Genomic DNA, 57671 nt, shown 5'->3' with positions numbered 1-57671 from the left:
GGGCCCAGCCAAATCCGAAACTCACTTTCTGCCCCCACCCCCAGTCCGCCTTCCCGGCGCACCACTTCCACGGGTTGCCAGGGAGGCGTGATGAGCGTGAGAATATCGGGCCGTTCATAGAAGCGCCACACCACCGGGGGCGCGGCATCAATCCAGCTTGTTTTTTCAAAATGCAGCATCTGACTTTACCCTCGCTGCCCCACCAGTTTTTCCCGCAAATGCTTGATGCGATCGCGCAGCTCCGCAGCCTTTTCAAACTCAAGATTTTTAGCCAGGGTTTTCATCTCGTCTTCCAGTTGGGCAATGAGTTCGGGAATATTCTCCAGGGGCAGCGCCTCCGCCTGGGCATAGGCCTGATCAAGCTCATGGGCATTCAGCCGCCGCGAAACCTCTAAAAAAGACAGAATTGAGTTATTGATCTGGGTTGGAATGGGCTGGGGAATAATGCCATGCTTGCGGTTATACTCCAGCTGAATCTCTCGGCGTCTCTCCGTTTCCGAAATGGCTCGGGCCATGCTCTCGGTTAGGTTATCGGCGTACAGAATCGCTTGTCCCTCCACATGGCGAGCGGCGCGACCAATGGTTTGAATCAGCGATCGCGTGGCCCGCAAAAAGCCCTCTTTATCCGCATCTAAAATGGCCACTAAGGACACCTCCGGAAGATCGAGACCCTCCCGCAGCAGGTTCACCCCCACCAGCACATCAAATCCTCCCTGACGCAGGGCCTGGATAATTTCAATTCGCTCAATGGCAGAAATCTCCGAATGTAAATAGCGGACAGCCACCCCTTGCTCCTGCAGATATTCCGTCAAGTCCTCGGCCATTCGCTTTGTCAGGGTGGTGATGAGGGTTCGCTCCCGCTTGGTCACCCGCTCTTGAATTTCTGCATAGAGATCGTCAATCTGGCCCTGGGTCGGACGGACAAAAATCTGAGGGTCCACCACCCCGGTGGGACGAATAATTTGTTCAATAATGCAAGAGTTGGACACCTCTAGCTCCCAGTCTCCTGGCGTCGCCGAGACAAACACACATTGATTCACCTTTTGCCAAAACTCCTCGGCCTTGAGCGGTCGGTTGTCGGCTGCGCTGGGCAATCGAAACCCGTGATCAATGAGAACCCGCTTTCGAGACTGGTCCCCGTTGTACATTGCCCGCAACTGCGGGACAGTGACGTGGGATTCATCCACCACCAGCAGCCAGTCCGAGGGAAAGTAATCGATCAAACATTCCGGGGGGGCACCAGCTGGTCGCCCTGCTAAATGACGAGAATAGTTTTCAACGCCATTGCAGTAGCCCACTTCGCGCAGCATCTCTAGGTCGTAGCGCGTACGCTGATCAATGCGCTGCGCCTCTAGCAACTTGGACTCAGATTCCAGATGGACCACCTGCTGCTTCAGCTCATCGGCAATCTCCTGGAGGGCAATCTCCAGCCGATCGGCGGGGGTAACAAAGTGGCGGGCGGGGTAAATATTCAAGCGATCTACGCTCTGTAAGGTTTCGCCCGTCACAGGATCAACGTAACGAATGGCGTCAATTTCGTCCCCAAAAAACTCAATGCGAATCAGCCGATCTTCGTAGGCCGGACCAATTTCCAGGACATCACCCTTAACGCGAAACCGACCTCGCCCCATGTCAATATCATTACGACTGTACTGAATGCTGGCTAAATTTCGCAGGATCTGGCGCGGGTCAATTTCAGCCCCCACGCTCAGAGGAATGGAGGCGTTTAGATATTCCGACGGAATCCCCAGACCGTAAATGCAGCTAATGGAGGCCACGACAATTACATCTCGACGCTCAAAGAGCGATCGCGTGGCGGAGTGACGCAGCATATCAATTTCCTCGTTAATCGAGGCGGTTTTTTCGATGTAGGTATCGGTGACGGGGATGTAAGCCTCCGGCTGATAGTAGTCGTAGTAGCTGATGAAATATTCCACCGCATTGTGGGGAAAAAAGGACCGCAGCTCGTTGCACAGTTGAGCCGCCAGGGTCTTGTTATGGGCCAGCACCAGGGTGGGCCGCCCCACCTGCTCAATGACACGGGCAATGGTGTGGGTTTTGCCGGTTCCCGTTGCTCCCAACAGGGTTTGAAAGCGATGCTGCTGCTGGATAGACTCCACCAGCTGCGCGATCGCAGTGGGCTGATCCCCGGTGGGTTCAAAGGGCGCTTTGATCTTGAAGTCAGACATGGCGATGGAGGAACGAAACCGGGTGTGGGGTATTTTTCTCGATGATATCGAAATTCTTAAAAAATCACCGTTGGGTTTGATATTTTAGCGGGGCACCATAAAAACAGTGGGGCTTCTCAACCCCGTGCCAGAATTTTTCCGGGCCTAGGACAAGCGTGTGAGGTGTGGTGATGAAGGGAAGGCATTGGCAGGGAATCGGGGCGTTCATCCTCAGTGGCATGATTGTGTCAATCTGCTCCGGGGCAGTGAGCTGGGCTGTCCCAATTCCAGAGGAGGTCAATGGGGAGGTCAATGGAGCGTCCACTCCGCTGATCCACCACTCCATTGAACCCTGGAAGGATCATCCCGTGGACGATCCGCTGATCTCAATGTCCCAGGCGCTGCACTCCTTGGTCATCCGGACGCGATGCTTACAGCCCCTGCCCAGTCCTGAACTCACCCTCAGCCCCTGGCGCAATCGCTACGATATGGCAGCCTCATTGCTCCAATGCCAAGACTATCTCCAGTCTGTTACCCTGCGCTCAGCAGAACAACAGTCCCTGGATTGGCTCTTAAGCCAGTTAGCCACCGAAATCCAGATCCTGCAGGGGCCAGAGGAGGTCATTGCCACCCATCAAATCCCCATGGAATCTGAACCGATCAAACAGCTTTACGCTGCCCTCAACGCCCCAGCGACCCTGGTGCCTCCGCTCCCCACCTCCAGGATTGCGCTCCCTGCCTCCTCTGATCTGATGCAACCCGACCGTCCCACCCTGCCTCCATTCCTTGAGGCGCCGCTGCCCCGTTCCCACCCCCCAGGATTAGATCGAACCGTAAGCGTGAGTGTGGAAAATTTCTGGGTGCCTGGCTCGGTTTTAGGCACCTCCCTCAGCTCATCCCTGGCCTCCCTGAGCGATCAGCCCATTCCCCTCTCCGCTGAACAAACCACAGAAATCAAGCTAGAGGCTTTCTATCGATTGCCCCTGGGCGATCGCCTGAGTGTCATTCCAGCCATATCCACCTCAGTGAACCTGCAAGAGAATGCTCCGCAATCTTATCGCTATCAGGGGTTAATCCACGCGGTGTTCTCATTTTAGATCGCAGGGCAATTGCTGAAACAACCAATCCATTGCGCCCAGACACCTGCTCCCACCCTTGGCCTTCTCCCCACAATTCCCAGAGGCTTATGATAGGGTGATTTTTGTTTCTATCGCTGTGCAGGCGGTTTGAGGACCTCAGCTTGAATGAAATTCAGCTATTATTTTTGACGATCACAACCGCTTACCAAGGCATCAGCTGCCTGTGGGAAGCCGGTCAGCCGGGCCAGCGCTTTGATATTGGTGGGTACTGCCTACATCTGATGGTGATGGGCACCCAGTCGCCAACCATTGTGTTAGATCACAGTCTCGGTGGCGTGGAGGGGTATCTGCTGGCAAAGCAACTCTCCTCTCTGGGCAAGGTCTGCTTTTACGACCGTGCCGGATACGGCTGGAGTGATTCCAGCCCCCACCCCCGCACCAGTCAGGTTTTGGTCAATGAACTAGAGGCCCTTCTCACTCAAGCCCAGATTCCTCCGCCCTACATCTTGGTGGGGAACTCCTTTGGGAGCTACACGGTGCGCCTTTATGCCCACACCTATCCCGAAAAGGTTCAGGGAGTCGTGCTGACCGATGGTCTCCACGAGGCAGAGATGCTCCGATTATCCCCGTCCTTGACGGCTCTGAAGTGGATCTTTTTCTCTGGGTTTTTGATGTCCATTTTGGGGTCAGGGCTAGGCCTGATTCGAGTGCTCAAACAGCTAGGCGCCTTCTTGTTCCTAAAGCCCCAGCTAAAACGCTGGAGTAAGGCGGAACAATACCCAGTCACTCGTTCCTTTTGTCGACCTAAACATTGGCTAACGATGGCCCGCGAGCTATGGAACTTAAACCGGAGTAGTCAGCAACTCCAGCGGACCCATCCCCTAGGATCCATCCCATTGGTTACCCTCAAGGCAGATTCCTTTTTTCATCCGAAACTCTGGACTCGCTTGATCCCACTCAGGCAGGCCAATCAAACCCGGAACTTAATGCAGGAAAGGCTCTCTCAGCTCTCCCATGACAGCGTCCAGATAGAAGCGCCCTTGAGCAGTCATTTTATCTGGGTCGACCAGCCCGAGCTCATTGCGGCAGCCATTCAACACATTATCCATCGAGAGGCAAAGCCCTTATAAACCCTAGGACTCCAGGGTGAACCGTTGAAGATCCGCCAGGGAAACAAACTCCAGCGCGCTAGCATGGGTGGACTCTAACCTCACTCGGGGCGCAACGCCCGCTTCTAGGGCCTCTTGCCAGCGTGAGGCACAAAGACACCAGCAATCGCCCGGTTTGAGTCCCGGAAAGTGATATTCCGGTCGTGGGGTGATCAGATCATTCCCTCGCTGTTGGGAAAAGCTCAAAAACTCTGCGCTCATTTGGGCACAAACCAGGTGGGCACCGATATCTCCAGCCCCCGTGTTGCAGTAACCATCTCGATAGAACCCCGTCATGGGATCGGTGCAGCAGGGCTTTAGGGTAGTTCCTAAAACGTTAGTCGCTTGAGCAGTCATATTAGGGGCTTCACCTTAGCGTTCAGGGCACAAGGACAGGGGGACGCCGGGAAACCTAACCGGGGGCAATGAGCTGCCAAACCCGTGAGATCCCACCCACGTGAGAGTTTTACAATCAGACCTCAGGTCAGATCAAGTATCCCCACACCATTGTAATCAGGGCCAGGGTTAAAAACAGCGTCCATAGAAATCGATCGGGACGGGAGACGCTCCGGAGATAGGCAAGTCCTAACTTCGGAATTTTAGGGCTAGAGCGGGGATGCTGCCTTGAATCGGGAAATTTCATCGGGCTAAGGGTGGAATAGCACTAGGGATAATCGAACTCGGTGGGCTAAGGCCTAGGGGGGAGTAAACTAGAACTAACCTAACAGGTCTCGCGTTCAGGTTTACCTTGAGCGCATCCTAATTTTGATGCTTCTCCCGTGAATGCCCTCCCGTGAATGCCCGGCAGCTTATAGAGTTACGGCTTTAGCCGGAGGGGCGCAGAGGTCTGGGGCGCCGCCGGCGTCAGCATGGATTGTACCTGCTGACGGAGTCCCTCGCTCAGGGTTTCCACCGTTTGCGATCGCCCCGCTTCATAAGCCTGCAGCCAATCTCTCAGGTTCACCGGCGCCCCGACTCGAAGATGCGCCCAGCGAAACCCCTTAATCTTGGGTCGATCAATGGAGAACACTTCGCGCTCAAAGCGCGTCAGGGTATCTAAAAATCGCTCTGGTGTGGGCGATTCTGCCACATAGCCATCGTAGATGGCATTAAAGTTAAGCAGCCGCTGGATCGATTTTTCAATCAGGGCTGCTGGCAGCGAAGCCTCAGGACCTTGGCCATCGGGAGCGTTCGCAGACTCGGTCATCTTGCGCAGGGCAAATTCAATCTGATAGGTGCGCTCGCGCACCAGAGCCTGGGGGTTGGTTTGAATCTGCAACGACTGCTCACACTGGCGCAGGATTTCCTGACGCAGGGTTTCAATTCTGGGGGTGAGATCGCGGCTGGGGGGAGGAGAGGGCAGGCCATAGTCCGCCTCGACCTGCTCCAAAACGGCAATCGCCAGGGTACGCAGGCGTTGATAGGGATCGTGATCAAGGTTGCGTTCCAAGCCAAGCTCCGCCTCTAGCCGGCCCAGGAGCGTATCGATCACCGGACCTAGGGGAGTGGAATATTCGTACTTGAGGGCCAAAGGGACCACATAGCAATCGGGGGGCGCTTGTCCCTGCCGCACCTGATGGACCAGGGTTTGTAGGGCAATTTGAATCGCCCCTGGCCGGAAGGGCATCACCGTCTCATTTTGAAAGGAGCATCCCCCTTCCGGGAACACCACCAGATGCGTGTCCGCTTGCCTCAGGAGCCTCTGGGTTTGTTTTAAACTCTGGCGATCGCTCAAGCCGCGGCGCACGGAGTAGCTGCCAATGCGCTGAAAAATCCATCCCAAGGGGCCGTCAAATTGCTCCACCGAAGTCAGATAGTAATAGCCCTTGTGCAGTTTTGCCGAGAGCAACATCACCGCCACAGGGTCATTAAAGCTGGGGTGATTACACAGGAGAATCACGCGCTGGTGCTGGAGCGATCGCAAAGTGGCCAAATCCGCCGCCGAAATCCGCAGCCGCATCTTGAAAAACAGGCAGGCCACCGGCGGGGCCATAATCTGCACCAGGCGAATCAGGCTTGAACTGGGTTTAGGGGGATAGAAGGCAGCGGCCATCGCCTACTTCGATCGACGCAGTGACCGAGGCACCCGCGGCTCTTGGGGAGCCAGGGGGCTGAGGATCTGGTTGAGGTCCCGCAGTTGTTCCGCCGTTCCCATACAGATGAGCGTGTCGCAGTCCTCGAGTTGGGTTTCCGGAGAGGGGCCTGCAATCAGCTGGCCAGTCAGCCGTCGAATCGCCAGCACCATCGCCCCCGTTCGCGATCGCAAATCCGATTCCCGCAGGCTTTTCCCCACCTCAGGACAATCTGACTCGTGCAGTTCTAGCTCCTCAATGTAAACCGATTCGGAGGCCCCCGAAAGCATACCATCCACAAAGTCCATCACCTGAGGGCGCAGGGCCGCAGCGGCCATGCGCTTGCCGCCAGTGATGTAGGGCGAAACCACGACATCGGCCCCCACCCGCTGCAGCTTCTGAATGGCCTCTTCACTACTGGCTCGGGCAATGATTCGCAGATTTGGATTGAGGGTTTTGGCCGAGAGAACGGCGTAGAGGTTATCGGCATCGGAGGTGAGAGCCGCGATAAAGCAGGCTGCTCGCTCAATGCCCGCATCTAACAGCGTGTCATCTAGAGTGGCATCGCCCTGAAACACCGAATATCCCATACTCTGAGCGATATCAATCGATTCAGCCTCGGCATCCACCACAATGAACGGCATATTTTGTTCCACCAGTTCCCGAGCAATCTGACCGCCAGTTCGTCCGAAACCGCATAGGATAATGTGGTCAGAGATTTTTCTCATAAGACGGATCTGCTGCCGATATTTAAATCTGTCTTGAAAATAGCCCTGAATCAGGGCATCTGTAAATCGGTTGATGATATAGCCCAGCCCGATCACGCCCAGGATAATCAGGCTGATCGTAAACATCCGGCCCCGAACTCCGAGGGGATGAACTTCCTGAAACCCGACCGTTGCCAGGGTGATCACGGTCATGTAGACCGCTTCATGAAATTTCCACCCCTCAATGACGGTGTACCAGAGGGTGCCAATTAAATTGAGGCCAATTAAAAAAAGAACTCCAAACTGAAGTTCTTTACGAATTCGTTGATACTTACGAATTGACCGAGGATTCACAGGATTATTACCCTTTAAGGGTGCTCAATTCTGCCTGCCCTCAGTATAGCGGAGTCCCTGTCCCTTGCCGCAGTTGATCGACAGCTTCCGCAGTCCTGGGGACCCGACCGCTTAAGGATCAGCGGCGGGCGATCTTTTTTGATCCCATGGCATCTGAACCTGGATTCCTGAATGGGCTACGACCTCAACGGTGGTCGAGGCTAGCTGGATCTGTCCGTCTGTGGCGTCAAAGGCTTCCAAAATTTGCATAAAGAGCTGATCCTTGGTCATCCGTCGCAGCTTATAGTCCACCACATAGCGCACCGTAAACTCTAGCCAGTTGTCCGTGGCCACTAGGGTCACCACTGGATTCACGCGGGCATCCTCAATTAAATACTTTTGAACCATCCGACTCCAGACCTGCTGCGCCGTGGCAATATGGTGCCCCACCACATCATTGGCAATTTCCAGGAGAATCTGTTTGGCCCGATGGTAGTCACTGCCGTAGCGGACCGGGATGGTGATTTCATCCCAGAGAAATGGAAAGTCCCCTGAATAATTAAACACGGGTTCTTTAAACACAAAGCTGTTTGCAATACGCACAATCCGGCCATTGTAAAGGTCTGCCTTCACCCAATCTCCACATTCCATCAAGGTGGTGCGCAGCAGACTGATGTCGATGACATCGCCCATGATGCCGCCCAGTTGGACGCGATCGCCCGATTTATAGAACTGTCCCAGGGAAATGGCCACCCAGCCCGCAAAGCTGACAATGATCTCCTGGAGGGCAAAGGCAATCCCCGCGCCCACCACCCCAAAGATCACAGTGACTTGGCGCAGGTTATCGTTGAACACCGTTGCCACAAACAGCGCCACAATGATATAGCCCAACAGGTTAATACCCTTGCGGACCCGATAGCGAAGATCCGAGTCGGGAATACGGCTAGGCAGCACCCGCGCCAGAACTCGAAAGAGAATAAACAGCACCAGAATGCCCAGGCCCAGCTCTAGAAAGCGCAAGATAGCTGGGTCGCCGAGCCAACCTCGGAGGGTATCAATAAACTTTTCCATGACTTACACCGGATGATCCGCAGGCGGTGGGGAAAGCGGGTCGCCCATCGCTGAAATTTGAAAGCCGGGCGCCTCATCGGGAGAGGGCAGATAATCGGCTGGAATGGTGGTGGCGTTGCCATCGCGCATCGCCCGGTAATGGGGAGAGAGAATTTCAATCCCGGCGGCGTTGCAGCAGTCCTGGATATTTTGATGGAGTTCGGAATAAATTTTTGCCATAATTCCCGGACTGCGGGTGTAGGCATTGAGTTCATAGCTCACGTAAAAATCCTCCAGACTGGTTTGGAGCACAAAGGGCGCAGGCGTGGCTAAAATTTCGCGGGTTTTGAGGGCTGCATCCACCAGCACGGCATGGACCTTTTTCCAGGGCAGGTCATATCCGAGCGTAATGGTGGTGCTTAAAATGAGTGGAGGAATCTCTGGGTCGCTGGCGGCGGCACTGTAGTTGATAATATGGCCGCTGAGAATGGACCCGTTGGGAATGGTGATGACCACATTTTTAATAGTGAGCACTCGGGTGACAAACAGCGTTTTCCCCACCACATCCCCAATGGTGTCGCCAATCTTCACGCGATCGCCCAGCTTAAAGGCGCGGGTATAGGTAAGGATTGTTCCAGACACAACATTGGCAATTGCAGCGGAGGACCCCAGGGAGAGCAATAGCCCCAGGAAAATGGAAATGCCCTGAAAGGCTGGCGTTCCAGATCCCGGAAGATAGGGAAAGGCAATGGTGGCCGCAAAGGCCAAAATCAGCAGCTGAGTCAGCTTGGCAGTGGGTTTTGCCCATTCTGGATAAAAGCCTGGAAAGGACATGGTGCCGCGCTCCACCTCCGTAAAGATAAAGCGCACCACCTTGAGAATGTAATGGGTAACAACAAGGGTTAGGCCCAGGAAAAACAGATTGGGCAGATAATTTAAAAATCCCGTGGCCATGCTGTTGACCGCGGCTGCAACATAGCCCCAGAGGGTGCGGGAGATCCCGCGAGTCCAGGGAAAGAAGCTCAGAACCAGATTGAGATACAGGTAAATCAAGCTAAACCACAGCAAGAGTCGCAGAATCTTGACGCCCTCAATCAGGACATCCACAAGCCGGTGAGCTGAGAGAATTTCATTGCCTAGAATTTTCAAGGCCGGGATCCGGGTCCCTTCCCACTGCCGCAGGCTTTGGCGGATTTTGGGCATGAGCCGGTGAATGCCCAGAAAGCCCAGCATTAAGCCCGCTGTTGCAATGAGAGAATAGCCCACTCCCCAGAGAATGCGCTCAAGACTATAGGCCTTTTTGAACTCGCGCACGGCTGCTGTAATCGTGTCCACGTAAAGCCTCGCCAGATCCTGCCGCGACTGCCCTGCAGCCACGGCATCCACCTGCGCAATGGTGACAAGGGTTTCATCTCCGGCCAAAATATCGACGGTTTGGGCGGCCTCATTGTCGACAATGGTCAAGGGGGGCTGCGATCGCGTGCTGGCCTTAGCGTAGTCTTCAATGCGTCCTGAAATCACCTGGGCGCGAAACTCAGGGGTAAAGGAGGCAATCTTCGCCTTGACATGAAAGAGGGTTTCGCCGCCCAGCACCACCGCCGCTCCCTGATCAGAGATCGGGCGTTGGGGCTGGGCTAGTGAAACCGAGGCCACAGTCAGCCATAGAAACAGGACCCACGGCCATAACGCTCTAAACTTGATCCCTTGATGCTGTATTGGATCCATCGATCCGGCTCCTTATTCTACCCAAAGCCAGGCACTACGATATGCCAGCTTGCGGCCCGGTGCTGAACTGCCTTCAGTTTCGCGGGCGGTTGGAGATGAAACGCCGTTGACTCTAGCGAGAAAGAATGGTTCGGCCGCAAGGTCTGGCCTTCATTGAGTGAGAGTGACAGATATCGTCACAATAAAATTTTGCCGGATGAACCCAGGACCGGGATAGAAAATTAATATTTCTAAAGGGGGCTCACCCACCTGTGTCAGTTGGCGAACTGTCCTTCAATCTTTAGGCTTCCGCCCCTGGGATGAGTCCCAAGGGATGAAGTTCCTCCCTGATGAAGAGGAGCGCATCTGCGTTTGCCAGTTCAATGGAAGCATCAAGCCAAGGAAAAAAGCTGTGCCTTGGCGCAGCCATCGCCCTCTGTTTTCCAGGCCTCTATCTACGGGTCCTCTGGGTTCCAGCAAGGGCAACGAAACTTGGCAACGGATGATTTAGCAAGGTAGGAGTGATCATGAAGCAACGGACGTTGGGATCTCTAATGGGGCTGGTCGGTCTGGGCTGGATCAGCGGGGTAGGGCTGTCCCTCTGCTTCTCAGAAGCAGCCGGAGCCGATCCCCTGGACCCCAATCTGGATTTCGCTGAACAGACCCCTCCCCGGCAACTTGCCCAGCAATTTCCAAATGCGGAGGACCTCATTCCCGAATCAGGCCTTGAGCCAGGACGAGACACTCGATCCGGTTCAAGCTACATTGGCATTGGTGGGAACTTGGGGGCTGTGGGGGGATCCTCCGTTGGCAAGGACGGCATGATTATCTACAGCAAAATTGGCCTGACGGAATTCTTCTCGGTCCGCCCGGCGGTAACCACCAACTTTACCGATGATGCCACCTTCTTGCTACCTGCCACCTTTGACTTTGCTCCCATTCGCATCGGTCGCGTGGGGCAATCGGAGATTCAGCTGGCTCCCTATATTGGTGCAGGGATGGCGGTGACCACCGACGCCGATTTTGGTCCCATGATCAACGGCGGCATTGATGTTCCGCTCAACCGGGACTTTACCGCTACGGTGGGAACCAATGCCGGGTTCATTGATGATGGGGACTTTGGCGTTTTCCTGGGGGTGGGCTACAACATGGGTCGCTAGTGACTGGGTAAGGCTCAATCCCGCAATCGGGTCGCGCCTCGGACGGAGCGGCTAAATTAGCGGCTAGATTAAAGAAGTGTGTTCCCTCACGATGGCATGTCCTTTAGTCATGCCATCGTGCCCCTGTCTTTATCTGGAGAACTGTCATGAATGATCCCTATGCCTCCCCGAACTCGGGGGAAAACTTGGCCCCATCGTCTCCCTCGGCATCAGGGGGGAACGATTATTCCCTCTATCTCCAAGACCTCAAGCTTGAGAGTGCAAATCTAAACCAGAAAATCCGCGATCTGCGATCGCAAACCACCTGGCTCAAGGTGCTGCTGTCCCTCCTGATTATTCTTCTCGGTGGCAGCCTGGCCTGGGTCACCTTGAGGCTTCAAGCCCTGGAGCAAAAACAGATCGCCCAGTCCGCTGGCAATGCTGTTGTGGAGCAGCAGCAGCTAGACCAGATCCAGACGCGTATCCAGGATCTAGAGCGACAAATACCGGCCAACTTGGCCGATGCCGTTCAAGACCATGAAAACCAAATTCGTCAGCTAGAGGTGCAGCTTGAGCAGATCCGCAGTCAATCTAGAACGCCAGTCACTCAGCCGCCAGAGGCGGGATCGGGTTCTCCCGCGCCCGGATCTTCTCCCGCTCAAACCTCTGCACCCACGCCAGACAATCAAGGGTCAGGCCGATCGCCCAGCACGCCCCCCGGCGATGAACCCTGACGGGATCTGAACCTCCTTTTGCACCGCGGGTTTAGAATACCCAAAGGATTCGTGGGAGCCTGCGGGGGGCTCTCCCCGCCCAGGAGCAGTCTGGGCTCCTGGGGGTTAAGATTCAACTTTTTGCAGAAAGCGACCATATTTTTTAGGATTCGCGATGGCCTCTCCCGCGCCCAGCACAACGCAGTGAAGCGGCTCGGGCGGAACATCCACAAAAATTTCAAACTCCTCGCCAATGCGCTGGGCTAATCCTTGCAGCAGCGCTCCCCCTCCGGTCAAGACAATTCCGCGTTCGGCTAGGTCTGCCGCCAGTTCTGGGGGAAGCCGCTCCAGGGACTGCCGAATCATCGCTAGAATCACCCCAATCGGCTCAGCCATCATCTCCCGGACCTCAACGCCGCTAAGGGAGATCTTTGCCGGTAAGCCCGAGAGCAAATTGATCCCCGCAACCTCCATGGTTTTCTCATCCAATCCTGCCGAGGCGTGGGCAGACCCAAGTTGATGCTTGACCTCCTCCGCCACTCGATAGCTGACCACCATGTGATATTCCTGCTTAATCCAGCGCTGAATCGACTCGGTCAGCTCATCCCCAGCCACCTCCACAGACTCACTAAAGACAACCCCCGCCATACTCAGCACCGCCACTTCGCTGGTGCCGCCGCCGATATCAATCACCATGCTGCCCACCGGTTCTGTAATCGGCAAGCCTGCTCCAATGGCCGCCGCCACGGGTTCATCAATTAAGTACAGCAGCTTGGCTCCGGCCCGCGCCACCGCCTCCTTGAGGGCGCGACATTCAATATCCGTAGCTCCGCTGGGCACTCCCACAATGACCCTAGGCAAAAAAATATGTCCGCGCCCAAGAATCTGCCGAATAAAGTGAGAGAGCATTAGATCGGCGGCGTCTAGGGCGACAATGACACCATCTTTGAGGGGACGCTTCACCACCACCTTATTGGATATGCGACCGCGCAGCTGCTCGGCCGCCTGCCCCAGGGCCACAACTTCATCGGAGGCAGAGTCCAGAGCAATCACCGTGGGCTCTTTTAAGACAATCCCATGCTCAAGATCCAAAATGAGGGTATTGGCCGTGCCTAGATCAATGCTAAGGGTATGGAATAAACGCATCGCTAAAGATCACTCCTACAGCAGCCCTGCTGAAAAATAACAAGCATTTCCTTTCGATTCAGTTCACTGGGTTTCGGACATTGGGATGGAGATCAGCGGGGATCAATGGAGATTAAAATCTGACCTGACCCAACGCCCCATCTCCTCCTTACTTTAGCGAAGGAACCCCAATCTGAACTCTACAATATGGACGAAAGCGATCGCCTTGCGGATGATGGCCTCCGTGGCCTATGCACCTTTGCATCTACAGGGCGCGATCGCCCTAGAGCCTGAAAGGGGATTCGTCTGTCCCCTCAAGCTGATAGAGATCACAGCGAATGCCGCTAGTTCGGCGCTAGCATAGAGTTAAAGGAATAGCGGCCTTGATCGTTGCCGAGGGATGTGGGTCTAGCCGTCAGAAATCGTCCCTCCACCCGTACAAAAACTTCATTGCCATCCAAGACAAACAATCAAGGTGCAGAGCCTTCCCGTTTGAAGCTGTGAACCCCTCTGTCACTCTCAGGTTCGGTGCAGATCATGAACAAAAAAATAATCGCAATCAGTGCATTTACCCTAACTGCGCTGTTCTCAAGCATACTTCCTGCCGATGCCTTTAACCGCAGTTTCTCCCCGGTCCTCAATGCTGCCGAGGGGTCGGCTCAGCAGAGCGAGAATCCAGCTTGTCCCTTGCAGGCCAAGCTGGATTACAATCGCGCTATTGCCCAGGTTGATCCGGGTCCCCAGAGGCCCCTCCGGCCGATTCAAATTCAGCCCGTTGAGGTACAGCCCATTCAGCCTTCCTTACAACAAATTCGCCTGCCCAAGGGAGATCTGAAATTTAACGGCGGATCGGTCCAGATCGCTCCGGCCTCCCGTGCGGGTCTGGCTTTGAGCGATCTCCCTGGCGTTAGGCAAATTTCCCTGCAGCGCTGGTCGGAACTGCAAACGGTGCCCGAGACTGGCCTCTATCTAGTGGAAACCCCCTTTGTGCCACGCACCCTCAAGGATCAGCTGGCAGAAATGAAGTACACCCTCAAACCCGATGGCACCCTCCTCGATGAACTGGGACAAAGGGTGACGCTGTTTGTAAAAAGCGAAGTTTTTGAGGTGCAGCAACCGGCCGCAAGGTTTTTCCCCACGCTCCAGGCTTCGCTGCCCCTCGTAGGAGTCCCCATGCTGCAAGCTGCGAACCCCTATCCGTTTTCTCAATTCTCCTGGTCCATGTACTGGCGCTACCGCGGTGGCTTTTGCCGCGATTATCGGGCCTGGACCAAGGCCGAAGCTTGGGGGCCGATCCAAGGTGGATATCGTCCCCACACACGGATTAATTACATAGAAACACGGGCTGAAATTGGCAGCCGCCGCGATCGCGATTCTTGCTCTAATTGTGATACGGAATCCTCCTACGTCCGTTGGGATATTGGCTGCTTCTGGCCGGCCCACGGTGGAGCAACCGGGTTCCACTACGCCAACTGGCAAGATGGATCCTTTAGCGCAACCAGAACCTGGAGCTGGTAGCTGAGCCCAGTGATCCCAATGTAAGAGTTAGGCATTGCCGCCATCGCAGGGGAAGTCCACAAACTTTCCCTGCTGTTTTGCAGGCTTTCATTGCGAGGGCCTCAGGAAAATATCTGGGGTAGCCAGTCCGGGGATTGCCAGACCAGAAAGGCAATGATGCCCACCATGGCCGTAATCAGGCCCGTCATTCCGTAGGCAATGCACAGAAGCAGGCCATCACGCTCTAGCATGGCCACCACAAACAGCAAAATTCCCACGGTGGGAATGGGATTGGTAAAGGGAACTGGACTCATGAGCAGCAGCGCCAGCCACGCCATGCACAGGCCATTAATCCGCTGGGCCAGGGGATGCTGGGCCAAGGATAGCCAGCGGGGTCGGGTGTGGGTCTCAAGCAAGCGGGTAAAGCGATGCAAGTTGTTGAGAACCTGCTTGGCCAGCCTTTGTGGAAATCGAAATCGGGCGATGCGCGGCGGTAGCCAGGGTACATTTTTACCAAAGATCAACTGCAGGCTCAGCAGAAGACTGCCGCCCCCCAGAATGGTAGTTAACCCCGGTGGCATCGGCAACAGGAAGGGCAGCACCAGTAAACCAATCATCAAGACCACTCCGCGGTCGGCGGTTTCGGTGACCAAGTCTCCCAGGGTGAGGGGGCGATCTGCGAGCCGCCTCAGCAGATTGCGAAGGTCCTGGGAGAATTTGGGATGGGCGGAAAAAGTCAGGGCAATCTCACCGTTTAGCAGAAACGTTGGCGGTCTTTGCGGCCACCAGCGTAACATCCGAATGATGCGATCGCCCAGCCTCGAACCCGGGAACGACGGCGCTAGCAGCTGCTTGAAGGCCCCTGGTTCTAGTGGTGGTCCTAGTGGTGAAACCGCCATGCTGCAATTTACAATTTGCCAAAAAGGCGTATGGCATAGTAATAGTCAGATACCATTGACAGCGGAGCTATGCAAGACCAGGAATCCATCAATCAGCAAATCCGTCGACGGGACGTGGAGCTGCTGGTCACTCAGCTGATGGTCAATGAAGAGGCAACGATCAAGCTGATTCTGGATCGCCTCTACGCCACCGGCACGATTAATTTCATCAACCATAAGGTCAAGTTCAAACCCGTAAATCACGGCCTGAAAACCGTGGCTCACTGGGCCACCCCCGTAGGTCGCTATTTCGGCTATCGCTGGCTAGTGAAAAAGACGCCGCGGCTGATTACAGGCTGGCTGTTTTCAAAGGTAGCCTTTAAAGTGCCGCCGATCCCCCCAACCGTGACCGTGCAGACCGTAGCGCCCGCCCCCGAGGTCTTAATCGGGTCCCAGCAGCGCCAGATCAGGGCGCTGCGACGACAACTGCGCTTGACCTCCGGAGCCGCCTTGGTGGCGGCAATGTCCCTGGGGGGGGTTTTGATGTGGCAGAACGTGGACTGGATCGGTACCTCCTCCGGGATCGAGGCCCCTCCCCCCCAGTCCCAGCAACAGCCCTAACCCCTCAAAGCAGCCGAAAAGGAGAGGCCGAAATCGAGGGGTTACGGGACGGAATCCGGGGAACCGCTGAGGGGAGAGAGTCTCCAGCTGTGATCTGCCTCCAGATCTAGGGCCAGGTGGTGATAGGCCGCCAGGGTTTCGCGGTGGCCGACACTCAAAAACGTGGTGCCCGTGCTTTGCAGCTGTCCATACAGGTCCGCTTCATTCTGCAGATCCAGCGCACTGGTGGCCTCGTCAAGAATGGCATATTTGGGATTATTCAAGAGAACTCGCGCAAAGGACAGCCGCTGCTGTTCACCCAGGGAGAGAACCGCCGCCCAATCTTCCCTGGCCTCAAAGCCCCCAAATTGCTGCTCCAGACCAGGAAGGTTGACCTGCGCCAGCACCTGCGTCAGGCGCTCATCCTCCACCTGAACCGTGACGTGGGGATAGAGAAGCTGATCTCGCAGGGTGCCCAGAATCATGTAGGGACGCTGGGGCAAGAACAGCATATGGTCCAGGTCGGGGCGAACAATGGTCCCGGACCCAGCGTTCCAAAGACTTGCGATCGCCCGCAGCAGCGAACTTTTGCCACAGCCGCTCGGGCCACGCACCAGCAGCCCCTCTCCCGCTGGCAGGGCTACGCACAGATCCTGGATCAGGGTCCGTTGGTAGTTGGGCGTCATGACCGTCAGCTGTTGTAGCGCCAGCTGCTTGCCTGGTGTCACCGCAATGGTTGGCTGATCGGACTGTGTCTCGGTCGGTTGGGCCTGTTCCAGACAGTCGGCAAAGGTGTACAAACGTTCAATGCCTGCTCCAAAGGTGGTGAGTTCCTGGAACCGGGCCACAATTAAATTGAGGGAAAAGAAGACGCGAATAAATGCTCCCTGGGCTTCCGAGACCTTCCCCACTTCCAGGTCCCCGGCAAAGATGCTGGGAGCCACCACCAGCGCTGGCAAAATAAAGGGAATAAACTCGTAGGCGTTGGTCAAACCATTGAGATTCAGCTCCCAGAAAATGAGCCGCTTATAGTTTTCAAAGGCAGCCATAAAGCGATGCTTAATCTGGGTGGATTCTTGATTTTCGCCTCGGTAAAAGGCGATCGCTTCGGCATTTTCACGAATCCGCACCAGACTAAAGCGGAAGTCAGCTTCTTTTTTAAGTTGGGCAAAGTTTAATCGCACCAGGGCTTTGCCAAACACGCCCACGGTGAGTAGGGTCCCCACCACGGCGTAGAGGACCAAAAACACCACCAGCCGCGGCGAAATTCCCCAGAGAACCTCCCCGAAGGCAGCCACGGACAGTACAGAGTCCAACATCACCAAGGCCAGGGTTAAGGATTCGCCGGTAAAGCTTTTGACATCCTCCGCAATTCGTTGATCTGGATTGTCGATCTCAGGCTCGCCCGTGTTGAGATCGTAGTAGGCGCGATCGCGAAAGTAGTTGTCCACAAAACGCTCTGTGAGCCAGCGCCGCCACTGCAGCCCCAGACGATCGCGCAGATACACATAGCCAGCAAATAAAGGCGCATAGGCCACCAGCACCAGGCTAAAAATGAGAATGGTCTGCCAAAATCGAGCCTCATCCTGGGCCGAGAGCGAGGAGATTAAAGCGCCGCGCTGGTTATTGAGCAGGACGCTCAGGCCCGTGTAGGCCAGGGAGAGAACCAAGACCAGCAGCAGCAGCCCGCGCGCGCGCCACTTTTCGTCGCTAAACCAGTAGGGCTTGGCGATCGCCCAAAATTGGCGAAAGACTTCCAGATTAAATCGTTCCATGACGTTAGCAGGAGGGGATTGCGCGTTGTTTTCATTATGTTAACTGAATGTTACAAACTGAACCGGTTACTCACTCAGCCAGCGATCGCCAAGGGCAACCCATCCTGAGGATGCATCTCAACCCCGAGGTTGAGCGGTGATAATCTCCCCCTTCTTGCTGCCAGGCGTTTCGCCTAATCTTCTCGGTCAGATAAAGTTTTGGTTCCCCAGAGTCAAGGGTTCTTTGGGTTACCCTGTGGCCAGATTTTTGTGCCTTTCCTGGATGAAATGGTCACCTTCCTGGGGCGAATAGGCGCCTAGGAACCTCAGATTCTTTCTCCTAAAGAATCCAGCACAGCGATCAACTTTTGCAGACAAGCCTTTTAAATCTACTGGTAGGACTGAGCGTAATTCTTGTAAAGAACAGTCGAAAAATGTGGATTGGCAATTGCTATAATTGTGTTTATAATCTAAAGACTCAAATCATCCAGCTCCAATGGCGAAAACTAAGTCTGTTCAGCAAATTCAACCCTTGAAGGGGAAGGAATTGCTGAGGAAAGTCAAGGAACTTTCTCACTTATCAAGGCGGCAAAAGGCCATTCAATGTGGGTATGCAACCGTGGCAACAGGGAAGCAACCCAAGGCCAAAATTGCAGAGTTTCTCGAAGCGATTCTGGAAGCCCAAGGAATCAAGCTCAATGATGGAAAAAGTAAGGATGGTCGCGGCCGGGAAGCGTCCTATCGCGTCAGCGTGCACAAAAATGGCTCCATTGTTATTGGTGCTGCCTACACTTCAGAAATGGGTCTCCAACCCGGAGACGAGTTTGAGATCAAGTTAGGGTACAAACACATCCATCTCAACCAGCTTAAAAGCGACGATTCCCTAGAGGAATCTGAGGACTAGTCCAGCAACAGCCCTGGGAAGATCCGGGGGAAGATCCGGTCAATTTCTTTGTCAAGAGATTGACCTTATGTACTCGGAGGATATGACGCCTTACTCGGCCTGGAGTAGGGCTAGGTGGGTCCCCGGATAAAAGCGGTTCAAAATTTGACTGAAGGATAGATTTTGCTGGGCCAAATCACGAGCACTATGCTGGCTCATGCCAAAACCACTATGGGCCTCTCGGACCAAACTGTCAGAAGAAGCATAGAGTGATTCCACAACGCCCCCATCGTAGGAAATAATCATTCCGTGGGTGGCATCCACTGCGGCAAGGGTGGAGCCCGCTTCGGTTTCTACACCTTTGTAAGCTTGCCAACGCTGGGTTGCACCCAGATCAAAATAGTGGCTGGCAGGTCGGACAATATGCACCAGGGCATAGGATCTCGCGGCAATGGCTTGGGCCTTGAGCGCTTCTGCGGGCCAACTCTGGTACATTTCAGCGCCCACTACGCTGTAGAGATAGGGCTGCATCTCAATGTGATTCACAGCCAAAACCTTGCCCTGGTCTGCAATGAGCTCTATGGCGCCGCGATACCAGCGTCCATTCACGTAGGTGAGTCCATTGGAGGCTGACTGTACCCATACCGAGCGACGCGGTGACAAGCTGCCGATTTGCACTCCGCCGCTGGAAAAAACTGCGGCAGTAGCGGTTTGCGGGGCGAGGGACTGCAGGACCTGTCCCTGTTCATCGGTAATGACGCCGGCGTTGGCCGTGGCCAGAGTCAACTGGCTTTGGTCTAGGACGATGCCCACGCGCACAGGCACCTCAGGAATATCTGTGGCGCTTCCCCCCGCGTAATGCTGCACGGTGAGCCTAGTTGGAGCCTGGGGGGATGGCTGAGATGCTGCAGACTGATCTGCGGGGACCGGTGCAGGCGTGCTCCCTTGAGACCCTGGGGTGACCGGTACGGCCGGGGCCGGGGTCTTTGCCGGGGGCTGCATTGGATTTGGGGCGGGTGCGGTCGTCCCCGGTTGGGCCACAATCGTCGGGGGTTTGGAAATCTCTGCGGCATCTGCCCCTGTTCTGGGGGGAACCTGCAGGGCACGACTGGACTGTGAACTGAGGAAACCATGGGTCATGGAGGCCAGGAGAGGACTGACTGCCATCAGGCTAAGGAGGCATGGAACCCCAATGTAGAGTGTTTTTTTCGACTTAACGGCCCGATGTTGAAGGAAAGCCCTGAGCATAAATCTATCTAACCCGATTTTTGCACTTCAGGCCATTGTAACGGTCAATGGCAAGGCCTGCGGGATCATTATGCCCATTTCGTCGCTCCGAAGTGCAGTAGCGCTAGGATGGATCACAATTGGTGAGGCGTAACAAAAACTTCCATGGGTCAATTTCCAGATCATTCTCCAAGGTCCCGACGTTCTCGCCCCGATTCTCGGCAGGGATCCGGGCCAGACGCTCAAGAGCGCAAGGATCGGCCGCGATGCCGCGTCTGTGAAGAGGCCTTTGACACCCTTCTGTTGACCGTGCGTGTACGCCAGGGTCGTGCCCATGCCCTTTGTGCTGGCCTAGATGCCCTGGGTTTGGGTCAGCTTGCCAGAACCTCTGGGCGTTTGAAGTAATCCGCCGCGCTGAACCATTCCATCTAGGCTTTAACCGTCTCAGGAGTGAGGTAAATCTCCTGAATATCTTCTGGGATCGCCGCCAGGAGGCCATCGCTCGCCTCTATCAACTCACGATCTAGCTGGGCAGGGGCCAGTTCTTCTCCCTCAGCGGCTAAAAAGCTCACAATTTTATGGGCCGACCAGTGAAACAAGTAGGTTAACACCAAAAGCAGTCGAGGCCGCGGGGGAAGCTGATCTAGGGCGATCTGAAGATAGCACCAGAGGGGAAAAGGAGCGGTAGCCAGAGAGTAGGGTACCTCCTCAATGGAGGGAACCGGATCCGTATGAATGCTCACGGCAATTTTCTCAAAGATCCAATCCTGGAGCGTCAGGCCTGGGCTTGAGGAGGAACTGTGAAAATCCAGAGCCCGCAGCTCAAAAAAGAGATTCCGCCAGGCCTTGGCAAACAGGTATTCCACCTGGAGCGAGGATCCGGCTTTTTGGCTTAAAAGTGCATAGGTCAGGGGAGCATAGCGACAAAAGATCGCAATGAAAAATCTTCCCTGGCTAGGCTGGGTCTGAAAGTCTTGCAAGAGCTGCTCATCACTTTGATCCTGAAGGGACTCAATGAGCGGATGGGAGGACTCAAAAAAATCTGGCAACTTCATGGAAAACGACCTTGTGCGGGAACCGAAATCTGTTAGTATTAAATCCATCCATCTGGAGAGGTGGCTGAGTGGTTGAAAGCGGCAGATTGCTAATCTGTTCTAGGGGTAAATCCCCTAGCGAGGGTTCGAATCCCTCCCTCTCCGTTCCCTAGAATCCCCAGCGCGCGCTTCCCCAAGCCAGTGATGTTCTCTGGAGGAGAGACGCTACTCTCCAACTCGAACGTCAATGACGCTGGCCCGAAACGTATAGAGCGGCCCTTCTAGTTCCACAGGCGTCCCCACTTTAATGGGAACGTTACCCAGCAGCGGTCCTTTATCGGTCAGGCGCCCTTTCCCCTCCAGGGTAAACAGGAAGTTTCGAGAGAACTGGGATTCTTCACGAGGCTCGTCCACCACAGCAGGGGTGCCATCCGGCAACCCTAACACAATGGTTTTAGGAAGCGTTTGAATGGAGTCAATGGTGACTTCACCGTAGGGCTGATTGCGAATGATAAAGCTGGCTTTGTCACCGGCTTGAAAGAGCTTGTCGGGATCGCGGGCACTTAACCCTAGCACCAGAACATCCACCTCAACAGGCTTGACGGAGGCGCCGGATTGAGCAATGGATTGCCCCGACTCTCCCGGAACCACCAAAATTCCAACCAGCACCATTAAAATTACCAGTCCTGCCCCGATATCTATGAGGCTGAGCTTCCCAAAGAGCCGTCCTTTGGCATCAACAATGGCCATGATCTCAATCCTTCCTTGTGGACAAATCATTCCCTACTGTACCGCTTGATTGTGGGTTTTATCTCCCAAGTGCTGATTGACGAAACCTCTGGTGGATTCCGACGTCTTAAATGAATGTGCGTCAAAATATTGACCAGGGAACGCCGGAATTTCATCCAGTCTTTAAGAGGGAGTTTTTGTAAGAGGAAGCCATATGAATTCAGTTCGTCGGAGTCGGCATCAACAGATTGCCAAACGTTGGATGTCCGTTGCGGTTGCCAGTGTGGTCCTTGGCAGCGGCAGCCTCCCGGCCCAAGCCATTTCCTGGCGCGATTTTCTATTTCGAGGGATCCAGGTAATCCAGCTCTCCAATGTTTCACCCCGGCAAGAGGTGTCTCTGGGGGAGCAAATTCACAGTAATTTGCAGCAGCGCGGCATGAGGCTGAACCGGGATCGCAGGCTTAATTCCTACGTCGACCAGATAGGCCAACGTCTGTCTAACTCGGTCAGCCGTTCCAATATTCCCTATCGCTTCTTTGTGGTGCAAGACGATGCTGTCAATGCCTATGCCACAGCCGGTGGGTTTGTTTACGTGACCACTGGTCTGATGAAGCTAGCGGATAATGAAGCTCAGCTTGCGAGCGTCATGGCCCATGAGGTGGGACACATTGAGGAAAAGCATCTGATTAAGCAAATTAGGCAGGCAACCCTGGCTCAGGGAATTGCAGCAACGGCCCTAGGCACAGACCGCAATGTGCTGGCCAATATTGGGGTTGAGCTTCTGGTGAGGCGGCCCCAGAGTCGGGAGCATGAATATGATGCCGACCGTACGGGTCTGGAGATTCTTCGCAGGGCCGGATATGCCACCTCAGAGGCGCCAAGGTTTATGGAGAAACTGCTCTCGGGGGGCCGACCCCCCACCTTTGTTAGCACTCACCCCGCCGTTTCTGATCGCATTGTTGAACTCAGACGCCAGATTGCGGCCTCTCCCAATACGGGGTGTGAGCGAACCCCAATTCCAGCATCGTGCGGCGTGAATAACGCGGAATATCAGGCGCTGGTGCGCAATCGCATTTAAGCCTTCAGGGCCCCCCTTCTCAACCCTTGCCCAACACCTGATGGAGAAGCTGCTGGTGGGCTTTGGCCGCCTCAATGCGATCGCGAATGATGCCACTGTCAAAGGAAGCCGGGGACTCCAGGGCCTGTTGCCAGTCCTGGATCAGGGATTGGGGATGAGGAGGAAGCGTTTCTAAATCAATCCCCGGAAGATGCAGATCCTCCATGAGCTGCCGTACCTTGGGATCATAGCTGAGGGCGTAGCCGCGGCACCCCTCGGAAGCTGCCATGATCAGGGCATGGAGGCGCATGGCGATGACGAGATCAATCCTTTGAAAGATCCCCTTGAGTCGGCGTGGATCTTCTAACATCACGAGTTCACTAGGATTTGGCAGCCGGGTTTGAATCTGAAGGGCAATCTCATAGTCTTGACTGCGCTGAAAGGGCAGCAGCAGCAGTTTTGCCTGATTTTGAGCCTGGATCTGCCCCAGGGCTTGAATAATGCAGTCTAGTCGATCCTCCGTAAGCTGGGGGTGACGGCGCAGCACCACGGCAAGGCAAGGGGGCGCAGCCCCCTCTGAGGCGGTGACCTGGACTCTTGGCATTTGGGGGGAAGCGCACGATAAACCCTCGCCCGGCGGAGTGCCGGCTAAGGCCCACACCGGATCGGGCGCCAATACGTAGTCTAGATGCCACTGGTCCAGGAGATGGGCAGAGGCGCGATCGCGGGTGCTGCGTGCTGAGCAACGACTAAAAGTCCAGCGGGCCATCGCCCGAGAAATGGGTCGATTCAGGGGGCCAATCCCCTGGGCCCAGGCCAGGGTAGTACGCCCCAGCAGTTGGGCGATCCCCATCCAACCCAGGTAAAAGAGCGGGCTAGCCCAGCTTGTGACATCTTGAATTAAGCTGCCTCCACCCCAGATAAAGGCATCTGCCTGAATGAGGGCCCGCATCACGGCCAGGGGATCATTGCGGTTACAGGTGACAACGCCGTAATCTTGGGCTGTTTTCGCCGGAGTTGCCGACATGACAACCGGGATCACCGAGGGCGGCAACATCTGTAGCAGGGTGGACAACAGCGCTTCATCGCCTCCGTTTCCGTAGCCATAGTATCCGCACAGCAGAACCTGTTTCGATGCCATAATGTCCCAAGTGACAGTGAGTTTTTGCAATTATAAGCACCTGCGGTGGGCAAACCCTAACTGCTGGGGCCAACCCTTAGAATCGGTTTGCAATTGGTAACTTGCTCAAACAAAGTTAATAAAGTGCCATCACAGATTGACCTAGGATAACCTACAGCAGAAATACTCATGCCAAGCCTCATGATTGTGCATGACCATTCAAGTTGAGTTTCAGTCAGGTTGAGATCAGGGAGGTTTTAATGAGAATTCGAGGTGGGAATGAATAGTAATTTAGTGATTTCAAATTTGCTGAATCCCGCCATTCTATTTTTTTTCCTGGGGATGTTGGCTGTCTTTGTGAAGTCCGACCTGGAAATTCCAGCGCCAATCCCCAAGCTATTTTCCCTTTACCTGCTGCTGGCGATTGGCTTTAAGGGGGGGGTGGAGCTCTCAAAGAGTGGCCTGACCTCAGAGGTTCTATTAGCCGTCATTGCCGCCGTGGGAATGGCCTGTATAGTTCCCATTTACTGCTTTTTTATTTTACGGGCCGGTCTTAAGAATGACTTTGATGCCGCGGCGATCGCGGCCACCTATGGATCCATCAGCGCCGTCACCTTTATCACCGCCAGCTCCTTTCTCAGGGAGCTAGACGTGAGCTATCACGGATTTATGGTAGCCGACCTAGCCCTGATGGAATCCCCTGCGATTATTGTCGGGCTGATTTTAGTGAATCTGTTTGCCACCGACGGCGATCGCGAGGTGTCTTGGTCAGAGGTCCTCCGGGAAGCGTTTTTGAACAGCTCGGTGTTTCTGTTGGTGGGGAGCTTGGTGATTGGGATATTGACGGGTGAGCACGGGGCCGAGATCCTATCTACCTTTACCGATAAGCTTTTTTATGGGGTTCTGACGTTCTTCTTGCTGGATATGGGGCTAGTGGCAGCGCGGCGCATCAAGGACTTAAAAAAAACAGGCCTCTTTTTGACCTCCTTTGCTATTTTGATGCCCCTATTTAACGCTGGAATTGGCATCCTTCTGGCTCGTCTGATCGGGCTAGAAACGGGAGATGCGCTGTTGTTTTCGGTGCTCTGCGCCAGTGCGTCCTATATTGCGGTTCCAGCGGCAATGCGGATGACCGTTCCCCAGGCCAATCCCAGTCTCTACGTTTCTACGGCCTTAGCGGTGACGTTTCCCTTCAATATTATCGTTGGCATCCCCCTTTATCTGTACGGAATTGAGTTGTTATGGAGTTGAACTGATGCATGAGGTTAAGCGAATTGAAATCATTGCCAACTCCTTTGAGTTAGGAAAGCTCTTGGCGGCTTTGGAGAAGTCGGGAGTTCACAACTATGCGGTCATTCGAAACGTGGCCGGCAAGCAGTTCCACGCTGGGAACGAAGACCTGGACATGACCATGCTAGATAATGTTTATATTCTGGCCTTTTGCACCCCGGATCTGCTGCGGCAGGTGGTGGAGGCCATCAGGCCCCTGTTAAATAAATTTGGGGGAACCTGTCATGTGACCGATGCCCTGGAGGTGCGGTCCATGAAATGTGTCGAAAAACTATCCTAAAAGGAGACCCGCAATGGATGCTGCCGTGAATCGTCGTCGATTTCTTCAGGTGGGACTGATGGCTGCTGCCAGCTATTGGGGCGCCAACCGGGGGCTGGGGAAACCCGTTCAGGCGGCGACGCTGCCCCCCCCAGATCTCTTGTCCAATCCCGACGCGGCCTTACAGGAGCTGATGGCCGGAAATCAGCGTTTTGCCCAGCATCATCCCACCTATCCCCACCAAAACCAAGCCAGGGTGAAATCAGTGTCCCAGGCCCAGCATCCCTTTGCTACGGTGCTGAGCTGTGCTGACTCGCGAGTGCCCGTGGAAATTTTGTTTGACCAGGGGGTAGGCGACATTTTTGATGTGCGTGTGGCGGGCAACATCGTGACGCCAGAGGTGATGGGCAGTCTGGAATATGGGATTGCTCTACTGGAAACTCCAGTCTTGATGGTGCTGGGACATGAGCGCTGTGGCGCTGTGACCGCTGCGGTTAAGCAGGATCCACTGCCGGGCGACATCAGCACCTTTGTGGAGGCGATTCTTCCGGCTGTGCAGCAGGTCCAGCATCAGAACGGGGATGCCGTGGAGAATGCGGTTGCCCAAAATATTAAATATCAACTGGGGCTGGTTCAAGCCTCGACTCTGGTGGCAGATCGCCTCCGGGCGGGCACCTTAAAACTGGTGGGCGCTCGCTACGATTTAGATACAGGTACGGTTCAACTGATTGCCTAGGGATCACAGACTTGAATTGAGACTCCCTTCTCTAAACCGGGCGGGGGAGGGATCGCGATCAATTTGCAGAACAGTGGTTTTGGTTCAGGCCATCGTCTATGCTATGGAGAGTTTCGGTTCAATAGAGTTCCGGTTCAATAAGGTTCTGATGCAAAGGTTCTGATGCACGTTCTGTCACTACCGACTTGGATCATTCATACCTCCAGCGTGGTGGAATGGATCACGGCTATGGTTTTAATCTGGCGCTATGCAGCCCTGACTCAAAATCGAGCCTGGCGTTGGTTTACCTTGGCCATGTTTCCCGCCCTGGTGAGCGCCATGAGTGCCTGTACCTGGCACTTGTTTGACAATGCTAAAACGCTGGAGTGGCTCGTAACGCTTCAGGCCGCCACTACGGTGCTGGGCAACTGTACGCTCTGTGCCGCTGCTTGGTTATTGTGGAAAGGAGCGCCCCGGTCCAATGCTCTCTAAGGAAACCCTCTTTGCTCTGTCTCTGTTTCCCTACCTGGGGTTTCTCTGGTTTTTAACGCGATCGCGCCTGGTGCCCAAGCTATCGCTGTTTGGCTTTTACTTTCTACTGGTGTTTGTCGTGGTGACCATTCCAGCCGGGATCTACACCGAAAAGGTCCTGGGCGAGTCCCTGGCCAATGTGGATTGGCTTCATGGCGGGGCAGAATTTTTTCTGACGCTCTCTAATATATTTGTGGTGCTGGGGTTTTATCAGGCAGTGCGGGAAAAACAGACGCAGTAGCAGTAATGGAGGAGGCGCAGTCGCCAATGGATCGCAAGGATCTAAAGAGGAACAATCTCCGGGTTCAGGCTGCCCAGCCCCCGACCTGCCGATGAGGGCTGCCCCAGAGATGGCCGCACAGCGGCAGGCCGCTAAGCAGGCGCTACGCAATGCCCTCACCCACTGTGGCGGTGATCCTCAACAAGACGCGATCGCAGCTGCCCTTGAGGACCTCGTCCGCTTAAATCCGACTCCGGATCCAGCGCAGCGGTTTGACCTGGCTCAGGGCAACTGGCGCTTAATCAGTGCGCCGAGTTTTCCCGATGGGGAGCGCCAGGAGGATGGCACCTATGTCTATCGACTCGGGCGGCTGGCGTTTAACCTGTTTCAGCCGCAGGATCTCAGAGTTCAGATTGATGAGGTGTGGCAGCCCGTGTTTCCCCTGGGGGACCGTTCCCGCCATAGCCATGATATTGTGGTCACCTTTACGACTCTGGGCACAGCAGGCCCCCCTTTACAGGGACAGGTTCGAAATTTGGGAGTCTGTGAACCTCAAGATGAGACCCATATTCAGGTGCAGTTTACCGGCGGCGTTTTAGAACCCATCGCCCAGACCGATCGCCAACAGTGGCAGCAGGTATTCGGAGATCGGACCGATACGCCCCGATCTTCCTGGAAAGAGAGGGGGCAGGGATTGTTTCTAAGGCTGATGTTTGGATTCGTGCCGCCCGGTGCCATGGACCCCCAGACGGGGAAACGCGAGTTTCAAATGAAGCGATCGCCCAAGGGCACTTTGGAAATTCTTTACCTGGATGAAGAATTGCGGATTACTCGGGGAGAGAAAGGAACGGTCTTGGTGTGTGAGCGAGTTTGAGGAGGCTAGAGGAACCCGCAAGGAGTCGCGATCGCAGCCTGAACTCGTCATCGTGTCATGATGGCCATGCCTCTCAAGCCAACTACAGCCGATGGTGCCCCCATTGACAAACCCAAAGCGATCTACACCCTTGGCGATCTGAGCCCATTTATGCTTCGCGTCATGGATGCAGTTGGTTTATCTCACGCCCCTCTGATAGCAGGTTCTGTGGATGGCATCCTTGCCTTGAAGATTGCCCTACAGCGTCCCCACCGGGTAGACAAGCTAGTTTTGATTAGCATGGGTGGCTGGGAAAAGGAAGTTGCATTTCCAGCGTCGAAGGTGAATCTTTTAATAGAGCTGATTTGCAAGATGATGACCAATTAAGTATGCAGTCATTTGAGGACTGACCCTGGGGAGCGGAGAAGCAGATAAATCACCCACGTAGAGATTCTGGCTGCCAAATACTTTCCCCGTACTCGAGGAGGCTTCCAATCCCAGATCAATGGCCTTACCAAAAACGCAGCCTCCAGATAAATGCTGCTCGGTCAATAAGTCATACCATTGATAATGATCCAGGTATTGATCAACTTGTTCTTTGCGATACGGCATCCGCGTCAACAGTCGGATCAAATATCGAAAAACAGGGTGAGGCTCTTTCCCCAATTTTGACATTAACTCAATTTGCTTAGAGATCGCGCTCTTGGCAATTGCTCGGTCTACGTTCTCGCGATCCGAATTTTCTTGAAAGCAGCGTAGAATAATCTCATAGAAGCTTGACAAAGGCTGATCCGTGGGATCTCTATCGTTCAATCGCTGATAATATCCGGGAAGACTGATATTGAACTTGACAATCGCAGAAATCAAGCTCCATTCATGTTTTCCGATTCGGCTTGGATGCTTAAGGGAATATAAAACATCATCGAGACTATTTAAAAATTGAACCAAACGACGACTCAACCACTTCAGAGCTTGGAACACTCTCGGTTGCTGGATCATTGCCAATTTAATTCCATTGGGGACCCAAAAGGCCAAGAACAAATGGGAAATCAAATATAAGAGATCATCCAGGGATCCAGAAAAAAAGTCATAGTTGCATACCGTTTTCTCTGCATCTGGATCCTCGGAGTGGGGCAACTCCTCTGTCGCAAACAGCGAAATGTACTGATCCTTGAGGGTCGGTTGGAGATGTTCACTCAATAGATAAATCCCAAAGGGCAGCACAATATGATCATTGACATGTTCTCCAATTTCAAAGTTTCGTAAGGCTTCTCGATGCGGATACAGAAGCTGGGGCGTTGCCGCCCCAGCACAAAGCAAAACCCTTGTATGACGGTCGAGGGAGATTGACCGTTCTTCCTTAGCCTTTAAGTCTTGGTAGATGATTCGACAACACCGTTGTTCCCTGTCATTTAAGGTCTCCAGGTCTAGACGAGTGACGCGACACTTTGTCATAACCTGCAGGCGCGGATTGTTATGCCATTTCACTAAGGACACGCCACTATGAGTTCGTTGTCCAAATTCATTGAATTGGTTGGGAAACACATGAATTTGCTTATCTCTGCTCTCTTTGTAGATGGGAATATTCTCACTCCGTTGTCGATTGAGCTGAAACCCACAAGATTCCAAGGAATCAAGGAGGTGATTTCCCACCGGGGTCAACTCATGAACTGGCGATTTTCGCTGGAATTTAGCCGAGAGTTCGTCAATGCATCGATTCCAATAGCGCTCGCCATGGCCAAAATGATCAGCTAACCACTTGGGAGATTCAAAAATCATGGTGTAGTTGATGGACCCCCCGCCTCCCATCGTGGAAGCATAGCCTGACAATATGGGAATACCCTCTGGGGTTTGCGCATTGTGAAGCTTAAAAATACTTCCTTCTGAGTAGGACCTTGTCCAGTTGCGCTGATGCGTGATTTCACTTGTCTCAAAGAAATCCTCACCTTCCTCAATAACCAAGATGCGATCAGCCGGATCAGTTCTCTTGTCTAAATACTGACTCAAAAATGCACAGGCTCCGTTGCCCGAACCAACTACAATCCAGTCATAACTCGATGCAGCTTGACAGTCGCGACTCTTAGACATTTTTCTTTGAAGGATTTAAAAGAGTGTTGCTTCACGGCATAGTTTTGATTTAGCATCATGTTCCTGCACCATCCTAAAAGCCTCTAATTAATTTAGGATTTGTGCTTGGGCTGCGCGCCATAAAATCCCCAGCTTTCCTCAAAAGTCTCCATCCTGGCAACATAGAGCGATCCCGACATTCCCCTCGCTGGGTCATCCCCTCTGCGGTCCGTTGATCTGCGCAACCGCAGCCCACGGACAATCTCGCCCCCTTACCCCAACCGCCAAACTCGCTCGCAAACCAACAGCGCGAACGTAGCCCTAGGGGAGATCCTGGGAGGAGAGATCGCGAAGCGTTTGCCAGGTCAGCGGCACATCAAATTCGCTCAGGGCATAGTTATGACAGAGCAGGTCCTCACTGAGCAGATAATCGTACTTATCCAGACGTTTATTCTTGACCGATCGCGCCAGATCCAGCGGGGCACTCATGGGTTCATCGGCCCACTGGCCCAGTTGGGCCACCAGGGTTGGGGGATCGCATTGTCGCACGGCGATCGCGATGCCCTCCTTCGCAGCCTTTAGCCCCTTGGCCAGCAACAATACCAGCAGCGTGTTCAACACCCGATCTCCCTGCCAACAGAAAATCAGGGACTGAGATGCAAATCCGAGCACTGAGGTGCGATGGAGGTGAAAGGCGCGAAACTGCTCTCTCGCTTCTGCAAGTAGACGCTGGGCCATGGGGTCCAGGTAGGGGGGCTGATCCTGCGAACAGTAGAGATGGTACATGGCCTGACGCACGTGGCTATGAATCCCGCCGCCCCCCCCACTAAATCGCGGCACCCGTCCTCCGGGTGCTGAACTCACCTCGATGATTTTTCGGGCTTCGTCAACGGCCTCCACCTGCCAGGATTGTCCGGCAAAGACAATGCGCATTTGGGGAACCAGGGGAATCCGTTGAGGGAGGGTGCCCAGTGTACGCCCCAGATGAACCAGTTCATAGTCTTCTGGGGTTTGAAAGGCGCTGTAAAAGCTATAGTGGTTGACAATCCGCTCTCCCTTGGGGCTGAGCAACAGCGTGCGATCGCCACTTTGCTGAATCATTTCCCGCTGACCCAGGCAGCGCAGTAGATCCTGAAACAGTTCAGCAGAAACTTGCTGAAAGGGTCCCGTCTCGCCAAGAATTTCCCAGAGATCCTGGGCCTTTAACCCTTCATATTGGGACAGTAAGGACAAAAGCTGCTGAATCAGAGTGGACAGCTGGAGTTTTTCCGGCACGGGGGGTTCGCACCAGCGTTCCAGCAGCAGGTTAATCATAGCAATGGTCTGAACCAGCTCAGGATGGATGGCCTCCTGGGGAGGCATATCGGCAGCCAACTCCGGCACCGACACGTAAAAGCGAGCGATGGCAGGTTCTCCCGCCCGTCGCCCAGAACGGCCCAAGCGTTGGCGGATACTGGCCACGGACAGGGGTGATCCCACCTGGGCAATGGATTGAACATCGCCCACATCAATGCCCATTTCCAGGGTGGTGGTACAGACCACGTTAGCGGGCAGGTCACTCCGTAACAGGTCTTCCACCTCCTCCCGCAGGTGCTTTGCGAGGCTGCCGTGGTGGGGATAAAACTCGTTGGGGACCCGAGCTTGCTCTGAGAACAGGCGCAGCAGGTCTGCCATTTGTTCTACTCGGGCCCGACCATTGACAAAGATTAAATTATTACTCCCCCGCAACGCCTGGAATAAATGCTGCGCCATTGCCAGATCATCGGCACTCGCCTCAGAGTGCAGGGCTTGGGAGGCTGCCAGTTCCACTGCGGCTTGATCCGAGAGCGATCGCTGATAGCCACGCAGCTGGAGTCGCAGCTGGCCCCCAGGTCCCGCGGGGTTAATCACCTGCACCTGTCGGCCATGGCCGGGACGGAGAAACTCCGCCGCCAGATCCATATCGCCCAGGGTGGCGCTCAGGCCAATGCGCGGAATTGAGCGGTCTAAACAATACTCTAGCCGGTGCATCAAGGACTGAAGCTGACGGCCCCGCTCGGAGCCGATGAAAACATGCATTTCGTCAATCACAATGTAGTTAAGCCGCTGAAATAGACGCCCCAGCGCCGGTCCCCGTCGCGCGATCAGGGCTTCTAAGGACTCCGGCGTAATGATCACAATCCCCTGGGGATCTTGCAGCAGCCTGTGCTTGCGATGGCTGGCAACATCGCCATGCCACGCGGTTACCGAAATTCCCATGGATTCCCCCATATCCAGTAGCCGACGATGTTGATCGTTAATGAGGGCCTTGAGGGGGCTAAGGCCCAGAACACGAATACTGGCCCCAGGATGGTTAAGAAGATGGGAGAAAATGGGCAGAAAGGCCGCTTCGGTTTTGCCGCCAGCGGTCGCGGCAGCAATGATCAAATCCTGCTGCCCCCCTAAGATTGGGGCGATCGCCAGCTCTTGAATGGGACGCAGTCCCGTCCAGCCCTGGTGATAGATCCAGCGTTGAACCTCAGGATGAAGGTGATCAGCAGCCGCCATGAACATAAGCTGACGAGTTTCAGGAGAGTTCTCAGCTTAACTCCCATTGAGTCGGTTGGGATGGCGTGCATCCCAGTTTTGCAAGGTTGCCCAAGATTGCCCTCAGTTTGGATGGAGCCAGATTCTAAAACCGCATCCGATATTCCAGCAGACCCACCCCTTCTCCATCACTGCTGATGGAGGTTCTGGCCCGGAGCTGATCGGTCAAATTATATTTGAGATTAAAGAGCGTGGGCTGCTCAATCCCCGTCAGGATTTGCAAGGCTGAGACGGAAAGCCGGTCGGTCACATCGTAGCTAATCTCTGCGCCAAAGGCCAGAACCGATCGATCGTTGTCCTTATTGGGCAACAGCACCGGAAAGGCATTCACCGTGGCACGATTGCCCAACACGCCCGCCAGCAGATCCTGGACATTGCCCAGCAAAGCGGAACTGGCCACATTCAGCGCCGCAGTTTCCACCTGTCCCGACTGCACTTCATCACTAATACCGCCCCCCAGCAGGGCAATGATCTCCCCTTCAGATCGGGGTGGATCGCTGGTAATTTGCACCACATCCTGAAAGTTGGTCTGCAGTTCGCTGGCGCGACCGTCCACCTCGGCATAGACTCGAACCGACTCCACACTTCCTAAACTGCTGGCCGGTACGGTTTCAAAGTCACTGAGCTTGCTGGTTCGTCCTTGCACCACTTCAAAGACCGTGGATCGCATCCCCAGGTTGAGGTAGGGATCAACGCCGTAGCGCGGGTCAAAAATGGCCACATTTTGACGGCGCGGATCGGTGCGAAAACGACTGGTAAATAAGTTAATGGTGCCATTCTGGAAAAAGATCGTCCCTTCAGGTTGCGGATCGCTGAGATCACCATTCACCACTAAGTCCCCAGCGGCCACAAAGCTAAGCACCGGCGGCTGAGAAATGCGGACCCGATCGCCCAGCGTCACCTGCAATTGATCAAAGGCAATGGGGCGGCCAGGATCGGCCGGGGAGACCCCATTCTCTCCATTACCATTGTCCATGGAGGCCACTTCCGAAAGCACCACTTTGCCGTTTTGTACCCTGACGCTGCCGCCCAGGTTGGGCTCTAGCACCGATCCAGTGACCAGGAGGGTTCCTTCCACTTCACCGTCATAAAGATTCTTGAGCTTGAGGTCCAGGTCCTCCAAGGAAACCCGCAGTGCCGTGTCCGGGGCGGAACCGCTAATGGGGAGTGTGCCAGACACCCAGACCGTTCCTTGGTCGTGACGCCCCTCCAGTCTGGCAATTCTCACCAGGCTTTGATCAAAGCGGATCGTGCCCTTGACGGCGGTAATGGGATCTTCAATATTGGGCGTGGTTAAGGTGGTATTCTGCAGGGCGATCGCCCCGTTCAGCAGGGGCTGATCCAGAGTGCCTCGCACCTGAATATCTAAGGATCCATCGCCATCAACCCAGTTCACCTGGTCTGTAAACAGGCTCACCAGACCCAGGCCCTCATCCTTCACGCTAATGTCAACGGCAATTTGATCGCTACTGGGGAAGCTAGCAGCAAAGGGTAGGGCATAGGGAATGTCTGCCTTCAGGCGCACCGGCTCTGGATTATCCAGTCGGGCCAGTCCCTCCACCAGCAGGCGGGCTTGCTCATAGTTAAAGGTGGCCTCGGCCTGATTAATCGCCATCTGGCTCACCTGCCCCTGGGCTAGGCTGAGTTCCCCAGACAGGGTGGGATCGAGGAGGTTGCCGCCCACCACCGCGACCCCATTGAGATTGCCAGTCACGGTCACAGGCAGATCTAAAAGCTGATTCAGGGGATCAATGGGCACCTGACTGAGAACCAGCCGTCCCGACTGCTCGATAATCCCTAAGCTACCCGTATACTGAGCGATGCGATCGCCGCTGGCCAGGCGCAGCGGTTCAAACTCCACGCCCCCGTTGGCCACCCGTCCCTTTGCCACTGCGTTGTCCAGACTGTACTGGCCCCAGCGAAAATCAGATCCCAGCAGATCAAAGCTGCCCGCCACCCCGGTTTCGGCTGAGCCGCTAAAGGCTATTTGGCCCTCCAGGATTCCGGTGAGTTCAGCCAGAGAAGGCGGGGCCTGCTGATCTCGGTCCTCTGCTTCGGCCAGGATCTCCTGAACCTCGGCCAGGCGCTGAAGCTGCATCAGTAGGGGCGCATCGGGATCGCCCACCGGTTGGATCTGAAGATCCTGGGCAGTCCCCAGGGCAGATCCATAGCTGCCAAAGCCCTGGGCAATATAGACCAGATCGGCCACCTGCCCCTGATCTATGGCAAGCGTACCCCGGACATCGGGATCTTCATCGATCCGCAGGTCAGCGCTGAGGCGATAGGTACTGTCTCGCTTTTGCAGTTCTGCCCCCATGATCCGGGCCAGGCCCTGCCGGTATTGAAACTGCCCGGAGGCGCGATCGCCCACCAGGGTGCCCAGACTGGGCTGCTGAATGGTGAAGCTGCCAGCGGTGGCCAAGGTGTTGAGATTGGCAGTGACCTCTGCAAAGGCTAAGCCCCCCACCGGGCCAAACCCAAAGTCCGCAGCCGGGCGCAGGTTAAACAGCTGCAGAGGGAACTGCTCAACGCTGGCCACGAGGGTGTCGCCTCGGCGATCTCCCTGGGCAATCGCGTCATCGCGCTTCACCCAAAAGCGATTGGGTAAAAAGTCCTCCGCTAGGGCCACCTGAATGCGATCGCGATTCCCCGCCAGGGTCAGATCGACCCCCGTGGGCTGATAGGTGAGGCTGCCCCGCATCTGGTCTTCAAAGGGAACCTGAGCCACGGCTAAGTTATCCACGGCCAAACTGGCCCGGAGGCGAGGCGAGGTCAAGGTCCCCGACAGTTGCCCGTTGAGATCGGCGGTTCCCCCCAACTCCACCGCCGTCGGACCTAGGGCCGCCAGGCGACTCAGGGAAAAATCCTCCAGGCTCAAGCCTAAATCCAGGGTGGTGATCTGAAGATTTTCCACATCAGCCCCCAGGACGCCCCTGGCTCGAAACCCCGGTGCTGAGGCATTGCGAACGATAATTTGCTGACCATTCCAGGCAATTCTGGAATCAATCGGCGCTTCAATGAGAGAGATCCCCTCGGAGAAATTCAGGCGCCCCTCGGCCCGCAGGGTACGGGCCGAGAAGTCGGTCAGGGGAGCCCTCACCTCCACCGATCCGTTCAGGAGGCCGCGCAGATCCGGCGAGAAGGTGCTGAGCACCAGTCCCCGCGGTTCAACCTGGGCCGCCAGCTGCAGATCGCGGATTAGACCGTTGGTCACCACCTCGCCCTGGGCCACCTGGGAAATAACATTGCGCAGTTGGGCCTCTCCTCCCTGGACCAGCACCTGGCCACGAGTGGCATAGAGGGCCTGGGGCGCTTGAAAATTAACCGTCGTGAGGGGATTGGTGGGGCGACCTGCAATCCGAATTTGCGCCGCCACAGGTCCCACCCGCAGATCAGCGCTCGCGCCATACCGCTGGGCAATGGCATCTCCAGGAAGATCCCTGGCCCTGAGCAGGGCGTTAATGCGGCCCTCCGGCGTAATTCGGTAGGCAGCATTACCCGCGATGGTGCCGCCGCCCAGGGGCCGCGCCTGAATATTTTGCACCTGAAGATTGGGCAGCACGAGGCGAAAATCAGCAGACACCGCCTGAAAGGGCACCCGATCAATCTGCGTGCGTCCTTGATTTTGCACCGTTCCCGTGAGCACCGGGTCAGCAATTCGGCCCCCCACGCGCAGGTTTGGCACCTCAATCTGCCCGGCCAGGGGAAAGGGAAGGGACTCCACCTGCAGCGTTCTCAGGGCCTGGTTAATTTCCGTGGGGGGCACCCGCACCGCTAGGTCATAGCCGCGATCGGGATCAATGGTGCCGCGAGCCACCAGCGGAATCTGACCGTAGCGGGCGCGGACCTGGTTCAGGTTTGCCGTTAACCCTTCTACCTGAATAAAGCCGGTGGCATCGAAAAAGGGCCGTGGCATCTGGGTAACAGCTGCATCCACGTTTTGAAGCTGCGCCCAGCCCTTGAGGTAGGGCTGATCTTCCTCGCGCAGCTTAATCAGCAGATTGGCGTTAACGCGGCCGTCACGCACATTAATGGGCAGCGCATAGGCCCGATCTAGCAGCGGCGCTGGCACCCCTTGGGCGCGCAGGAGCAGATTGGTTTCCTCTAAATCTAGGGAGGCCACACCCTCGCCGTTGAGCACGCCGCCCTGGGGCAGTTTGGCCTTGAGATCAAACTGCATTCGTTGGGTATCAGGCAAAAACTTCACCATGCCGTTCACCTGATCCACCCGCTGCAACCGCGATCGCCCCGTTTGGAGGATTAAATCTTCTGGCACGCCAGCGCTGGCGTCCTTAATCTGGGCGGTTCCAGCAAGGATAGGCAGGGCATTGGGACGGTAGGTGATTTGGAGATCCGCATCCACCGTTTCGGCCGCCAGCTGAATCTGGGGATCTTGGATCTGTACATTGGCCTGGTCAATCTGGCCCTTTGCCTTTAGCCGCAGAGGTTCTTGGGGCTGATACTTGAGATCAAAGTCCCCGCTGACCTGCCCAGATCTCACCGTCAGGGGCAGATCGGGCACAAATCCCAACAGCGGCACCACGGCAACATCCTTCGTCTTTGCCTTGAGGGTCAGGGTTTGGCTGGGCTGGAGCCACTGGCCCTGCACCTGCCCCTGTCCGCCAGAGTTCAGGGCGCTGGTCAGATTAAAATTAACTTTTTGATTGTCGTCTCTCAGGGTAATGGCCCCATTCAAGTTTTCTAACTGCAGGGCTGATCCCCCAAAGGGTTCAAGGGTCACCGCCGCTCGATCCACCTGAATGCGGTCCAGCTGGGTCTTCAGCCACCCCTCCTCCTCCGGCGGGGAGATCTGGGTTTCTAGCCAGAGTCCATTCTCAGTTTGATTCACATAGACTTGCGGTTCGACCAGCGTGACGTCCAGGTTGAGGGTGCGAGTCAGCAGGGTTTTCCACAGATCAAACCGCACCCGCACCGCCTCCACAGTGACCGAGTCTGAGTCGATGCCGCTGCGTCCCTCGGGATAGGGATGGGGGGGAATCTCAGATCGACCAAATTCCAGACCTGTCAAGCTCATCCCTTGCAGATCTCCCAGTTGAACCGGCCGATTTAAAGACTCACTTAAGCTAGAAGAAATGGTGGGAGCCAGGTCCTCCTGGACAAACTTGAGGGCAAACCATCCTCCCCCGGCCAGGGCCGCTGCGCCCAGGGTGCCGGCGGTAGCCAGAACAGATTTGGAAAAAAAACGGCGCGATCGCTGTCCAGAAGCGGGACCATTTGTTTCTGAGTTGGACATCGCGAATCTCTCAGCAACACAAAAGTTACTTCACAATACCGCAATCTTTATGGAAAGGTAGAAAAAAGACAACTTTCGATAGATATAGGTCTAAGGGGAGAGTTAACCTAATCAATCTCGCTCTAACACCTCAAAAATCGCCAAAAGATCCGCCTAAACACCAAAAACAACGCCAATCTCTAAATAGATCCCAGGCATCGGCGCAAGGCCTGAAACAGGCCAGGGGTGGTGATAGATGAACGCCCCTCTCCCATGACCCCGGTGGAGAGGGAATGGTTCCTGGCCCCGGACACCAGGATTCTAGAGGGGAAATTACATAATCGTGTCTTCCTCGCCCCAGGCTGGCGGTTCCTCTTCCCCTGGAGGCGGATCCGGAGGCGGGGAGAGTTCCTCCGGGGAAAGGTGCGGGGACTGCGGCGCTGCAGAAAAGCTCGGCGGCGTCAGGGGCAGGGAATCCTCATCGCGGTCCCTGAACGTGAGGCCCGACCGACTCTCACGCTCCCGTTGAGACAAGGTGGGACTGTGGCGATCCGGTAATCCCAGCCGATCTCCGGTGGTTAATCCAGGGGGACCGGTCAGGGAACCGTTCTCCAGGGCAGTAACCGGAACGCTCTGCGGGAAGATTCCACCATGCTGCTGATCCAGGCGCTGGAGCGAGGCCCATCGATCTACCTGCTGGAGATGCAGCTCATTGACTTTGACAATAAAGTTCTCCAGGGCACGCTTGCGCTGCTGCTGTTTTTCCAAGGGGTCGAGGGCACTAATTTGATAGTGGGGGGAAACGCCAATCATAAACTCCTCACGCAATGCCTCCAGAGATTCCGCCGTTTTCTTAGCCTGAATCCACTCTTCTTGAAAGTTAAAGAGGGTCGAGGTGGTGGCCAGAATTGCAGCAATGCCAGGCACGATAATTGTGGCCCAGTTCAGGGCAGTTTGGAGGTTTTGGGGAAGATTTTGGGTCAGATCCTGAGCACGGGTCATGAGAACCAGGATCGGCGTCAGCCCCGTCAGACCAGCCGTTGCAAGTTGAAAAACAATAAAGTAGCGTCTGGTGGTGTAGCGAGCGCCCTCGTAATAGTTAATCACCTCGTCGCAGTATTGAATGGCCCGCTGGTAAAGCTTATCTAAGTTTGCCGGATCACCGGGAATCAGGTCGTGATCCAGGGGGGAAGCGGGCTTGCGATTGAAGGTGAGATTGCCCAGTACGGAGAACCAGAGAAACCCCAGTAGGGTCGTGAGGCCCCAAAGCCAGCTCACATGCAGCCCCACGAGCACAGTGGTCAATCCAGCGAGCAGAGCTAAGGGAGCATATTTTTTCATAAGAATTAGTAGCCTTTGTGAACTCAGCCAAGCGGTGAAGGTGCAATGAGGCGAAGGGTCTTAGAGCCCCGTGGGTGCCCCGGTGGAGGTACCATTGACCGCCGTCATCACGCGCATCCAGCCTGCTTCGCTGCCCTGGTCGACCCATTTAGCCTCCAGCCACTCCCAGGTGACGAAATCATATTCTCCTGAACTGTTTTCGTAGTTATCGGTCATTCCCATCCTGATACCAAAGGGGTCGTGAATATAGACGCCTTCAGCCTTGTGGCCCACGGCACAAACGTAATGACCACTAGCTTTGTAGGCAACCCCCATGGGAACCGGAACGTCGTGATCCAGGCAAAGAATTAAATCCTTGATGGACCCGGTGTAGCTAAAGTAACTTTCAATGCCGAGGTCCTTGAGGGCAGGAGTATGGGCCTGGGGATTGGTGGTATCTCCGTAGCGATAGAGGATTTCTCCGTAGAGATCTTCGGCTTCCTGGTAGCCCTTTTCCTTGGCCCGACGCCCAAGGTCTCCCTTGAGCAGGTAGTCCGCCGCCATACAGTGGGCCGTCAGGTTACATTGACGACCGCCGGGGCCATGGAACTTTTCCCAGTTATCCCGTTGAGAGTAGTAGGGCACTGCCAGCTTAATCTCCTGATTGCGCAGCACTTCAGACACTTCCCAATGCGGCGCATAGATAAATCCCTGGCGCTGATTTGGCAGCTGAATCCACAGATGCTGGTGCTTGTCGTGGTTCGCATGTTCCACGGTAATCCGGGTGCCGCTGGGAACCAAGACCTTCTCCTGATCGTAGAGATAGTTGGAGGCCACTGGCTTCAGCTTAATGTAGGTCTCTCGCAGGGCTTTAATCTGCGCTGGCTCTAGAGAGGAGGGCTCTCGCTGCTGGGCCTCCGGTAGCCGCACAAACCCGTACAGGCGGCCATTTTGAAGTCCTGCAATGCGGCGAATCAGGGCATCTAAATGTTGATCCAGTTCGTCGGGCTCCGAGGAGGCCTTGATCTCGTTGCGCAACCAGTCAAGGGCGCGATCGCGTTGGTACGCAAGAATATCCTGATCCATGAATATTTCTCCCTAATCATCCTGTTCTTTCAGCACCACTCGATCACCGATCACCGGGTGATCACGAATGGCCTATTTCACGAATGGACTACTTAAAAAACCTGGAGCCAGATCTGAGGAATGGGGAAAAAACCACGGACAATCCGTGGGTATGATTTAGTCTACCAAGGGGATCTTTAAATTTGATTTTCCCCCCCGCCCTGAACCTAAATTTTTGCAAAGTTTTTCCTCAGGATTTACTGATTTTCTTTAGATCCAGCCCCTGGCGATCGCCCTATCCCTGGTACATTAGGGAAAAATCGCCGGTTCCTCTCTCCCTCTAGCCGCCACGCCTTTCCGCTTCAAGGCCGCATTTCTTCCCAAGACACACACCTAAACCACTCGCCTAAAATACTCACCTAAAATACTCACAGAGATTCATGCCCAATAATATTTCACCAAAGAATTTTATCGCCGCCCAGAGAAGCCCCATCAAGATACGTCCGGGGCCAGGGGCCATGGCAGTCACCGTCCTGGGGAGACCTTGGAGGTCTTGCCACAGCCGGAGGGCGGAGAACCTGCAGACGAATGCTGGCACCTGCCTGCCGCAAGCATGAGAAGCAGGTTGCGAAAAATTTGGCTACGCGCCTGGATCTTCATCGAGCGGGAGAATCTTCATCGCCTATCATTGTTAATCCTGGGATTGGTCTTCGTGAGCGCCATCGCCCTAAGTGCCGTAGAGCCTGACCTGTCCGTCGCGGATGGCATCTGGTGGAGCATCGTGACCCTAACCACGGTGGGCTATGGCGACATTGCACCCGCCACACTCCTGGGACGTACAGTGGCCACCGTCAATATGTTGGTGGGGGTAGGCCTACTGGCAATTCTCAGCGCCACCCTGGCTAGCCTACTGGTTAATCTTAGACTCAAGGAGGATCGGGGCATGGGAGACTATAGCTTTCGAAATCACATCATTATTTGCGAATGGAACGGTCGCACCGCCTCCATCGTGAAGGAACTGCGTCTTGCGCCCCAAACGGAACTCACCCCCATTGTGATCATTGCGAATTTGGAGCACAATCCCAGTCGGGCGGAGCGGGTTTATCTGATCCAGGGCAATGTGAATGATGACACCCTCACCCGCGCCAACATTAAGGAGGCGGCCACGGTCTTAATTTTAGGCGACGATCGCCTGGAGGATGTGGCGCGGGATGCCAAGGTCATTCTTTCGACGTTAACGGTGGAGAGCTTAAATCAAGCGGTTTATACGGTGGTGGAGCTGGTGGACGAAACCCACGCCATTACCTGTCGTCGCGCTCATGCCAATGAAATTATCGTCGGCAGTGAAATCACGAGTATGTTGATGTCTCAAGCCGCGCTCAATCACGGTATTAGCACCGTGATTTCTCAGTTGCTCACCGCCGAGTCGGACAATCAGCTTTATAAGGTTCAGGTACCGAAGTCAAAGGTTGGTACTTCCTTCTTAGATGCGATGGTGTACATGAAGGAGCGCTATAACTCAACCGTCGTTGCCCTTCAGCCTGGCCATCAAGCAGAGGTGTTGTCTAACCCCCCCAACGACACCTTACTGGGAGCCGAGGATTACCTGATTGTGATTGCCAAACAGCATCCCCAACTCCAGTAAGATAGATCTAAGGGTCAGGATCGTTGCCGTAGGTCTAGCGGGTCCCATCAACGACTACCGGCATGACCGATGGGGTACGTCGGGGTCAAAAGGGAGCGATCGCCGGGAAGAACGGTTTTCAACGGCACAGTTGGGGTTCATGGCACCGGGAGTCGGCCGACTCGATATAATAGAACCCGGAATTCCAAAGTTTCAACAACAGCTATGGTAAGAGTGGCGATCGCGGCGGGATCTCAGATTGCTGCTGATGCGGGGGCAGCGATGGCAACGCAGGGTGGCAATGCCGTAGATGCAGCCCTAGCCGCTGCCCTAGTGTCCATGAGTACCGATCTGGGAGTGATGGCCCTAGGCGCCAGCGGGTTTATTACCCTCTGGCCTGCGGGGAGTGCACCGGTGGTGATTGATGCCTATGCTGAAATGCCGGGGCGCGAAGCCAGGCCCGGTTCCCTGGGACAGAGCTCCACCGAGGTTTGGTTCAACTACGGCGGAGGCATCAGGAATATTGTTGGCCACGGCACCGTCGCCACACCTGGAATATTCAAGGGCCTGGGAATGGCCTCCGAGCAATACGGCCAGCTGCCCTGGGCAACGGTGGTGGAGCCCGCCTTAACCTGGGCCAGCCGAGGCTTTCCCTTAACAGGCGGGGCCGCAGAGTACCTTGCGCACACCCATGAAGCGATTTTCGGTTGGCATCCCTCCAGCTACGCAGCACTGCATCATCCCGATGGACGTTGTTTACAGGCTGGAGAAACCGTCCACATTCCCGGACTGGCAAGGAGCCTGCAGGAAATTGCCGTTCAGGGGGCATCCACCATGTATACGGGCGATCTGGGCCAGCGAATTGCGGCTGAAATTCAAGCCCATGGGGGGCTGCTGTCGGCAACGGATTTAGCCGCCTATGAAGCCATCGCGCGGTCTCCCATTACGATTCGCTGCGGGCCATGGAGAATTGCCACCAATCCGCCTCCCGCCATTGGCGGAGCCTGCTTAGGCGCCATGCTGCTGCTGCGCGATCGCCCCCCCATTCTGAGCTGGGATACAGGGGCCATCCAAGCCTGGATCACGATCCAGCAGGCCGTTCTAGACTACCGTTCCCAATGTCTTGATGGGGTCATAGATAACGCTGCCGAGGTGCAAAGGCTGCTAGATCTGGCGCGCCAGGGACATCTCTCGCTTCAGTCTCCCTCCACGATTCATATTTCCACCGTGGATAGTGAAGGGTTAGCCTGCTCGATTAGTGCCTCAGCCGGTTACGGATCCGGGGTACTGGTTCCGGATACAGGAATCTGGCTCAATAACTCCTTGGGCGAAGTGGATCTGCATCCGCAGGGACTGCAGGAGTTGTCTCCGGGCGATCGGCTCTCCTCTAATATGGCTCCCACGGTGGCCCGTCACGACGACGGCACGGTTTTGGCCATCGGCTCACCGGGGGCCTCGCGCATCACCACGGCGATCGCGCAGGTCTTAAGTAACTATATTCATCTCCATATGTCGCTGGAAGAGGCCATCGACCATCCAAGGATCCATATAGAGCAGTTTGAGGGCGTTCCCGCCATTGCGCTGGAAAATAGGCTAAGGATTGAGGCCGTCCAGGGCTGGAAACTTCGCTATTTTCCCGGACATTCCATGTACTTTGGCGGGGTTCAAGCCGCCCAAATGCAGGTCAATGGGAAGCTCAACGCCGTTGCGGACCCGCGACGCACGGGAGGCATTGCGGTGACCCCGGCAGAGAATAGCCGATCCGGTGATGCGCCACGGATGACCTAATGCGACACGGATGATCGCGAGGAGAATTCGATCTCGCGATCTATGGGGATATCGCTGCCAGCCCCAGCCCATTCCCCGCGCCATAGTTCAGAGATGGGGATTAACCTCGCAGGCCGAGAGCCCGATCGCCTTCACAATATCCTCATAAACCTGATTTAGGCTAACAAGATGGAGAACTGATCAGGTTTCCAGTCCCTTCTGGCCCTTGGTGAGGAGATGTTCCATGGAATTATTTGACGACGTGATTTTGGGAGCAGGTCTGGGAGGATTATCAGCAGCGGCCTGTCTAACCCAGCAGGGAAAGCGCGTGGCTGTCTTAGAACAACATTACCTGCCTGGGGGCTGTTGCCACACCTTTCAATACGGAGACTACCACTTCTGCGCGGATGTTCACTATATCTATCAATGTGGCAAGGGAGAAGTGGTCGATCGATTTTTAAGCTATATCCATCGGGACGTCCCCTTTAACTCTCTCAATCCCGATTGTATCGATCGCATCATCACGCCTGAGGTGGATTTTCGAATTCCCCTGGGATGGGACAACCTGCGCCATCGGCTGGTGCAAACCTTTCCCGATGAAGCGACTGCCATTCATCAATACTGCGACGAAATTCAGCTGCTGCATCAGGAAATGACGGATCTCGATGCCGAAATCCGCTGGTACGACTATAAATGGTATGACTGGCTGAAGCTTCCTAAATACTGGAACTTGTTTAGACGACGCCAGCAAACCCTTCAGGATCTTTACGATCAAACGGGGCTTTCTCCTAAACTTCAAGATTTGCTAGCAGGACAAAGCGGCGACTATGCACTCCCCCCCCAGGCGGTGTCTCTCATGACTCACACTAGTCTGGTGTGGGATTATTGTGCAGGAGCGTACTACCCCAAATATCACTTTAAGCACTTTGTGAACTCCATTGTAGACTCCATCACCGACGGCGGCGGCATCGTGCTCCTGTCCACACCCGTGGAACATATCGAAGTTGAGGCCGGACAGGTGCAGTGGATTACGGCAGCCGGAGATCAATATCAAGCTCAGGAGGCTTACATCAGCGACCTCGATCCTAAACTCACGGTGGAGTTAATGCACGATCCCTTTGCCATCAGCCCCCACGAACGGCATCGCCTGACCGACTATGAATATTCCACGAGTGCCTTTAATATTTACCTGGGACTAGATCGAGACTTTGACCCCAATCGGTATGGCTTAGGCAACTGGAATATCTGGTACTATCCCCAGGGAAATTTGAATCAGATCTATCACCAACAAATGCAAGGCAATCTCGATCACCCCTGGATTTTCCTCTCTTGCCCAACTCTAAAGTCTCAGGAAGAGGGAATTGCGCCAGCAGGGCACCATATCTTAGAAATTGCCACGGTGTGCCCCTACGAACCCTTTCAGGTCCTTCGGGAAACTGATCCTGCCGCCTACAAGGCGAAAAAGCGATCCGTTTATGATCAGTTAATGCACAGCGTACAGGACTTAATTCCCGATTTGAAGCCCCAGATTCGAATGAAGCTGTTTGGCACACCCACCACCAGCGCTCGTTTTCTCGGTCAGCCCAAGGGCAATATCTATGGAGCCAACCTCATTCCCGATCAGGTGGGTTTGCGGCGCATCGGCTATCGCACCGCAATTCCCAATCTCTACCTGGTCAATGCCACGGCAGGCTATCCCAGCGTGCCGGGGGTGATTAGTAACGGCATGAACGTCGTGGAGCTGATCACCCATCAGGCTGTGCCCCATTCCCCCGCTCAAGATCCTATCCCCCTCAACACCCGGATCTAACGCACCAATGCCGCCTGAGCGGAGAGGGAGGCATCCGCCCACTGCGCCGGACCGATGGCCTCCGCGACACGCAGGGCAGAGACCACGGCCCCCTCATGTAAACCATCTCCTAAATAAGCCCCCACATAGTAGGTCTTGTGGCAACCATTGTGGGCAATCACGTCCGATCGATACTGCATTGCGTCAACATCGTAGTAAGGGGTGTGGTGCCGCTGGCGATGAATAATTTTCTCCGGGTCGATCGCCTCTTGGAGGTTAAAGGCCAGACTATAGGGCACGCCCGAGGTAACGCCACACATCTGGTTCAAGGTTGCATTATAGCCCCAGCCCGTGGAAGTCTGGAAAAAATCAAACTCGGAACCCTGACGAATGCCGTAGGCATCATAGATCTGGCGATCGCAGTGCAAAATAGTCGTGGCATCATTGCGCCGCCAGCCTCGAAATCGACGGACTTCACTGGGACTAGGATCTGCCAGCAGCGGTAACACCTGATCCGGAGGAGTGGCAAAAATCACCCGATCAAAGGAGGTCTGAAAGTTTTCCTGATGGGCAATACAGCCCTGAATAAAGACCGAGGAACCGGATCGATCAATCCGATGGATCTCGGCATTGACCATCACGGTGCCCGAGAACCGCTGCAAAATTTTTTCAATGTAGGAGTAAACTCCGCCGCGAATTCTCACCCAATGGCTAAAGATATAGCGCCGTAAGGCTGGAATCGCCAACTCTGCCGGAAAGTGATCCATGGTTTCGTAGGGCATGGAATAGCTATACATCGTCAAGAGCTTTAGCCAGATGGTGCGGGGGGTTTCCGGCTGCAGATAGTCAGAGAGCGGGCTGCCGCGCAGTTGATCGGGGGTGGATCGGTGCGTTTTAATCCAAAGCCCGGCAGACCTAGCGTATAGGCTCTCCACCTGCAGGAGTTCCCGCCATCGTTGCCAGCCCCGAACGTTCTGATCAATCATCACTGGTGACAGGAAACGACGACCATCTCGGAAAAATAGACCCGATCCTACCTGTACCGGAGCTAGGGGAATCTCTAACTCCTGCATGAGCTGCAGGAAATGCCGAAACTCCACCGGGAACTCTAATACCCCCGTCTCTAGATATTCAGGGCAATTCGGGCTCTGGGGAATATTTTGATTCAAGGTGCGAATATGTCCTCCCAGAACAGCCTCTTTCTCGTAAACCGTCACCTGATGGCCCTGGCGATCTAGCAAGTAAGCGGCAATCATCCCGCTCGCCCCGCCGCCAACAATCGCTAGTTTCATCTCCTTCTCCCTCCATTCAATGTAAGGCAGTGTGTGGGTCTCTCTAGCCCTGGGTCATGGGGCCGTCAAAAGGGGATCTCCAGAAAGGCGTTGGTAGAGCATGGCTCCCGTCCAAAAGGTGGGCGCAAACCCTGGATAGCCAGAGGAGGCATTGCAAAAGTAGAACTGCTTCAGCGAGGTCCGATGATCGAGGCGGCCCAGCCCCATATTCTTCGGAGTGAGGCTAGATCCATAGGAATTCCCCTGAGGACACCAGCAAAACCGTTCATTGGTGGTGGGGCTACCGGAAATTTTAAACACCAGATGCTTACGAATCTCAGGAACATAGTGCCGTTCCACAATATCCAGAATGGTTTCCAGAATCTCAGCCTTCTTCTGACGGTATGCCCGGCGATCGCGCTGCTGGAGCTGCTGGAAATAATCGTAGTTTGCAACCGTCAGAAACTCAATAATTTGGCAGTCCTCAGGACAATCCCGATGGGCCTGGGTCAACAGGGTGGGTGTCGTGATCGCAAAGCTCGGCTGGGAAAAATCGTTCTGTTCATACATTCTGGCAAAGGCCTGATTTAAATCTAGGGTTTCGCTATGGAAGGTGTTCCAAGGCCCAAAGCCGTAGTCGCGCAGGTCCAAATCCTTCACCACGCAATAGGCCATAAAATTAGAGGGCGAATAATCATAGTCCAACCGCCGCCGGACTGCCGGGGAAAATTTCTCTGGCCCAATCATTTGAGCCGCCTTTTTAGGATCCATATTGCAGATCACCGTCTTGCCCTCAAAGGTCTGAATTTCTTGAGTTTTGCGGTGTATGGCCTGAACGCCGACAAGGGTCTTGCCCTGAACCAAAAACTCTGTGACCTCAGTTTCGGTTAGCACCTCCCCGCCGTGGTTCTGGATGGTTCGCACTAGGGCATTAATCACCTGCTCAAAATGATGGGTCGGATAGAACGCGCCGGTTTGGTAGCCGGTAAACAGAATCACCCAGGCATAAAAGGAGAGCTGATCCGGCGGCAGCATAAAGTCGGGCCATTGCAGTGCCAGCAAGGACTGAGCGGGCTGCGGCAGGTTGAACTGATCGAACACGGCTTGCAGTGTACTGCGATAGTAGCGAAGGGCCGTGAAGGCGGGGACCCCATGCTGGAGAATTAACCCTGGACGCCGGGGCGGAGACAGACACTTTAGCCCCTGGCTCACCCGTTGCACCTCCCTGATAAACCCTTGCAGGGAGGCACGATGATCTGGAAATAGAGCCCCTAGACGCTGAATGAGATCTGCGGAATCGGCCGGAATATCCAGGGCAAAGCCCGGTATCCGCATATGGTCAAACCCATTGGGGTCGTAGCGCTCAAAGGTCACCTCATGATCCAGGCCTAGTTTTGCGAGGACGCGATGAACGGTGTGGCCCACGCCGCAGTCCCAAACGTAGTGCAGCTGGGCATTAAAATGGTACTGCTTGGCCATTGTAAAGGTATGCCCAAACCCACCGGGATGTTCGTGGGCTTCAAGCACCCTCACGGACTGGCCAGCCTGAGCCATGAGAGCCGCAAACACCAGCGCCGAAAGACCGCTCCCTACGATGAGATAATCGGTTTGCATGGTGCAATCCTCCCTGTCCTAGCCGTTTTTGAGGGGATTTAGCCATCTGGTGCCAAAGTCACAGCCTGATTGGCCTTGGCAAAGATCCTGCTGCCCCAAGATCCTCTGGCGCCCTGATCCCGCTGACGCCCTGCCACCCGTCCACAATCCCTCTGACATTTCCCCTGACATTGATGAAGATAATCCTAAACTTTGAGGACTCCATGAAGATTGCGATCATAGTTAAGAAAGCTGCTGTTGTTCTTTCGGGTTGTGCCCTTTGCTAGCGTCCAAAATCTCCGTTGCGAAGAGTTCGGGCAGGTCGTCGAAGAGACTGCACATTCGTCCTGCGACCTCGGCGGACCTGGGCCAGATCCAGGCCTGGGCCCTTCGTGAAAACTGGAATCCAGGCTGTCATGATTTACAGGTGTATCAGCAGCAGCACGGATTATTCGTAGGGACCGTCGATCATCAGCTCGTTGGATCCATTGCCGCCCTCCGCTATGCCGACTCCTTTGGGTTTATCGGCTGTTATCTGGTGGATACGGCCTATCGAGGGCGCGGCTATGGGCGATCGCTCTGGAATCATGCATTGCAGGTGCTAGCCGGGGCCACCATTGGCCTGGAAGGGGCGATCGCCATGGAGGACACCTACGAACAGAGCGGGTTTGTGCGCACTTTCCAGCACGTGCGCTACCGGATCTCGGCGATCGCCCTGGCCCAGCTTGCCGAGTCCCCGGCATTGACCGCCGGATTTCGCCCGGTCCAGGCCCTCCCCTTCCAGGAGATCAATGCCTTCGATGCCCAGCATTTCCCCTGCGATCGCCGCACGTTTCTCCAGCGCTGGCTGACCCAACCCCAACAGCAGGGACTGGCCTATCTCCAGCATGGACAGGTGCTGGGCTATGGATTGATTCGTCCGGCAACCCTGGGACATCGCCTGGGACCGCTGTTTGCCCAGACCCCAGACATTGCTCGCGGGCTGATCAGCCATCTGGGTCGGTTCAGATCCACCTCCGATTGCCCCATCTTTATGGATGTGCCTCAGTCTAATCCCGCCGCCCTGGCAATGATGGAGGCGCTTCAGGCTCAGCCCTGCTTTAGCAACTGCCGAATGTATCGCGGCACGGTTCCCACCTTGCCCATGGCAAACATTTACGGCAATACTTCCCTCGAAACCGGATAGGCAAGGCTAACCGCTTTAGGCGTCACCCGGCTGGGTCTCAGCTTCCACCTTATCCTGAGTCCGCTGATCAAAGTCACTGGCGTCATGACGCTCATGGAGTTGATCCGCTAGGGGGCCCCAGGTTCGGTTAACGATGCGTCCCCGCTGCACAGCCGGACGACGGGCAATTTCTGCAGCCCAGCGCACCACATGGGTATAAGACTGCGCATCCAAAAACTGGGCTGCATCATAGAGGGTATTCTGCACCACCCCACCATACCAGGGCCAGATGGCAATATCGGCAATGGAATATTGATCGCCCGCCATGTATTGATGCTGTTCAAGATGACGATTCAGCACGTCGAGCTGACGCTTGACCTCCAGGGCAAAGCGATCGATGCAATATTGAATGGGAGTCGGGGCATAGCGATAGAAATGACCAAATCCTCCGCCCAGATAGGGAGCCGATCCCACCTGCCAAAACAGCCAGCATAGGCATTGCGTGCGCCCGTGAGGCGTCCTGGGCAGAAATTGCCCAAATTTTTCCGCCAAGTACAGCAAAATCGCCCCCGACTCAAATACGGGGGTTGGAGCAGGGGTGGATCGGTCTAAGAGGGCGGGAATTTTAGAGTTGGGATTCAGGTGGACAAAGCCGCTGCCAAACTGATCCCCACGGGCAATCTGGATTAAATGGGCATCGTATTCCGCTTCCTGGAGGCCCAAGGCCAATAGCTCTTCTAGCAGAATGGTCACCTTCTGGCCATTGGGCGTTCCCATGGAGTAAAGCTGAAGGGGATGACGGCCCACGGGTAGAACCTGATCATGGGTCGGCCCAGCAACGGGACGATTAATGTTTGCCCAGGTGCCGCTGCCTTCGGGGTTCCATTGCCACACCTGCGGCGGCTCATATTGATCTAGATTGCTCACGAGTTTAGAATCCTTGGGGAATTACCGGTGACGCTAGGCGAGGGAAGCGGAGCGCAGGCCAACGAAACCAGATCATACCCTAAAGGATGCCTAAGGCGAGGGGGGGCGATCTGAAAATGAACAGGGGAAATCCACTTACGGATCAGCCCGTAACTGGTCCACCACCTGGCTGAGGCCAACGGAGTGGGAGGCCTTGACTAAAATCCGATCCCCTGGAGCCTGAAGCTGCTTGAGGTGATCCACCAGATCCTGGTGCCTCTGAAACTGACTTGAGGGCAGCGGATGGGCCCCGGCCGCGATCGCAGCGCCTTCGGTCTGGTCAGGGTCCAGAATACACAGCGCATCGATCCCCAACTGCTGCACCAGAGCCCCGATTTGGCGATGCAGATCCATGGCATGGTCCCCAAGCTCCTTCATAGGCCCCAACACGGCAATGCGGCGATCGCCAGGCGTTTGGGCTAAGAGCTTCAGGGCCGCAGTCATGGATTCTAACCCCGCATTGTAGGATTCATCTAAAATCACCACATCTCCCTGAAGCGCATGACGCTTGGCTCGACCGGCCGGGAGATGGACCTCAATCCCAGCCTTCAGGGGGGCCAGATCCAGGTTCAGGTGTTGGGCAATTGCCAGGGCCGCCAGGTAGTTCAAGGCATTATGATCCCCAGGCAGGGGCAGCGGAAACCGGTCACTCCCCACCTGTAGGGTGTGATCCCCCAGCACTGTTCCCCGCAATTCACCCGCCTCCAGACCATAGGTGAGCGTTTTGCCCGACCAGACCCGCTGCGCGGTTTGGGGCAGCAGGGGCGTATCGGCATTTAAGATCGCGAAGCAATGCGGGGGGGCTTCAGCCAGCAGCTCGCATTTGGCCGCGGCAATGGCCTCCCGAGACCCCAAGCGGCCAATATGGGCCGTGCCCACATTGGTAATGACGGCAATATCTGGCTGGGCAATGCGCCCTAAACAGGCAATCTCGCCAGGACCGCGCATTCCCATCTCAATCACCGCAAATCGATGATGCGCCGAGAGCCCCATCAGGGTCTTGGGCACGCCAATTTCATTATTAAAGTTTGCCTCGGTCTTTAAAACCGGACCGGCGGTTTCCAGCACCGCTGCAATCAGCTCCTTCGTCGTGGTTTTTCCCACCGATCCAGTAATGGCAATAATCGGAATTTGAAACTGCTGCCGCCACCAATGTCCCAGGGTTTGGTAAGCAACGAGGGTATCAGGCACCACAAGCTGCGGCCCAGCCCCAGGAATCACCTCCTCCACGATGGCTGCGATCGCTCCGGCCGCTATGGCCGCAGCCACAAACCGATGACCATCAAAATTCTCGCCGCCAAGGGCAAGAAACACATCCCCCGGATTCAGGGTGCGGGTATCGGTATGAATCCGCTGACCCAGCTGACCCATCTGGGCTGAATCGAGATGCACCGGCTGCGCCGAGAGGAGATGGGTTATTTGCGATAGGGTTGCTTGGAAGGCCATGGGCGATCGGGAAAAACATGCTTTCGTACTTTACCGGATCAAGGCAATCCCCACCGGATCAGGCTGAGGGGGTGGGCCGAAACTCCGGAATAATTGAAGCGATCGCCTGGGGATAGATGCGATGCTCCTGAAGATGAATCCGCGCCTGGAGGGTTTCGGGGGTATCCTCGGGCATCACCGGCACCGCCGCCTGGGCCAGAATTTCGCCACTATCCACGGCAGGCACAACCCGATGCACGGTGCAGCCCGCAATTTTAACCCCGGCAGCCAGGGCCTGCTCCACGGCATGGATGCCTTTAAAGCTGGGCAACAAACTCGGGTGAATATTCAAAATCGCGTTGGGGAACGCGTGAATTAACACCGGTGTGACGATGCGCATCCAACCCGCCATAATCACGCACTCCACTTGATGATCGTGCAAGGTCTGAACGATCTGCGTATCCAGCGCCTCCCGACTCGGGACCTGGCGGTGATTGTGCAGCACCGCTGGAATGTGCCAGCGATCGGCGCGCTCAAACACCCTGGCCTTAGGATTGTTACAAATCATCACCCGCACCTGGGCGTGGAGCCTCTGGGCGGCGATGGCCGCCACGATGGCTTCAAAGTTGCTCCCCGAGCCTGAGGCCATGACTCCCAACCGCAGCGGTTTGCCAGGGGGCAACGGGGGCACGCAGGTGGGAGAAATCAAAGATTGGGCCATGGGCGTCGAGATCGTCAACAAAAATAAGAATTGCAATCAAAAAAGTTTACGTTTGTCGGGGCTAATCCTTCCTAAGATTTTACTAAGCCTCGGAGGGCATTCCCGGTGGCCGTGATTCCCGATTTAGTTCACCAAATCCCATGCTAAACAAAATTTTACTGGCCGATGCAGGCACTGGACAAGCTGAGCAAATGCTCGACAAACTGTTAGAGATGCCCACGCTTCGGAGCGCCAACGTGACCGTGCTCAACGTCGTTCCGGAAAAAAACAACGCCGAGGACATGGCGGCCCAGCGCGAAGAGGCCGCCAAAATTCTGGCTAAAACTGTACAAACTTTTCACCTTGAAGATCGCGACATTCTTTCCATCAACACCATGATTCGCGAAGGCGATCCGAAGGTTGAGGTCTGTCGGGCAGCCGATGAAATTGATGCTGACTTAATCATCATGGGATCGCGCGGCTTGAAGCGGCTTCGCTCTATCCTAGAAAATTCCGTGAGTCAGTACGTCTTTCAGCTATCTTCGCATCCCATGCTGCTGGTGAAGGACGATATCTTTATCAAGCGCATCAAGCGCGTCATGGTCGCCCTCAATCCCTCGGCATCTTCCCAGGCGGGTCTGAACCTGGCCGCACGTCTTTTGCGAGATGTCCAGGGAGGTCAGCTGATTTTGACCCACGTGAGTAAGCAATTTACCAGCAGCGCCAAGCTCGCCGACAGTGATGCACAGGAAGATCCGGTCCTGTCGGAGGGAATTAAGCTGGCCAAACGCGAGGGACTGGGCTACCAGTGCTATGCCGGAACCGGGAAGGCTGGCGAATCGATCTGCCAGCTTGCGGAGGCGAGCAACGCGGATTTGTTGGTGATGGGATCGCCCGATCGCCGACCCTCCATTGCCCGTAGCTTGGTGGACCTCGATCGTCTCCTGGGCAGCTCTGTGTCAGACTACGTCAGGGTCAATACTCCCTGCCCAGTCCTCTTCGTGCGTCAGAAAGAATAATGCCTACGGTACAGGTTTGCGATCGCCCCTTTCACCATATTGAGGCCATCGTCTTTGATAAGGATGGAACCCTTGCCCACACCGAACCCTATCTTGTCCAGCTTGCCCAAAAGCGATCGCGCCTAATTGATGCCCAGGTGCCGGGGGTGCAGGACCCTTTGCAAATGGCCTTTGGCCTGGAGGGTACCGCCCTCAACCCCGCCGGCATGATGGCGGTGGCGAGTCGTGGGGAATGCGAGGTGGCGGCGGCAGGTTTCATTGCTGAAACTGGGAAGCCCTGGATAGAGGCGTTGACTTTGGCGAGGTCGGCGTTTCAGGAGGCGGACGGGTATCTGGCTCCCAAATGTGCCCACACGCCGCTATTAGAGGGGGTGGGGGATCTGGTGCGATCGCTCGCGGCTCATCCGATTCGGCTGGCGATCCTCTCGTCGGATACGACGGAGAATGTGGAGGCATTTGTGCGGCAGCATGGTCTGGGGGATTGTATTGCCCTCAGTCGCGGGGTTGAGGGTCTGTTGAGCAAGCCGGATCCACGTTTGCTGCTGTCGGTGTGCGAGACGCTGCGGGTGGCTCCATCGGCAACGCTGATGGTGGGCGATTCGGAGGCGGATATTCAAATGGCGATCGCGGCGCAGGTGGCGGGGGCGATCGGGGTGACCTGGGGATGGCAACGGCGGATGCAGCTACCCTCGGCCCAGATTGAGGTCATGCGCCCCGATCAGATTCAGCCCGTGGAGCCATAATTCTCCCGGCGCAAGGTCTACAAGAATTGCCATGGCAGGAGACTGGCTGTCCGGAAGCGAAGATCAAGTTAGCAGGGCATGAGTCAGGGTCGAACCTGGCGAAAACTTCATCTAGGTGTCGATGAAGCCATCTGATCTGCCTAGCATTGCCATCGTAGAGATCCACCCCTTACTCTTGAGCAGAACCCATCGGTGATTTTCGCCGGGATGGCCGGTGAAGGTGCGGCCCTGGGCGCGAACGGTCGGCATAGTATTTCTGTGGGCTGTGCCCAAGGAAAGGGGATGAATGATCTTTGAGTGGCCCTAGGCCAAGGGTTGGTCTGGAGGCATGGTTAATAGATGAGCGATCGCTGTTTACCTTGGCAAGATCTGAGGGAACCGCAGGTTGGTAGGATTGGGGTGATCAAGCATCATTGGGAATGAGTTGGGTCATATGAGCGTTTTTATGGTGATTGAGGCTGATATCCAGGATGAGGATCGATTCTCGGCCTATGCCAGTGCAACTCTGAAGCTGGTAATCCAATTTGGGGGTCGATATCGGGTATTAGGGGGAAGCAAAACTTTTTTGGAGGGCAATTGGGGCAAAACTAAGGTCGTCATTTCCGAATGGCCTTCTATGGAGGCGGCTGAGGCGTTCTGGAATTCCGAAGAATATGCCGAGATTAAAAAGCTGAGATCGGGGATTGCTGATTGTAAGGTTATGCTTGCAGAAACCCTCGCCGAGGAGAAGTGGATCGACGTTGTTCGCGCCCTTGACGCTGATCATTAGGGACTGGGGGCATTTAGTCAGGAACCAAGTCCAAGGGAATGTTTTGTTTCGAGTCCTGTAATTAGAATTTTGAGCAAGGAAGAATTTATGAGGATCCCCCCTATTTGGCTTAGCTGTTTATGTTAAGTGCCAACCCGCCACTCCGGTTCAGCCCAATCCACTTCCCAGTCAAGTGGCTCTGAAATAGCAACTATTTGACTAAACTCCGAAAAATATGCTTGAACAACTTCTAAATCTGTAATAAAAAGCGCATTTTCCAATGATTTACCTGCATTTTTTGTTAAGTTAAAAGAACCTGTCCAAACGGCATATGGATTTACTCTAGTAGAACCTAGTTGTGTTTGATCTACGTCAGATAGCGTTGAAAGTTTTGCAAATATCATGAATTTATTATGCATTCTAGGGAATGCAGGAGCTTTATCACGATTGTAATTGCCTACGCAGCGAATTGGATCAAGAGTAGGATCGGAACAGACAGACAGATTAGAAATTATATTATCAAAGCTATAGCGATCAATATTGCATTGCAAGGACTTATATTTTTTCCTGAGCCAGTTTTTCCAATCTTTTCCACCCCCGAGATCTGGACGTAGAAAATCCTCTTTTTGAACAACAATGGAAACCACACTTTTTCTTGCGAGTGCGTCCAAGATTGAACCGCTTGTCAACCAAGCAATACAACCGAATATCGCATCCGCACGGGCAATATGACTGATAAGATAAAGCTCAAGATTTCTAAAATAGACCTGAATCGAACGGTTAGGATTGACGATTGAATTATCACGCTGCGTTACATCTGGGTAATTTCCGTCATTATCAATCCAAACACTGTTGAGATCTAAATCTTGCATTATTTAAGGATTCCTATCATATTCAAAAGAAGAGTGACTTAACTAAAATAGCTTTTGAGTAACTAAATTTTCACCAGGCACTCATTAGCTAGAGCCAGTTACTTTCACCCTAAAGAGTATAGCACTTGGATTGCTAACGTTTAGGAGATGAGCGGACGACATACAGTATAAGCGTAGCATCAGATTGACGAGTCATTTCGCTTCATTGAAGTTAGACAATCAATGCAATGAGTATCTCAAAGCCGCGTTTTAGTTCAGTAATTGGGAACACCCGTTGCCCAGGTCTCAGTAGATTGGCACTAACCCAAGGCAATAGGACCAAGCGCAGGTTATTTAACCAGGTTTTCCATCTGAGCATTAGGTAACCCGTTTACCTTGGCAATCGCTGGCAAAGATTTACGAGGAATCTCTGCCAGCGCACTAACGTGCAGATGCTTGAAAGCCTCGAAGCTTCTCACGTCGACAAACAAATCTCGATAGCTTTCGCAGTATTCATCAATAAACCTAACGGTAGGCTTCGCAGCTCGTGGGGCGATCCTGGGTGCTCGCCCAAATACAGTCTTTCCATTCTAATTTTTCTCCCACTAAAGTCATTGAAGAGCGTTATGATGATCAGCACAGTGCATGATCTGTAGGGTCAAAGAATTAAATTGCATATATCGCTTGCAATATTTCGCCCAGCGCGCCAATCACTCGGAGTTTTAGAAAAAGAAACTGTATAACGACTATCTTGCTGGAAAATCATTTTATAGTTACTATTATCGGATACTATCTCAAATCCTAGACGTTTCAGAGCTTTTCTCGTTCTTGAGTTCATACTTTTATAGTCTCGGAATAAGTTCTGGATTTCTGCCTTGAATTCCTCTCGATAGTGGCCGGAGTAGTTGCTGTGAACGATATCGGTTATTATGTGCTGCCTACGGCTATTCTCGTGAACGTTGTTAAGGGAATTTTTGAGAATATCGATCAGAATACTGATAATTTCTTCTGAATATAGATCTTGCTCTTGTACTTTTATGAGAATAAAGCCATCTTGTGCTGAAAATCGATTAGAATCCAAATTTTTGCTGCTAGACTCAGTCTGAAAGTCGACTTTTTCTAATTCTTGGATTCTTTCTATAAATTTTTTGTTTGCTTCTTTTTCAATCTCCATTTCTAGATTATTATAGAACTCTGCAATGGTATTCTTTTGCTCCTCGTTAAGCCGACGAAGCTCGCTATTATTATTTTCTAACTCTTTTAATTTTCTGTACAAATCTTTATTTTCATGACTGAGTTTTTGGATTTGGATGTCACGTTCATCTGGAACATCCTCCTCAGTTTCTTTATCCCTCACTTCTTGAAGCAAATTAATTTGTCTATTGAGCTGCTTAATTAATCCAACTTGTTCAGATAGAACATGCTCAAGACGAGTGATTTTTGTATCTTTTTCTCTCAACTTTTGCTGTGCAACAGAAGTCTCTAGCTTCTGATTCTGGAGCCGATTAATAACCAATGCAAGAATAGTAATAAGTCCAATTGATAGGAAAAACAAAAAATATATCATCGGGAGAATTCCAAATGTCTGAATTATATAATTTACACCTAAATTTTTGTGAGTTTAATGTTGAAAGAAACGGTTTCGATAAACTGTTTTTTATTCCCCTGAACTCAGCACTAACGCTTTGAATCAATTCGTCTCACCGCAATTGTCAGATGGTGATTCGTAACGGCATAATACATTGGCTTTACTAGAAACTTCTCTAGCGTATTCTCTAGCCATGCTGCCAAAGCAGTGGTAACTACTCAGGCTGAAGTAAGAAAGGTTTGGGGCTTCCAGAAAATAGAGCAATGAGAGCATCCACGACATTGTGT

Annotated in this window: 49 protein-coding genes, 1 tRNA gene and 1 pseudogene (1 of these 51 running past the window's edge); 23 read left to right on the top strand and 28 right to left on the bottom strand. The window is 54.5% G+C overall.

Going from position 1 to position 57671, the window contains the following annotated elements:
- Both QQ91_RS02410 and uvrB read right to left on the bottom strand, forming a co-directional pair.
- A protein-coding gene (locus QQ91_RS02410; protein WP_166279581.1) for an SRPBCC family protein crosses the window boundary here: on the bottom strand, positions 1–179 show its 5' end (the start). The gene continues 274 nt to the left of window position 1, outside the view; 179 of the gene's 453 nt are visible here — the first part of the coding sequence; it begins with the start codon at positions 177–179; its stop codon lies off the left edge, out of view.
- Between the two features lie 6 nt (positions 180–185).
- Positions 186–2189, bottom strand: coding sequence for an excinuclease ABC subunit UvrB (uvrB, locus tag QQ91_RS02405; protein WP_166279578.1), 2004 nt, complete (start codon positions 2187–2189; stop codon positions 186–188).
- A gap of 170 nt (positions 2190–2359) precedes the next feature.
- Here uvrB and QQ91_RS02400 point away from each other — a divergent pair, with 170 nt between their 5' ends.
- Positions 2360–3265 (top strand): hypothetical protein, encoded by a 906-nt coding sequence (locus QQ91_RS02400; protein WP_201277285.1) that lies wholly within the window; start codon positions 2360–2362, stop codon positions 3263–3265.
- A 167-nt stretch (positions 3266–3432) separates the two neighbouring features.
- Positions 3433–4377 carry an alpha/beta fold hydrolase gene (locus QQ91_RS02395; RefSeq protein WP_236096042.1) on the top strand — a complete coding sequence of 315 codons (945 nt, stop codon included), beginning with the start codon at positions 3433–3435 and terminating at the stop codon, positions 4375–4377.
- 3 nt (positions 4378–4380) lie between these two features.
- Here QQ91_RS02395 and QQ91_RS02390 read toward each other — a convergent pair whose 3' ends face one another.
- The 5 genes from QQ91_RS02390 to QQ91_RS02370 form a co-directional block, all read right to left on the bottom strand.
- A complete protein-coding gene (locus QQ91_RS02390; protein ID WP_166279572.1) occupies positions 4381–4752 on the bottom strand; it encodes a DUF2237 family protein in 372 nt (123 codons plus the stop codon).
- A 460-nt stretch (positions 4753–5212) separates the two neighbouring features.
- Complete coding sequence (locus QQ91_RS02385; protein WP_166279566.1) at positions 5213–6448, bottom strand: 1-acyl-sn-glycerol-3-phosphate acyltransferase; 1236 nt, start codon at positions 6446–6448, stop codon at positions 5213–5215.
- 3 nt (positions 6449–6451) lie between these two features.
- Positions 6452–7528, bottom strand: coding sequence for a potassium channel family protein (locus QQ91_RS02380; protein WP_166279563.1), 1077 nt, complete (start codon positions 7526–7528; stop codon positions 6452–6454).
- A gap of 111 nt (positions 7529–7639) precedes the next feature.
- Positions 7640–8578 carry a mechanosensitive ion channel family protein gene (locus QQ91_RS02375; protein ID WP_166279560.1) on the bottom strand — a complete coding sequence of 313 codons (939 nt, stop codon included), beginning with the start codon at positions 8576–8578 and terminating at the stop codon, positions 7640–7642.
- A gap of 3 nt (positions 8579–8581) precedes the next feature.
- Positions 8582–10282, bottom strand: coding sequence for a mechanosensitive ion channel family protein (locus QQ91_RS02370; protein ID WP_166279557.1), 1701 nt, complete (start codon positions 10280–10282; stop codon positions 8582–8584).
- Between the two features lie 506 nt (positions 10283–10788).
- Here QQ91_RS02370 and QQ91_RS02365 point away from each other — a divergent pair.
- On the top strand, positions 10789–11421 hold the full coding sequence (locus tag QQ91_RS02365) for a hypothetical protein (protein WP_166279554.1): 633 nt from the start codon (positions 10789–10791) through the stop codon (positions 11419–11421).
- Positions 11422–11567: 146 nt separating this feature from the next.
- Positions 11568–12134, top strand: coding sequence for a hypothetical protein (locus QQ91_RS02360; protein WP_166279551.1), 567 nt, complete (start codon positions 11568–11570; stop codon positions 12132–12134).
- A 105-nt stretch (positions 12135–12239) separates the two neighbouring features.
- Here the strand turns inward: QQ91_RS02360 and QQ91_RS02355 are convergent, their stop codons facing one another.
- The gene (locus tag QQ91_RS02355) at positions 12240–13259 is read right to left on the bottom strand and encodes a rod shape-determining protein (protein WP_166279548.1); all 1020 of its coding nucleotides are present in this window, start codon (positions 13257–13259) and stop codon (positions 12240–12242) included.
- A gap of 516 nt (positions 13260–13775) precedes the next feature.
- On the opposite strand from QQ91_RS02355, the gene QQ91_RS02350 reads away from it, so the two are divergent.
- Positions 13776–14756, top strand: coding sequence for a hypothetical protein (locus QQ91_RS02350; RefSeq protein ID WP_166279545.1), 981 nt, complete (start codon positions 13776–13778; stop codon positions 14754–14756).
- Between the two features lie 101 nt (positions 14757–14857).
- On the opposite strand, the gene QQ91_RS02345 is transcribed toward QQ91_RS02350, so the two are convergent.
- Entirely contained in the window at positions 14858–15634 is a 777-nt protein-coding gene (locus tag QQ91_RS02345; RefSeq protein WP_236096041.1) for an exopolysaccharide biosynthesis protein, read from the bottom strand.
- A gap of 69 nt (positions 15635–15703) precedes the next feature.
- Here QQ91_RS02345 and QQ91_RS02340 point away from each other — a divergent pair, with 69 nt between their 5' ends.
- The gene (locus tag QQ91_RS02340) at positions 15704–16234 is read left to right on the top strand and encodes a hypothetical protein (RefSeq protein ID WP_166279542.1); all 531 of its coding nucleotides are present in this window, start codon (positions 15704–15706) and stop codon (positions 16232–16234) included.
- Positions 16235–16275: 41 nt separating this feature from the next.
- Here the strand turns inward: QQ91_RS02340 and QQ91_RS02335 are convergent, their stop codons facing one another.
- Positions 16276–17988: an ABC transporter ATP-binding protein/permease gene (locus tag QQ91_RS02335; RefSeq protein WP_166279539.1), complete on the bottom strand. Its 1713-nt coding sequence runs from the start codon at positions 17986–17988 to the stop codon at positions 16276–16278.
- A 598-nt stretch (positions 17989–18586) separates the two neighbouring features.
- Between QQ91_RS02335 and QQ91_RS02330 the strand changes: the two genes are divergently transcribed.
- Positions 18587–18871, top strand: coding sequence for an AbrB/MazE/SpoVT family DNA-binding domain-containing protein (locus QQ91_RS02330; RefSeq protein WP_349306851.1), 285 nt, complete (start codon positions 18587–18589; stop codon positions 18869–18871).
- Between the two features lie 90 nt (positions 18872–18961).
- Here the strand turns inward: QQ91_RS02330 and QQ91_RS02325 are convergent, their stop codons facing one another.
- On the bottom strand, positions 18962–20017 hold the full coding sequence (locus QQ91_RS02325) for a SpoIID/LytB domain-containing protein (RefSeq protein ID WP_166279533.1): 1056 nt from the start codon (positions 20015–20017) through the stop codon (positions 18962–18964).
- A gap of 225 nt (positions 20018–20242) precedes the next feature.
- Between QQ91_RS02325 and QQ91_RS02320 the strand changes: the two genes are divergently transcribed.
- Positions 20243–20482, top strand: a complete 240-nt coding sequence (locus QQ91_RS02320) for a hypothetical protein (RefSeq protein WP_166279530.1) — start codon at positions 20243–20245, stop codon at positions 20480–20482.
- A gap of 23 nt (positions 20483–20505) precedes the next feature.
- Here QQ91_RS02320 and QQ91_RS02315 read toward each other — a convergent pair whose 3' ends face one another.
- The gene (locus QQ91_RS02315) at positions 20506–21132 is read right to left on the bottom strand and encodes a sigma-70 family RNA polymerase sigma factor (RefSeq protein ID WP_166279527.1); all 627 of its coding nucleotides are present in this window, start codon (positions 21130–21132) and stop codon (positions 20506–20508) included.
- A gap of 54 nt (positions 21133–21186) precedes the next feature.
- On the opposite strand from QQ91_RS02315, the gene QQ91_RS02310 reads away from it, so the two are divergent.
- Positions 21187–21276, top strand: a tRNA-Ser gene (locus QQ91_RS02310).
- A gap of 60 nt (positions 21277–21336) precedes the next feature.
- Here the strand turns inward: QQ91_RS02310 and QQ91_RS02305 are convergent.
- Positions 21337–21861, bottom strand: a complete 525-nt coding sequence (locus tag QQ91_RS02305; protein WP_166279524.1) for a DUF4330 domain-containing protein — start codon at positions 21859–21861, stop codon at positions 21337–21339.
- A gap of 193 nt (positions 21862–22054) precedes the next feature.
- On the opposite strand from QQ91_RS02305, the gene QQ91_RS02300 reads away from it, so the two are divergent.
- Complete coding sequence (locus QQ91_RS02300; RefSeq protein ID WP_166279521.1) at positions 22055–22918, top strand: M48 family metallopeptidase; 864 nt, start codon at positions 22055–22057, stop codon at positions 22916–22918.
- Positions 22919–22937: 19 nt separating this feature from the next.
- Here QQ91_RS02300 and csaB read toward each other — a convergent pair whose 3' ends face one another.
- Positions 22938–24038, bottom strand: coding sequence for a polysaccharide pyruvyl transferase CsaB (csaB, locus tag QQ91_RS02295; RefSeq protein WP_166279518.1), 1101 nt, complete (start codon positions 24036–24038; stop codon positions 22938–22940).
- Between the two features lie 258 nt (positions 24039–24296).
- Between csaB and QQ91_RS02290 the strand changes: the two genes are divergently transcribed.
- The 6 genes from QQ91_RS02290 to QQ91_RS02265 all read left to right on the top strand — a co-directional run bounded on the left by QQ91_RS02290 (position 24297) and on the right by QQ91_RS02265 (position 27906).
- A complete protein-coding gene (locus QQ91_RS02290; protein ID WP_166279515.1) occupies positions 24297–25268 on the top strand; it encodes a sodium-dependent bicarbonate transport family permease in 972 nt (323 codons plus the stop codon).
- A 4-nt stretch (positions 25269–25272) separates the two neighbouring features.
- Complete coding sequence (locus tag QQ91_RS02285; protein WP_166279512.1) at positions 25273–25587, top strand: P-II family nitrogen regulator; 315 nt, start codon at positions 25273–25275, stop codon at positions 25585–25587.
- A gap of 13 nt (positions 25588–25600) precedes the next feature.
- Positions 25601–26302 (top strand): carbonic anhydrase, encoded by a 702-nt coding sequence (locus tag QQ91_RS02280; protein ID WP_166279509.1) that lies wholly within the window; start codon positions 25601–25603, stop codon positions 26300–26302.
- Positions 26303–26464: 162 nt separating this feature from the next.
- A complete protein-coding gene (locus tag QQ91_RS02275; protein ID WP_166279506.1) occupies positions 26465–26773 on the top strand; it encodes a DUF2499 domain-containing protein in 309 nt (102 codons plus the stop codon).
- Entirely contained in the window at positions 26763–27053 is a 291-nt protein-coding gene (locus QQ91_RS02270) for a DUF3593 domain-containing protein (RefSeq protein WP_166279503.1), read from the top strand. Before QQ91_RS02275 ends, QQ91_RS02270 begins: the two co-directional genes overlap by 11 nt.
- Positions 27054–27162: 109 nt before the next feature.
- Positions 27163–27906: a PAP/fibrillin family protein gene (locus QQ91_RS02265; RefSeq protein ID WP_166279500.1), complete on the top strand. Its 744-nt coding sequence runs from the start codon at positions 27163–27165 to the stop codon at positions 27904–27906.
- 330 nt (positions 27907–28236) lie between these two features.
- Here QQ91_RS02265 and QQ91_RS02260 read toward each other — a convergent pair whose 3' ends face one another.
- The 5 genes from QQ91_RS02260 to QQ91_RS02240 form a co-directional block, all read right to left on the bottom strand.
- Positions 28237–29973 (bottom strand): GMC family oxidoreductase, encoded by a 1737-nt coding sequence (locus QQ91_RS02260; RefSeq protein ID WP_166279494.1) that lies wholly within the window; start codon positions 29971–29973, stop codon positions 28237–28239.
- A 300-nt stretch (positions 29974–30273) separates the two neighbouring features.
- Positions 30274–32478 (bottom strand): DEAD/DEAH box helicase, encoded by a 2205-nt coding sequence (locus QQ91_RS02255; protein ID WP_236096040.1) that lies wholly within the window; start codon positions 32476–32478, stop codon positions 30274–30276.
- A gap of 124 nt (positions 32479–32602) precedes the next feature.
- Positions 32603–37771 (bottom strand): translocation/assembly module TamB domain-containing protein, encoded by a 5169-nt coding sequence (locus QQ91_RS02250; protein WP_166279488.1) that lies wholly within the window; start codon positions 37769–37771, stop codon positions 32603–32605.
- 312 nt (positions 37772–38083) lie between these two features.
- Entirely contained in the window at positions 38084–39091 is a 1008-nt protein-coding gene (locus QQ91_RS02245) for a DUF4231 domain-containing protein (protein ID WP_166279485.1), read from the bottom strand.
- A gap of 60 nt (positions 39092–39151) precedes the next feature.
- Positions 39152–40156 carry a C39 family peptidase gene (locus tag QQ91_RS02240; protein WP_166279482.1) on the bottom strand — a complete coding sequence of 335 codons (1005 nt, stop codon included), beginning with the start codon at positions 40154–40156 and terminating at the stop codon, positions 39152–39154.
- Positions 40157–40760: 604 nt separating this feature from the next.
- On the opposite strand from QQ91_RS02240, the gene QQ91_RS02235 reads away from it, so the two are divergent.
- The 3 genes from QQ91_RS02235 to QQ91_RS02225 all read left to right on the top strand — a co-directional run bounded on the left by QQ91_RS02235 (position 40761) and on the right by QQ91_RS02225 (position 45336).
- Positions 40761–41780 (top strand): potassium channel family protein, encoded by a 1020-nt coding sequence (locus QQ91_RS02235; RefSeq protein WP_201277282.1) that lies wholly within the window; start codon positions 40761–40763, stop codon positions 41778–41780.
- Between the two features lie 204 nt (positions 41781–41984).
- The gene (locus tag QQ91_RS02230) at positions 41985–43547 is read left to right on the top strand and encodes a gamma-glutamyltransferase (RefSeq protein ID WP_166279476.1); all 1563 of its coding nucleotides are present in this window, start codon (positions 41985–41987) and stop codon (positions 43545–43547) included.
- A gap of 223 nt (positions 43548–43770) precedes the next feature.
- Positions 43771–45336: a phytoene desaturase family protein gene (locus tag QQ91_RS02225; protein ID WP_166279473.1), complete on the top strand. Its 1566-nt coding sequence runs from the start codon at positions 43771–43773 to the stop codon at positions 45334–45336.
- Here the strand turns inward: QQ91_RS02225 and QQ91_RS02220 are convergent.
- Together QQ91_RS02220 and QQ91_RS02215 are read right to left on the bottom strand one after the other, a co-directional pair.
- Positions 45333–46607, bottom strand: a complete 1275-nt coding sequence (locus QQ91_RS02220; RefSeq protein WP_166279470.1) for an FAD-dependent oxidoreductase — start codon at positions 46605–46607, stop codon at positions 45333–45335. The genes QQ91_RS02225 and QQ91_RS02220 overlap by 4 nt on opposite strands.
- A 54-nt stretch (positions 46608–46661) precedes the next feature.
- On the bottom strand, positions 46662–48200 hold the full coding sequence (locus QQ91_RS02215; RefSeq protein ID WP_166279467.1) for a phytoene desaturase family protein: 1539 nt from the start codon (positions 48198–48200) through the stop codon (positions 46662–46664).
- 259 nt (positions 48201–48459) lie between these two features.
- On the opposite strand from QQ91_RS02215, the gene QQ91_RS02210 reads away from it, so the two are divergent.
- Entirely contained in the window at positions 48460–49365 is a 906-nt protein-coding gene (locus tag QQ91_RS02210; RefSeq protein ID WP_166279464.1) for a GNAT family N-acetyltransferase, read from the top strand.
- Between the two features lie 15 nt (positions 49366–49380).
- Here the strand turns inward: QQ91_RS02210 and yghU are convergent, their stop codons facing one another.
- The 3 genes from yghU to purN form a co-directional block, all read right to left on the bottom strand.
- Positions 49381–50271, bottom strand: a complete 891-nt coding sequence (yghU, locus tag QQ91_RS02205; protein ID WP_166279461.1) for a glutathione-dependent disulfide-bond oxidoreductase — start codon at positions 50269–50271, stop codon at positions 49381–49383.
- Positions 50272–50406: 135 nt separating this feature from the next.
- A complete protein-coding gene (locus QQ91_RS02200; RefSeq protein ID WP_166279458.1) occupies positions 50407–51756 on the bottom strand; it encodes a UDP-N-acetylmuramoyl-tripeptide--D-alanyl-D-alanine ligase in 1350 nt (449 codons plus the stop codon).
- Positions 51757–51814: 58 nt separating this feature from the next.
- Positions 51815–52456 carry a phosphoribosylglycinamide formyltransferase gene (gene purN, locus QQ91_RS02195; RefSeq protein WP_166279455.1) on the bottom strand — a complete coding sequence of 214 codons (642 nt, stop codon included), beginning with the start codon at positions 52454–52456 and terminating at the stop codon, positions 51815–51817.
- Between the two features lie 140 nt (positions 52457–52596).
- Between purN and QQ91_RS02190 the strand changes: the two genes are divergently transcribed.
- Positions 52597–53454 (top strand): universal stress protein, encoded by an 858-nt coding sequence (locus QQ91_RS02190; RefSeq protein WP_166279452.1) that lies wholly within the window; start codon positions 52597–52599, stop codon positions 53452–53454.
- Positions 53454–54197, top strand: a complete 744-nt coding sequence (locus tag QQ91_RS02185; RefSeq protein WP_166279449.1) for an HAD family hydrolase — start codon at positions 53454–53456, stop codon at positions 54195–54197. The genes QQ91_RS02190 and QQ91_RS02185 overlap by 1 nt, the downstream gene beginning before the upstream one ends.
- Positions 54198–54308: 111 nt before the next feature.
- Here the strand turns inward: QQ91_RS02185 and QQ91_RS02180 are convergent, their stop codons facing one another.
- Positions 54309–54446: a hypothetical protein gene (locus QQ91_RS02180; protein ID WP_166279446.1), complete on the bottom strand. Its 138-nt coding sequence runs from the start codon at positions 54444–54446 to the stop codon at positions 54309–54311.
- Between the two features lie 184 nt (positions 54447–54630).
- On the opposite strand from QQ91_RS02180, the gene QQ91_RS02175 reads away from it, so the two are divergent.
- Positions 54631–54966 (top strand): DUF1330 domain-containing protein, encoded by a 336-nt coding sequence (locus tag QQ91_RS02175; protein WP_166279443.1) that lies wholly within the window; start codon positions 54631–54633, stop codon positions 54964–54966.
- Positions 54967–55088: 122 nt separating this feature from the next.
- On the opposite strand, the gene QQ91_RS02170 is transcribed toward QQ91_RS02175, so the two are convergent.
- The 3 genes and pseudogenes from QQ91_RS02170 to QQ91_RS02160 form a co-directional block, all read right to left on the bottom strand.
- On the bottom strand, positions 55089–55817 hold the full coding sequence (locus QQ91_RS02170; RefSeq protein ID WP_166279440.1) for a phospholipase D-like domain-containing protein: 729 nt from the start codon (positions 55815–55817) through the stop codon (positions 55089–55091).
- Positions 55818–56167: 350 nt separating this feature from the next.
- Positions 56168–56353, bottom strand: a pseudogene (locus QQ91_RS02165) (IS701 family transposase); the annotation flags it as partial.
- Between the two features lie 101 nt (positions 56354–56454).
- Complete coding sequence (locus tag QQ91_RS02160; protein ID WP_166279437.1) at positions 56455–57363, bottom strand: hypothetical protein; 909 nt, start codon at positions 57361–57363, stop codon at positions 56455–56457.
- Between the last annotated feature and the right edge of the window lie 308 nt (positions 57364–57671).

This window comes from Lyngbya confervoides BDU141951, from assembly GCF_000817775.3.
Lineage (GTDB): Bacteria > Cyanobacteriota > Cyanobacteriia > Thermosynechococcales > Thermosynechococcaceae > Lyngbya > Lyngbya confervoides.
The sequence above is the reverse complement of the archived record's forward strand: the minus strand, read 5'-3'. Positions and strand labels throughout refer to the sequence as shown.

What these genes read in the sequence shown, in the direction of transcription:
- QQ91_RS02375 (WP_166279560.1), bottom strand. Translation starts at nt 8,578, where the DNA reads ATGGAAAAGTTTATTGATACCCTCCGAGGTTGGCTCGGCGACCCAGCT.
- QQ91_RS02340 (WP_166279542.1), top strand. Translation starts at nt 15,704, where the DNA reads ATGCAAGACCAGGAATCCATCAATCAGCAAATCCGTCGACGGGACGTG.
- QQ91_RS02345 (WP_236096041.1), bottom strand. Translation starts at nt 15,634, where the DNA reads ATGGCGGTTTCACCACTAGGACCACCACTAGAACCAGGGGCCTTCAAG.
- QQ91_RS02230 (WP_166279476.1), top strand. Translation starts at nt 41,985, where the DNA reads ATGGTAAGAGTGGCGATCGCGGCGGGATCTCAGATTGCTGCTGATGCG.
- QQ91_RS02225 (WP_166279473.1), top strand. Translation starts at nt 43,771, where the DNA reads ATGGAATTATTTGACGACGTGATTTTGGGAGCAGGTCTGGGAGGATTA.
- QQ91_RS02175 (WP_166279443.1), top strand. Translation starts at nt 54,631, where the DNA reads ATGAGCGTTTTTATGGTGATTGAGGCTGATATCCAGGATGAGGATCGA.
- QQ91_RS02305 (WP_166279524.1), bottom strand. Translation starts at nt 21,861, where the DNA reads ATGGCCATTGTTGATGCCAAAGGACGGCTCTTTGGGAAGCTCAGCCTC.
- QQ91_RS02355 (WP_166279548.1), bottom strand. Translation starts at nt 13,259, where the DNA reads ATGCGTTTATTCCATACCCTTAGCATTGATCTAGGCACGGCCAATACC.
- QQ91_RS02320 (WP_166279530.1), top strand. Translation starts at nt 20,243, where the DNA reads ATGGGTCAATTTCCAGATCATTCTCCAAGGTCCCGACGTTCTCGCCCC.
- QQ91_RS02390 (WP_166279572.1), bottom strand. Translation starts at nt 4,752, where the DNA reads ATGACTGCTCAAGCGACTAACGTTTTAGGAACTACCCTAAAGCCCTGC.
- uvrB (WP_166279578.1), bottom strand. Translation starts at nt 2,189, where the DNA reads ATGTCTGACTTCAAGATCAAAGCGCCCTTTGAACCCACCGGGGATCAG.
- QQ91_RS02400 (WP_201277285.1), top strand. Translation starts at nt 2,360, where the DNA reads ATGAAGGGAAGGCATTGGCAGGGAATCGGGGCGTTCATCCTCAGTGGC.
- QQ91_RS02160 (WP_166279437.1), bottom strand. Translation starts at nt 57,363, where the DNA reads ATGATATATTTTTTGTTTTTCCTATCAATTGGACTTATTACTATTCTT.
- QQ91_RS02315 (WP_166279527.1), bottom strand. Translation starts at nt 21,132, where the DNA reads ATGAAGTTGCCAGATTTTTTTGAGTCCTCCCATCCGCTCATTGAGTCC.
- QQ91_RS02170 (WP_166279440.1), bottom strand. Translation starts at nt 55,817, where the DNA reads ATGCAAGATTTAGATCTCAACAGTGTTTGGATTGATAATGACGGAAAT.
- QQ91_RS02255 (WP_236096040.1), bottom strand. Translation starts at nt 32,478, where the DNA reads ATGGCGGCTGCTGATCACCTTCATCCTGAGGTTCAACGCTGGATCTAT.
- QQ91_RS02365 (WP_166279554.1), top strand. Translation starts at nt 10,789, where the DNA reads ATGAAGCAACGGACGTTGGGATCTCTAATGGGGCTGGTCGGTCTGGGC.
- purN (WP_166279455.1), bottom strand. Translation starts at nt 52,456, where the DNA reads ATGGCCCAATCTTTGATTTCTCCCACCTGCGTGCCCCCGTTGCCCCCT.
- QQ91_RS02260 (WP_166279494.1), bottom strand. Translation starts at nt 29,973, where the DNA reads ATGTCTAAGAGTCGCGACTGTCAAGCTGCATCGAGTTATGACTGGATT.
- QQ91_RS02220 (WP_166279470.1), bottom strand. Translation starts at nt 46,607, where the DNA reads ATGAAACTAGCGATTGTTGGCGGCGGGGCGAGCGGGATGATTGCCGCT.
- QQ91_RS02200 (WP_166279458.1), bottom strand. Translation starts at nt 51,756, where the DNA reads ATGGCCTTCCAAGCAACCCTATCGCAAATAACCCATCTCCTCTCGGCG.
- QQ91_RS02325 (WP_166279533.1), bottom strand. Translation starts at nt 20,017, where the DNA reads ATGGCAGTCAGTCCTCTCCTGGCCTCCATGACCCATGGTTTCCTCAGT.
- QQ91_RS02360 (WP_166279551.1), top strand. Translation starts at nt 11,568, where the DNA reads ATGAATGATCCCTATGCCTCCCCGAACTCGGGGGAAAACTTGGCCCCA.
- QQ91_RS02190 (WP_166279452.1), top strand. Translation starts at nt 52,597, where the DNA reads ATGCTAAACAAAATTTTACTGGCCGATGCAGGCACTGGACAAGCTGAG.
- QQ91_RS02265 (WP_166279500.1), top strand. Translation starts at nt 27,163, where the DNA reads ATGGCCGCACAGCGGCAGGCCGCTAAGCAGGCGCTACGCAATGCCCTC.
- csaB (WP_166279518.1), bottom strand. Translation starts at nt 24,038, where the DNA reads ATGGCATCGAAACAGGTTCTGCTGTGCGGATACTATGGCTACGGAAAC.
- QQ91_RS02385 (WP_166279566.1), bottom strand. Translation starts at nt 6,448, where the DNA reads ATGGCCGCTGCCTTCTATCCCCCTAAACCCAGTTCAAGCCTGATTCGC.
- QQ91_RS02275 (WP_166279506.1), top strand. Translation starts at nt 26,465, where the DNA reads ATGCACGTTCTGTCACTACCGACTTGGATCATTCATACCTCCAGCGTG.
- QQ91_RS02285 (WP_166279512.1), top strand. Translation starts at nt 25,273, where the DNA reads ATGCATGAGGTTAAGCGAATTGAAATCATTGCCAACTCCTTTGAGTTA.
- QQ91_RS02250 (WP_166279488.1), bottom strand. Translation starts at nt 37,771, where the DNA reads ATGTCCAACTCAGAAACAAATGGTCCCGCTTCTGGACAGCGATCGCGC.
- QQ91_RS02290 (WP_166279515.1), top strand. Translation starts at nt 24,297, where the DNA reads ATGAATAGTAATTTAGTGATTTCAAATTTGCTGAATCCCGCCATTCTA.
- QQ91_RS02370 (WP_166279557.1), bottom strand. Translation starts at nt 10,282, where the DNA reads ATGGATCCAATACAGCATCAAGGGATCAAGTTTAGAGCGTTATGGCCG.
- QQ91_RS02280 (WP_166279509.1), top strand. Translation starts at nt 25,601, where the DNA reads ATGGATGCTGCCGTGAATCGTCGTCGATTTCTTCAGGTGGGACTGATG.
- QQ91_RS02350 (WP_166279545.1), top strand. Translation starts at nt 13,776, where the DNA reads ATGAACAAAAAAATAATCGCAATCAGTGCATTTACCCTAACTGCGCTG.
- QQ91_RS02245 (WP_166279485.1), bottom strand. Translation starts at nt 39,091, where the DNA reads ATGAAAAAATATGCTCCCTTAGCTCTGCTCGCTGGATTGACCACTGTG.
- QQ91_RS02180 (WP_166279446.1), bottom strand. Translation starts at nt 54,446, where the DNA reads ATGCCGACCGTTCGCGCCCAGGGCCGCACCTTCACCGGCCATCCCGGC.
- QQ91_RS02335 (WP_166279539.1), bottom strand. Translation starts at nt 17,988, where the DNA reads ATGGAACGATTTAATCTGGAAGTCTTTCGCCAATTTTGGGCGATCGCC.
- QQ91_RS02240 (WP_166279482.1), bottom strand. Translation starts at nt 40,156, where the DNA reads ATGGATCAGGATATTCTTGCGTACCAACGCGATCGCGCCCTTGACTGG.
- QQ91_RS02270 (WP_166279503.1), top strand. Translation starts at nt 26,763, where the DNA reads ATGCTCTCTAAGGAAACCCTCTTTGCTCTGTCTCTGTTTCCCTACCTG.
- QQ91_RS02300 (WP_166279521.1), top strand. Translation starts at nt 22,055, where the DNA reads ATGAATTCAGTTCGTCGGAGTCGGCATCAACAGATTGCCAAACGTTGG.
- QQ91_RS02185 (WP_166279449.1), top strand. Translation starts at nt 53,454, where the DNA reads ATGCCTACGGTACAGGTTTGCGATCGCCCCTTTCACCATATTGAGGCC.
- QQ91_RS02215 (WP_166279467.1), bottom strand. Translation starts at nt 48,200, where the DNA reads ATGCAAACCGATTATCTCATCGTAGGGAGCGGTCTTTCGGCGCTGGTG.